Raw genomic sequence first — 57,671 nt, 5'->3', positions numbered from 1 at the left:
TACGAACGCTACGGCCGCGACCGCGCGGGGCTTTGCGCGACCGTGATCCATTTCCGCACCCGCGCCGCGATCCGCGAAGTGGGCAAGGTGATGGGGCTGAGCGCCGATGTCACGGCAAGCCTCGCGGGCCAGATCTGGGGCATTTCCGGTAAGGGGCCGGACCACGCGCGGATGGGTGAGCTGGGCCTCGACCCCACCGATCGGCGGCTGTCACAGACGCTGAAACTGATCGGCGAGATCATCGGGTTTCCGCGCCATCTCAGCCAGCATGTCGGTGGCTTCGTCATCACGAAAGGCCGCCTCGACGCGCTTTGTCCGATCGAGAATGCCGCGATGGAGGGGCGTACCTTCATCGAATGGGACAAGGATGACATCGACACGCTGGGCATCCTGAAGGTCGATATTCTCAGCCTCGGGATGCTCACCTGTATCCGCAAGAGCTTCGAGCTGCTAGCGGGGCACGAGAAGCTCGATATGTCGCTCGCCACCGTCCCGCAGGAGGACGCGCCGACCTATGAGATGCTGTGCCGCGCAGATGCGGTGGGGGTGTTTCAGGTGGAGAGCCGGGCGCAGATGAACTTCCTGCCGAGGATGCGCCCGCAGACGTTCTATGACCTCGTGATTGAGGTCGCCATCGTCCGTCCCGGTCCCATTCAGGGCGGCATGGTCCACCCCTATATCAACCGCCGTCAGGGCCGCGAAAAGGTCGATTTTCCCTCGAAGGAGCTGGAAGGCGTCTTGGGCAAAACCCTCGGCGTGCCGCTGTTTCAGGAACAGGCGATGCAGATCGCGGTGGTCGCTGCGGGCTTCACGCCCGAAGAGGCCGACCGCCTGCGGCGCTCGCTCGCGACCTTCCGCAAGATGGGCACGATCGGCACCTTCCGCGACCGGTTCGTGGAGGGGATGCTGGCGCGCGGCTACACGCCCGATTTTGCCGATCGCTGCTTTTCCCAGATCGAGGGGTTCGGCGAATACGGCTTCCCCGAGAGCCACGCGGCGGCCTTCGCGCATCTCACCTATGTCTCCTCCTGGCTGAAGTGCCACCACCCCGCGATCTTCGCCTGCGCGCTGCTGAATTCGCAGCCGATGGGCTTTTATGCGCCTGCCCAGATCGTGCGCGATGCGCGCGAACACGGGATCGAGGTACGGCCCGTTTGCGTGAACCATTCGGGCTGGGACAGCTCGCTGGAACGCCGCGCGGACGGGGCCCTGGCGCTGCGCCTGGGCTTTCGTCAGATCAAGGGATTTCGCGAGGAGGATGCGGGCTGGATCGTCGCAGCCAGGGGCAATGGCTACCCCGATCCGGAGAGCCTGTGGCTGCGCGCGGGCACGCCTCCACATGTGCTCGAACGGCTCGCCGAGGCCGATGGATTTGCCGGAATCGGCCTCACGCGGCGCGATGCGCTCTGGGCCGTGAAGGCGATCCGGGCCCCCGCGCCGCTGCCGCTTTTCGCAGATCCGATGGACGGGGAAGGGGGCCTCGAACCGGCTGTGGAACTGCCCGCGATGCATCTGGGAGAGGAGGTCGTGGAGGATTACGTGGCCCTCAGATTGAGCCTCCGCGCCCATCCGATGGAGCTGCTGCGCCCCGCCATTCCCGGCCTCACGCCGCATTGCGAATTGATCGGCACGCCGCAAAAGCGGGTCACGGTTTGCGGCCTCGTGATCACCCGCCAGCGCCCCGGAACGGCTTCCGGCGTGATCTTCATCACGCTGGAAGACGAGACTGGCGTGAGCAATGTCGTGGTCTGGCCGAAGCTCTATGAACGGTTCCGCCGGGCGGTGATGGGCGGGCGTCTTCTGCGGGTCTCGGGGCGGCTCGAACGGGAGGGGGCCGTGGTCCATCTGATCGCCGAAAAGATCGAGGATCTCTCCCCGCGACTGGCCGATCTGGGGCACCCGCTCGACGACGTTCTGGGCCTCACCGCACCCCAAGCGGATGACGCCCCTAGGCCCCGTCCGCAGACCACCGCACGTCATCCGCGAGAGCAGGCGAAACGACTTTTCCCGAGCCGGGATTTCCACTGAAATCCGGTCTCTATCGGCCACCGCGCGACACATTTCCCGCTGCGGCGATTCGCCTCGCTTTGAACGCAATTGTTTCCGCTACGTCAGGAAAGTCTTGTGGATAAGTTTGATCGTTGACGCTTGGTAAAACTAATAAGTATTTGAAATAATTTTAAAATGATCGACTTGCGCGTCCTGTGGATACTATTTCCGTTGCAATATTTCTGCGTAGGTTCAGCCTAAAAGAGAACAAAATTTCGTCAGAAGGCGGAACCGCGTTCATATCGCAACTTTGGGAGGGAGCTTGCCGAAACCGGTGAGCTTCAGGCGCGTCTTGTCTTTGTTCGGCTTGACCAGTGTGACCAAATTCCTGCGTCGGACCCGCTCCGACGTGCAGGATGACGTCGGTCTGGCCAATGAAGGCGCGCTCCACGAAGCCGATAACACCCTTCACCGCGAAGAAAATTACCGCATCGAGGCCCTCGAGCCGCGGCTTTTGCTCTCGGCGGACCCGGTGTTCGGCGAATTGGCCCGCGTTGCGGCGACCGCACATCAAATCGACCCGATCGAAGGGCTTTCCGCCCTAGTTCAGACCGTCGATGACCTGCATCAGCAGGACGAATTGGCAGCCGATCACGATCCCGAGGAAGGCCCGCAAAGCGACGTGGCCTGGCCCGAGGATTGGGCGCATGAGCCGGAAGTGGCACCGCTCGAAGCGGTCGCCGAACCGGCACGCGAACAGGCTGCAGCGCTGCTGGAAACGGCAGCGGACCAGCTTCATTCCGGCGGTTTCCTGACTGCCGTTCAGGTGCAGCAGCTGCTGGAATCGGCGCTGTCGTGGCTGGAAGATATGCCCCATGCAGGGCAGGACCCGATTGGCAGTTCCGTGGCGGACCTGACGGGTCACGAGGCGACCGGCCCCCCGGCTGCGACCTCTAATACACTGGAAAATAACGAAAACACTGACAATCCGGACGCCGGGTCTGTCACTGCTGGCTCCGACGATACCAGCGAAAATCAAGGGGATAGCCCGGCTGACGAGGGCGCAGAGCCGCAATATCTGCTTCTCGACGCCACCGCGGACAGCACCGATACTGGCGCTGCGGATATCACCGAGGCTCAGGTCGCCCCGATCTTCCAGGAAGCCCTCGCTCAGTGGGCCAGCCGCACCGACGCGGCGATCCTGTCGCAACTCACCTTTACCATCACCGATCTCGAGGACGGCGCACTCGCCCGTATCACCGGCACGCTGATCGAGATCGACGCCGACGCTGCCGGGGCCGGTTGGTTCATCGACGCGACGCCCGCCGACAGCTCCGAATTCGATCTGCTCGCAGGCGACCGTCTGGTGGCGACGGACGGTGCGGCCTCCGAGGGCGTCGACCTCTACACGGTTCTGCTTCACGAGATCGGCCACGCACTCGGCCTAGACCATGATGCGGACGCTGCGGTGATGAGCGCAACGCTCGGCACCGGCGAGCGCATCGGTCTTCCCGACGCGGCCCCGAGCCTCGGCGCTCCCGTCGCCGGCGCGATCTCGGAAGCGGGTGGCGCGCTCGACGGCACCGCCGACAGCAACCTGACCTATACCGTGAACCTCGACGGCACCGTCACCGTCAACGGCACGACCTATGGCACGTCCGGCGCCCCGATCACCTCGGTCGCGGCAGGGGTCGGCCTCAGCGACACGATCGAGGGGCCGGATGCCGCGACGGTCTGGACGATCACCGGCATCAACGAAGGGTCGCTGAGCTGGAACGGCCTCACCATCACCTTCACTGGGGTCGAGCGTCTCGAGGGTGGCACCGATGCCGATGCCTTCGCGATCGACGGGCCGGGCTTCGTCACTGCAGGCTTCGCGGGCAATGCCGGGCTGATGGAAATCTCGGTCGGCGATTTCGTGAGCCTCGCGACCAGTGACGGCGTCGGCGCGCCGATTGGCTATACCACCAATACCGGGCTCGACGGTGTGCTCTACGAAGTGGGCACCGGCACGACGACCGCCGTCACCGGCGGTCTCGAGGTCACCACCATCGCGCTCACCAGCGGCTCGTTCTTCGCGGGCAGCGGTGCGAACGGCTACTTCACCCGCGGCCAGCCCAACAGCTCGGTCGGCTTCGCGGTCGACAACCTCAGCTTCTCGGTCAAGATGATCCGCGAGACCGCGACGGGCCGCCAGTGGGTGATCGCCAATGGCGCGGTCGATGCGCTGGGTCTGGTGAATGTCGACGGCGTGACCGCAACGCTCTCGAACGGCACGCTGGAACTGGTGACCTCGCAACTGACCGACCCCAACGATGCGCTGAGCGCCAAGCTCGTCGTCTCCGAGATCGACAGCGTAGCGACGGGCGCGACCGCGCCGCTCGCGAAAGTGTCGGGCAACGTGACGCTGGCCATCGGCGGCGAGGTTCTGATCGCGGGCGGCTTCAGCTTTACGAAGACCATCGTCAGCGGCCTGACCGGCGCGACCGACACGATCGGCGATCTGATGGTCTTCGGCTTCGACGCGGTCAAATTCTTCGCGGGCACCGGTGCGGTCTTCGACACGAGCGGCCCGGTCACCGTCGACACCACCAACGCCTTCGGTTTCTCGGTCACCGGCTTCACCGGCACGTTCGCGGTGCTGAGCGCGGGCGGCACCACCTATACCGGCATCGACTTCTCCTTTGCCAACGCGACCCCGGTTGGCATTACCGGGCTGACCGCCGAGGTGAGCAATGTCGCGGTGCAAGTGAACACCGCGTCGGGCGTCGCTACCCCGCTGAATTGGGATCAAGGCGCGCTGAGCGATGCCGGGCTGACGCTGAACGGTGCGCTCACCAAGGTCGAAGCCACCGCGACGCTGATTGTGAATGACGCGGTCTATGTCAGCGGCACCTTCGCCCTGGAAAGCTCCGCCAAGACCGGCGTGACCTTCGATGGTGCATCTGAGGATGGCGATTACTTCACCCTCTCGATCATCGGCGGGCGCCTCTTCGCGGGCGTCGGCGCCGAAGTCTCGGGCGGCAGCTACGACCTGACCAATGCCACCGGCTTCGAAATCCCGACGCTCAATCTCACCCTGGCCATGTTCACCGTGACCTCGTCTGGGGCGAACCTAGGCCAGAAGGTCACCGCGCTGGAACTCTCGACCGCGGCGACGCTGCACGGGATCAGCAACGTGACCGCGACCGTCGATGCGCTCGACGTGACCTATGCCAGCATGGCGTTCGACTGGACGCAGGTCGGCGGGCCGAGCTTCAGCTTCGACAGCACTTTCACGGGCTTCACCATCGATGTGCGCGCGGTCTTCACGATCAAGAGCACCGTTCTGCTTGCGGGCGATATCTCGATCACGGTGACGAAGCAGACCATCGCCGCGGCGGATAATCCGCTTGGCACCGATCTGACCGATGCGCAGGTGATGACCTTCGCGCTGGCGGATGGCTACATCTTCGTGGGCAGCGGCGGCAGCTTCACCACCGATGGGAATGGCAAGGTCAACGGGCTGGACCGCGATGGCGACAGCAAACTTGTCGGGACCGGCTTCGGCGCGGAAGGGGTGCTGTTCGAATTCGCCTCGGTGAAGAATGTCGATGGAACGACCGGCGCCGTGCTGAATGCTTGGAGTGCGATCAAACTCTATGTCGGCACGGTCGAAGTCGCGGGCATTCCGGGCTTCACCCTCGCGGTCAGCGATTTCGTGGTCGAGGTGAATTCGACCGATGCGATGGTCGCGGTGAACCTGACCGTGATGACCTGGAAGGGGCTCGATCTGGGCACGACGCTCGCGCTGACCGATGCCACGAACGGCTTCGACAATACCGAGCGCTTCTTCATCGGCGCGACCATCGACGAGCTGAACATCTCGGATACCGTGCTGCTGACCGGCGGCTTCTCGGTCGAGAAGACCGCGGGCACCTCGGTCGGCGGCGTCACCGGCGATCTGCTCTACATCACGCTTACCGATCTGGACCTCTTCGCGGGCTCGGGCGCAACCATCGGCGCAAGCGGGCTCGACACCACGAATGCCATCGGCTTCTCGGCGATGGGTGGCAATTTCTACATCGGCATCCTGACCACCACCGACCCGACCCCGGTCAGCTATACCGGCGTGTCGGCGAGCCTCGCGAGCCTCGGTCTGGTGAATGTCGAAGGCGTGACGCTGGACCTTGCGAGCCTGAAAGTGCTCTACAACTCGGTCAGCGATAACACCCTCTCCACTCTCGACTGGTCGAGCCTGTCCGGCCTCGAAGAGGTGACCGACACGGTAAGCCTCGCGGTCTCGGGCAAGCTGACGCTGGCGGTGAGCGATTTCGTCTATCTGCGCGCGACCTTCGGGCTGAAGGCGATCGACGTGACGGCGCAGGCGGGCAGCACCGAGACGCTCGATCTGCTCGATATCACCGCGGGCAAGCTGACCTTCGTGATGCTCAGCGATGTCGAGTTCTTCGCGGGCACGGGCGCGTCCACCACAACGGATGAGGCGACCGGCACGACCACGCTCGCCCTCGCGAGCGATGCTGCGGGTCTCTATGCGGCGGGTGGTAATCTTGCGCTTGGCCTGCTGACCGACACGACGACCGGCGTGAAATACACCGGGGTGATCGGCTCGTTGAGCGCGCTGGAGGCCAAGGGCATCGACGCGGTTCAGATCAAGCTGTCGGGCATGGCACTGGCCTCGAACTCGACGACGGCGCTGACCGGCCCGCGCCTCGACTGGTCGACCGTGAACGATACCGACGTGACCACGGCGCTTGGCGATCTGGGCCCGGGTGATCAGCTGGCCGTGTCCGGCACGCTGTCCGTCGAGATTTCCGAGACGGTCTTCGCGCTCGCCACCTTCAACTTCTCGGCCTCGACCGAGACGATCGACGACACCATCCAGGCGGCGATCACCGATGCGCAGGTCACGCGGCTGACCCTGACGAATGTGAATTTCTTCGCCGGTGTCGGCGGTGCCTTCGATGACGCGAATGCGCCCACCGCGATTGCCGATCAGGGCACCGGCTTCCTTGCCTCGGGCGGCACGCTCGAGCTTATCGTCGTGAAAGAGCAAGTCGGCACCGCTACGCCCAAGAGCTGGAGCGCGCTGTCGCTCTCGGTCGATTACGTCGGGATGCGCGGACTGCCCACAGAATTTGCGCTCGGGGTCACCGGGCTCTACTTCCGCATGAACACGGCCTCGGTCGGCGCGACCAAGCTGGATTGGTCGGCCATTGTCGACGCAACCGAGAACCCCGGGATCGCTCAGATCAATGCCGATACCGGCATCGCCTTCGGCGGCACGCTCGATCTGGCGCTCGACGGCTTCGTGCTGGTCTATGGCACGGTCAAAGGCTCGATCTCGACCGCCGATATCAACGACGGCGAGATCACCCTGACCGCCGCAGATATCACCAGCTTCAAGATCACCGGCGCGCAGATATTCGTCGGTGCGGGCGGCGCATTCGACCGTGATGCGACCACGAACGAGGTCACGGGTCTGCTCGATCAGGGCACCGGCATTTATGCTTCGATGACGGCGGGCGATGCCTTGGAATTCGCGCAGGTGACCCGCCTCGGCGTGCTGACCGATAATGCGGCGACCAACGACAACGACGCGACCACGCAATGGGATGATGAGACCGTCACCATCGGCTGGACCGCCTTGCGCGTCACCGTCGCGAGCCTTGGCCTGCGCGGCATCGACGCCTTCCAGATCGCGCTGGCCGATCTCGCGGTCGACGGGAATTTCGCGGCCATCGACGGCACCTTCCTGAACTGGGCGTCGCTGGGTGCAGTCACCGGGCTCGACATGCTGAGCCTCGCCGATGCCACCGACGGCCTGACCCGCGCCGATGGCTTCTCGGTTTCCGGCACCGTGACGGAGCTGAACGTGGCGGGCGTGATCGTGGCCTCGGGTACCTTCGGCATCAAGAGCTTCACGAGCGACATCACAGTGCCCTCGGGCATGACGACCGAGACCGTGCTGGGTGCGAATATCCTGATCTTCACCCTGTCCGATCTGAACCTCTTCGCAGGTGTCGGTGGGGCGCTTCTGTCCGACGGCACGATCGATCCCGATCAGGGCACCGGCTTCGTGGCCGAGAACGCCTCGCTGCAACTGGTGCTGGTGAAGGAAGATCCGGCAGGCGTGACCCTCCCGGCAGTGCCGCGCAGCTGGACCGCAGTTGCGCTCGACGTAGCCACGGTGCGTCTGCAGGGGCTGCCGAACACGGTCACCGTGCAGGGCCTCGACCTCTATTTCGGCTTCAACGGCGCGGATGCGGTGAATGGCGAGCGGATCGACTGGGCCGCGACCGGCGTGACCGAGATCGGCGACCTCGCCTCGGGCGATCTGTTCGACGTCACCGAGATGGGCGCAAGCTTCAACATCGCCTTCGGTGGCTATGTCGAGTTCACCGTGGACGGCTTCGTCACCGTCGCTGGCACGATGGCGGGGCAGATCCTGACCGAGACGCTCGACGACCAGAACGGGCTGATCGTCGAGGGCGCATCGGTGATGACCTTCTCGCTGACCGGCGGTTATTTCTTCGCGGGGCAAGGCGGTGTCTTCACCCGCACCGATGGCAAGATTACGGCTGTCAGCACCACCGAAGGCACCGGGATTTACGCGAATAACGTGGGCATCGAGTTCGCCTCTGTGACCCAGACCGCCGACAACCCGCTGACGACAGGTGTGGTCGAGACCCGCACGGTCAAAAGTTGGTCGGCAATCCTCGTGACCTCGCAAAGCGTCGGCGTGACCGGCCTTACGGGCTTCACGCTGCGGATATCGGACGTCGCGGTTGAAGCCAACTTCGGCTACACCGACCCGCTGAACGCGGCCAACAACTCGGTGATGAACTGGAAGGGCCTCGATCTGGGCCTGACGATCACCGACAGCACGGATGGCTATGACGCGACCGCGATCCTGTCGGTGACCGGCACCGTGTCGGAGCTGAACGTCGCGGGCATCGTGATCGCGACGGGCACCTTCTCGATCAAGAGCCTGCTCGCCGATGTGGCGGTCGCCACCGCAATCGACGCCGATGGCACGCTGAGCGGGGCGAAGGTTCTGATCTTCACCCTGAGCGATCTGAATTTCTTCGCCGGTGTGGACGGTGCGCTCAAGAATGATGGCACGATCGATCCCGATCAGGGTATGGGCTTCGTGGCGCAGGGCGGCTCGATCGAGCTGGTGATGGTGTCAGAAGACCCGGCCACCGTGACCTCGCCCGCCGTGGCCCGCAGCTGGATGGCCCTGTCGCTGCGCGTCGATCAACTGGGTCTGCAGGGCCTGCCGCTGACCGCGACGGTGAAGGATCTCTACTTCGCGATGAACGGCGCCGATGCGGACGGAAACAAGCTCGACTGGGGCGCGACCGACGTCGATCAGATCAACGCGCTGGCCGACATCACCAATCTCGATGCGGGCTTCGGCATCGAATTCGGCGCCTATGTCGAAGTGCAGATCGAGGGCGCGATCCTGCTGGCAGGTGGCCTGTCGGGTGTGATCCGCGATCTCACCGTCGACGATCCGCAGGGCGGCACGATCAGCGCCAAGGCCTTCTCCTTCTCGATCGACGGCGCCTATGTCTTCGTGGGCGCGGACGGCGAGTTCACCTATGACGAATTCGACCGGGTCGACGCGGTCGCCGATGCGGGCACGGGCTTCGCGGCCGAAGGGCTCGCCTTCGACCTGATCTCGGTGACCGAGGTGGTCGATCTGGTCGCAAACCCGAGCGCCGTCGCGCGCAGCTGGACCGCGATGTCCGCCCATGCCGACACGATCTCGCCGCGCGGCCTGCCGCAGGGGCTGGACCTGACGGTGACCTCGCTCGACTTCACGGTGAACGGGCGTGACGCCACCAATAGCGACCAACTCGACTGGGCACCGATCATTCAGGATCTGGGCGTCGACGCGGTTGCGCCCGAAGACGGCACGGATCTGGTGATCTCGGGCGGTCTGGATCTGGATATCTTCGGCTTCGTCACCGGCTCGGCCACCTTCGACATCGTGATGCGCAACCAGATCGAGGCAGAGCTGGATAGCACCAATGCGGGTCTCGAAAACGCGAGCCTCATGCTGATCGGCCTGCATGTGCAGGAGCTCTTCGTCGGCCAGCCCGGCGGTGTAGGCCTGTCGGTGGCTTCCGCCGATATCGCGCTCGCGCTGATCAAGGCGACCCCGCCTGCGAACAGCACGCTGCCCGTGACCGCCACGCCTTCGGCGACCGCGGTGCTGGGCAATATCCAGGGCGGCACGCTCGCCGGTCTGCCCGAGGGAATGGAACTGACGGTCAACGCCTTCTCGCTCGACTATTACGCAACGAAGCCTGCCGGGAACGGTATCACCACCTTCTTCGACTGGAACTCGATCGATCTGGACGGCACGCCCGCGCAGGGGGATCCCGCGAACGATCCGCCCGCCGCTGTCACGTTCACCTATGGCCCGAATGACGAGGTGGCCACGTTCGACGCCAGCGCCGACCGCACGCAGGTCGTGGGCTACCTGACGCTCAACGCCTTCGGTTTCGTCGATGTGGGCGCGAAGTTCACTCTGTCGCAGGATATCGTCGATGTGGACGTGAACCACGATGGCACCTTCGATATCGCGACCGACATGAACGATGCGGTGCTGACCCGGATCAGCCTGAGCATTAATCCTGCGGACGAGGCTGCAAATGGCGGCGACGCTCCGGCGGATTACGAGGCCAAGTTCTTCATCGGCATTCCCGATGGTCCCGGCATCACCATCGCGAGCGCCGATATCCTGCTCGCCTCGATCAAGGCGGCCAATCCGCTCACCGACACCCGCGCCTTCACCGCGCTCAAGGCCGATATCGCCTCGGCCTCGCTGACGGGGGTCGATCTGGTGGACATCACGCTCGACACGCTGTCGCTCGAGATGAACAAGGCGAATGATGCGACCGGCGTGATCGGCGTGCTCGACTGGGGCCAGTCGATCAATCTCGACTCGACCGAATGGACCGATGGCGACACCGGCATCACCGGTCAGGACCTGCTCGCCGCGACGAATGGCAATGACGTCGATCCGGCCACCACTGACACGGTCCTCGATATGAGCCAGTCGGGCTTCTCGCTCTTCGCGGGTGCGACGATCGTGATCGAGGACTTCGTCCATATCGAAGGCCAGATCACGCTGACCAAGACCGACAAGGTCGCAGCCCGCATGGTCGGTTCGACCACCTCCTTCGAGGCTTCGGTGCTGTCGATCGGTATCTCGGATGCCGTGGTCTTCGCCGGGATCGGCACGCCGACGATCACCAATGGCGAAGTCGATGCCACCTCCGATGCGACGGGCGTCGCGCTCTCGCTGCAGCGCATGGGCCTGCATATCGTCAAGGAAATGCCGCTCGATCCGGCGAACCCGACAGCCACTCCGCTCAAGAGCTGGATGGTCGTGAAGGCGACGGGCGGGGCCTCGTTGATCGGCGTCGACAATGTCACGGTCGATGGCTCGCTCACGCTGATCATGAACCGCGGCGGCAACGAAACGACGCCCTACAATACGCTCGACTTCACCTATGGCGGGGTGGGCGGCACCTGGGACATCACGGTCGGCGCCGAGACGATCACCTTCGACGAACTGACCGTGGCGACGCTGGAAGTGTCGGGCTCCCTGACCATCGGCTTCGACTCCTATGTCTTCATCCAGGGCGAGTTCGCCTTCACCCAGTCGAGCGAGATTTATTCCGCCCTCGTCGCGGGCACGAGCACGAGCCGCAATCTCAAGGCGGTGACGGTCGGCGCACAGCATGTGAACATTTTCGTCGGCACCGGCTACGACCTGACCAAGGCCTTCGGCGATCAGGGCGATGCGGTCGGCCTGAAGATCACCGATGCTTATCTCGCGCTCGCCATGTTCAAGACGGTCGACGCAAATGGCGTGGCGCTGGCCGCGACCGATCCGGCGGCGGCTTCGTACATGGCGCTGAAGGCGGGCGGCACGGTCGAGTTAGTGGGCATCGACGGCGTGACGCTCTCAGGCTACGGGCTCGAGGTCGAGCTGAACCAGGGCAAACTTCTGAGCACGCAGGCCAAGGAAGCGCTGAACCTCGCAAGCTTCAATGGCGGCGGTTTCGACGTGAAGGTGAGCGACACCGATACCGTGACGCTCGATGCCAATGGCGCGATCCTTGCAGCGTCCGGCTTCGTCGTGCTGGGCTTCGAGGATTACGTCTTCCTTGCGGGGCAGGTGGCCTTCCAGAAGGGCGCGACCCTGACCGTGGGCGCGGTATCGGACCAGAAGTTTGCCGCCACCGAAATCTCTGGCAATGGCATCAGCGCCTTTGTCGGCACCGGCGGGCCGTATTTCGAGGTCGATACCTCGGGCGCCACCCCGGTCGTGCAGCCGATGGCCGATACTTCGGGGGCACAGGGTCTGGTCCTGACCAACTTCTCCTTCCGCCTCGCCATGCTGAGCCAGGTCGATGCCAATGGCGTCGCGGTGGTGGGCGGCGAGAAATACACCGCGCTCTACGCTTCGATCGCAGAGGTGGCGCTTGCCGGTATTCCGGGCGTCGCGATCAGTGCGAGCGGCGTCGAGCTCAAGCTCAACCAAGGCAAGTCGGGCACCGCAGGAGCGGGCGCCCAGACGATCCTCACGGGCTTCGACTTTACGGAGGTGACGGGCCTCGACCCCGGTGCCACGGCCTTTGCAGATATGACCCCGCTGCAGGCGTTCTACGACCTCAGCTACAAGGGCACTTTCCTCTCGGTCTCGGCTTATGGAGATCCGGTGGGAACGGGGATCGAGCTTCTTGTGAACCTCTCGGGCGATACGCCCACCAGCGCAGACGATGCCGACTTTGCCTTCTCCGGCGATCTGTCCTTCGAAAAGACCACGAGCGCGACGGGCGCGGTCTACTCGAAAATCTCGCTGACCGACATCACCCTGACATTCGGCGATTATGAATTCACCGGCAACGCGCTGCTCTATCTGATGCCGCAGGGCATGGCTGGCAGCTTCTCGGTCACGCTTCCCGATATCGCGTTCAACGACGGCACCAATGCCTATCAGATCGGCAATGGCACGACGGCGACGCTCGAGATCAACACCTCCATTCAGGCGGTCTATGTCGACTTCGGGAACAACAATGTGCTCGACCTGCCGCGCGGCCAGTTCCTGCGGGTCGAAGTCGAGAACGCCGCCTTCTCTGTCGACTTCAACGCGACTGATAACGACGATGACGGCACGATCGACGTGGGCAACGCCCCCGAGATCAGCCTGAGCGGCACGCTGATGTTCTCGCAGCTGACGACCGGGGTTGCTCCGACCCAGACCAAGCGCATGACCATCGCCTTCACCGGGGTCTCGGGCGGCTATACGGACTCGAATGGCGACGGCTTCACCATCGACGACGCGAAGGGCGTTATCCTGATCTATTCGGGTTCGGCCACGCCGTCGCTGAACGGCATTGCCGCGCAGATCGAGGCGAGCGCGCAAGGCTCGGCGGCAGGCTTCTCTGCTTCGGCCAGCGCGATCATCCGCATCAACACCACCTCGCGCACCGACATCTACGAAGAAGTCGACGTGGGCGATGCGACCTACATTCTCGACTTCCGAGGTCAGGCCAATGTGAACCAGATCGCGCTGGCCGAGGTGAAGCTGAGCTACGAGCCTTACTTCACCATCGAAGGCAGCCTGAGCGACATTCTCCCGGCCGAACTGCCTGCGGGCGCGACCAGCGGCAAGATTGGGCGTAACATCTCGATCTTCCTCGGCGATGCGGGCGACCCGAACGACCCCAATGACGATATCGGCCTGCTGATCTCGAACACCACGATCGCGATCTTCGAATTCGGCACCTCCGCCAATCGCAAATTCGCGGTCTATGCGAAGGGCGAGGTTCAGGCGCTGGGCATTCCGGGGCTCAATATCTCGGGCACGGTCGAAGTGTGGCTCAACACGTCGGGTACCGCCTTCTCGACCACAGTGACCGGCTTCCCGCTGCTCGAAGGCGGCACCTCGGCCACTCCGGCCGCGATCACCTTTGTCGCCCCGCAGATGGAGCGCGTGAAGGGCTCGGTCGAGATCAGCTTCGGCGTGGCCGAGACCGGCGATCTGCTGGTGATCAGTTCCAACGACGTTCTGTTCAACAAGACGCCCGATGGCCGGATCTCGGTCGATGCGCCCGAGACCTCGATCACCGTGACGCCGCCTGGAGCCGACAGCTTCGGCATCGAAGGCGCGGCCCAGTTCAGCTTCGGCGGCGCGACCGGCTTCCAGCTGACCGATATGCGGGTGACGGGCTACACGCTCTTTGGCGAGACCGTCTCGGTGACGCCGACGACGAACCTGCGCCCGCTGACCGCCGATATTGCCTCGCCGCTCAATGGCCAGATCATCAATCTCGACGGCTTCACCTATATCGACGTCACTTTCTACAACACCAACCGTCTGGACGCGGATGCCTACCCGGCCTATCCGCTGGGCATCGACCCGGACTCGATCACCGATATCGACCCCGAGTTCACGATCACCGCACGCTACGGCGACACGACGGCGGCGATCACGGTCGATGGGGCAGGGGTGCTGGTCGAAGGCACGGCGCGCCCGACCTATCGCTACCAGATCACCACGCCTGTGAGCCTGTCCGCGAACACCACCTATGAGGTGCAGTTCCTCGCCAACTCCTGGCGCGATGCCGCCGGGGCCCAGAGCGCCGCCGAATACGAACGCTTCACGATCCGCAAGACGCCGGTTCAGAATGCGCCCGCGGCGAACCCGGCGACCGATCCGCAGGATTTGACCACGATCAACGCCGCGCCTTCGATCGAGCTCGCCTCGCCCTTCAATGGCGCGGTGATCGACAAGTCGATGCTGAACTCGAAGGGCTATATCGACGTCACCTTCGTGCTGCCCAATGGCGAGATCCTCGATGGAAGCTCGATCAATGGCGACGAGATCCGCTTCGTGCGCACGGGCGGCGCGTCGAACGTCAATCTGCTGACGAACACCAACGGCACCTACACGGTCGAGAAGATCGGCAAGACGACCTATCGCTATTACGTCTTCGCCGAGCCGCCCGCCGCGACCGCCACCGGCACGGGTGTGGTCGGCACGCCGACTTCGACCTCGACCTCGCAGGCGAACCCGGCCTTCAACGTGGGCGATGTGCAGGTCGAGTTCATCACCGGCACCTGGAAATACACCGATCGCGGCGCCAATCTGGACAGCACCTCCGACGATGTCGTCTACTGGTTCGGCGGCGAGAACGGCTCGGTCGCTTCGCCCGCGAAGACCACCGCCTATGTGCAGATCTTCAAGGTGCAGGAACTGCCGGCGGCCGAGGCTGCGACCCCGATCAAGGTCGGTCCGGTCTCGATCCTCGCGCCGAAGGTCGGTCTTGCGAAGCTCGGCTTCAAGGACGGTCTGCTGGTCCTGACGATCTCGGTCGGAGCGGAAAGCGCTTCGCTCGCCTTCGGTGGCACCGCGACGCAGAATGCCGACGGCACCCAGACCAATAGCGGCGGCACCCAGATCACCCTGACCAACCTGCTGGTGAAGTTCGATATCGGCATCGATGTGATGGGCGTGATTTCGGGCGGCGGCGACGATCCGGTCGTCTCGCTCACCGGCAAATGGTCGATCACCGCCGACAAGCTGACGGGCTCGATCCCTGATGTGGTCCTCTTCGAGGCCGACCGCATCAAGGTCGAATACGATCCCTCTTGGACCGCGCCCGAAACTCCGGTCGCGGGCACGCCGGAGGGCGCGGGTCAGGAGATCATCAAGATCGACACGATCAAGGTCACCTTCCCGAAATTCGGCATCGCGGGCCAGATCACGACCTTTGAGGGCGTGCGCGGCCTCACGATCTACGACAACGGCTTCCGCATCGGGCGCGGCGAGATCATCTATTCGGGCACCGGCGCGGGCTCTGGTACCGGCACGGGCGCGGTCCAGCGTACCGATGGTGCTACCGGCAAGATCAAGTTCGGCTCGATCCTCGAATTCGACGATCTGCGCATCGGCGTCACCGACTTCTCGCTGATCTTCGGCCAGGACGTGACTTTCGACGGCACGATCTATGTCGGCTCTGGCGGGGCGACCTTCGCGCCGGGCAAGGCGATCAACGCCAAGGTCACCGACCGCGTCTCGGGCGAGGACGTGAACGACACGCTCGCGCTGAAAGCTGGCCTGACCTTCACCGACGGCGTGGTCGACGGCTTCATCTTCGAGCTCGACACCTTCGAGATCAATATCGGCTCGGTCCTCAAGCTGAAGGGGGTGGGCCTGTCGCTCGACACCGGGGCAGCCGATGACGAGGAGCTGATCAGCTTCGTGTCGATCGGCGCGGAACTGAAGATCGGTTCGCTGAACCTCTCGGGCGAGGCGCGGCAGTTCGCCTTCCTCGGCGACGGCACTTTCGTCACCAAGCAGGGCTTCGGCGTCTTCATCGGCGTGGGCGGCGCCTCCGGGGCGAACTTCAAATGGCCGAGCTGGCTGCCGATCAAGATCACTGAGATCGGCGTGCAATGGCCCGACATTCAGGCCGACCCGAGCGATTTCGTCCTGACCTTGTCGGCGTCGATCACCGGGCTGCAGGGCTATGACGGGCTGACCTTCGAGGGCACGGTCGAGGGTATCCGCATCGATGTGGGCCTTCTGCTGGACGGCAAATTCCCGATAATCGGCATAGACTCGATCGGCGTGAAGATCGGCGGCAACGCGTTCGGCGGCGAAATCGAGGGGGCGCTGATCGGCGGCATCATTCGGATCGGCGACGGCAATCAGGTGCTCTCCACCTTTGACCTGACGAGCCCGGTGAAAGATCGCATCTTCTTCATCGGGGTCGAGGCGGGCTTCTCGTTCTCGGGGCTGGGCGGCTTCACCATCCGCTTCGCGCTGTCGGAACTGGGCCCGCTGGGCGTGCTGGTCTCGGGTTCGGTGCCGGGCGGTATCCTGCTCGAGCCGAATTCGGGCCTCGCGATCAACGACTTCACCGGCGGGGTGGACTTCTTCAAGTCGCTGCCCGACATCACCGATCCCGAAGAGCTCAACGGCCCCGATTTTGCGCTGCCGCTGAACGTCTCGGTCGATGACTGGCTGAACTCGGTGCAGCAGCAGGTGGTGAACCAGTATATCGCGATCCAGAACGGCTCGGCGGCGGGCGGCGGGTTTGCTGCGGCTTTCACCTCGCCGATGATCATCACCGGCTCGGCCAAGCTTTATTCGATCTACACCTCGCAGGCGGTGTTCAACGGTCAGGTCACGATCAAGATATCGACCGACGGCAAGATTCTCGTGATCGGCCAACTCAACTTCGCCGCCGACAACCTGTCGCTCTCGGCGCGGCTCTACGCGAACCTGTCGAAGATCGCGTCCGGCGAGGCGACAATCCTTCTGCTTGTGAAGATTCCAGATCAGCTGGATCTGCTGACGATCAAGGGTTCGCTGCAGTTCGGCTTCAAGGACATCCTTGGCGAGGCCACGCAATTCGCCGTGGTCGAAGAGCAGGCCGCGACGCCGACGCAGCGCCTTGACGGGCCGAGCGATGGTGGCGTCACCGGCGTCGGCAACTTCAACGAGCGCGCCTATATCGACATCACCTTCCCGACGGTGAACGGTGCGACGGTGGATGCGGCCTCGGTTCTCGACCTGACGCCGGAATTCGAGATCAAGGGTGGTGACTTCGCTCTCGACAACACGCAGGCGCCTGCGCAGGTCAGTGACGACACGTTCCGCTTCTGGCTGACCGGTTCGGGCAATGTGGACTCGGTAACGTATGAATTCCTGTTCCAGGCCTGGTCCTACACCGAGACCGCGACGAACCAGACGGTCTATGCGCCCGAGGACACCTCGATCCACAGCGGCGTCCCGGCTGTCGCGGGCCCGTGGGTCGATATCAAGTTCATCGCCGAGATCGGCGGCGAGATCACCGCCGAGACTCTCGCCGCGATCGCGACCAATGCGGTGGCGCCGTTCAAGCTGTTCAATGACAATGGCGACGAGATCGACATCCTTGGCGCCATCGCGATCGGCGGCGGCAAGGTGCGTTACTTCATCGATACTTCCGATCCCGACCTGACGAACAAGCAGCTCGCCGTTGGCGACTACACCGTGCGTTTCGCCTCCGATACCTGGGCGAACAACGCCACGCAAACCGGCAAGAACAACACCGTCACGCCCGATGCCGTGTTCTCGGTGGTCGAGCCCGAAGCCTCGCTCAGCGCGCCCTATCAGCTGGACGGCGACGGCTACACGGTCGACGTGAACCTCGCCAATGCCGATCAGCGCATCATCGTGACTTTCGATCCCGCGGGCAGCGGCTCGCTCGATTACGCCTCGATCCTCGATCCCGGAGCCGAGTTCACGCTGACCCGCACCGGTAATGCGGATGGCACGACGGCCAACACCGCGATCGATATCTCCAACGCGCCGGACCCGGTCGCTATGTTCATGAACGCCGACGGCACGGCGAGCCTGAAGAAGCTCGGTCTCGATGCCGATGGTCGGATCGTCGCCGTCAGCAGTGCGGACTATGACCACGCGTTGCCCGGCAATGGCGCCGAACTCTATGCGCTGCTCAAGAAAGAGGGCATCACGCAATTCGCCTATGCCATCACGACAGCGAATTTCGACTTCGCGCCGGGCAGCTACACGCTCACCTTCAACGGCGAATGGAAGGATGCGGCGGGCAATGCAGGCGCCACCGGTGACAGCGTCATCACCGTCGAAGGCGCGACCGCGATCATGGTCGATCCGGGCGCGGGCGCCGCGATCGACGTGAATCTGCTCAACGGCCGCAACTATATAGACATCCAGTTCCCAGACGTGCCCGACAGCGATTTCGTCTATGACGCGGCCTCGATCACCGATGGCGGTGCGGAGTTCACGCTGAGCGGCGCGGGCCTCGGCAATGTGCAGATCGACAATGGTGTGGCCCCGGTCCGCGTGGGCGGCACCGACGCGGCCCCGGTCTATCGCTACTGGCTCACCGGCAGCTTCGACAGCAGCAAGACCTATGGCGATCTCACCATCTCTGCTGTCGAACAGGGTTGGTCCTACCGCTATTCCGGCAGCGCGAACCCGACGACTGACCCCGAGATCAAGAGCGGCGAGGACGGTCTGGGCGTGGTGGCCAATCTCGAGATCACCGACGGTTCGGTCGAAATCACCTTCACCAATATCCCGGCGGGCTACGTGCTCGACCCGGCTTCGGTGCTCGACCTCGCCGCCGAGTTCGCCGTGCAGACCGACACGGTAGAGACTTCGCGCCTGAGCGGCGGCACCTTCCGTGTCGAACTGGGCGAGGGTGCGCCGGCGCTGCTGCAAAACGATGCGAATGATCCGACGAAGATCTCCTTCATCTACTCGCTGCAGACCTTCATCGATGAGACCAACTCGGCGCAGCCCGCGTCGCTCACCGGCGATCTCTATCCGCAGACGATCACGCTGACGCTGGATATCACCTCGATCTCCTTCTTTGCGACGACAGCGCAAAGCGCTCCGACCATCGTGGTCAAGAGCGGTTCGACCTATCCTACGGCCGATAGCACCGCCAACCTGCCGGGCGACCGCACCTATTTCGATATCGCACTGAGCGGGGCTTACGGCGAGGACATCACCGATCAACTGGCGATCGGCGACGTCACGGTGACCGGCCTGACAATCACCGAGCTGATGGATATGGGTGGCACGATCCGCGTCTTCGCAGACGGCTCGCTCGGGATCGGCAGCCATGACGTGACGCTGGCGGCGAACAGCTTCGGCGATGCGGCCAAGAACCGTGTCCAGACGCTGTCCTTCACCGTTTCGGGCCCGCAGGGTGATCTGGTCGATCCGGCGAACGAGGGCAGCACGGGGCTCGGTGACGTCAACGGGCGCGGCTATGTCGACCTGCATTTCGAGCGTCCGGTCGGCGGCGCGCTCGATGTGGGCTCGATCACCGATCTCGCGCCGGAATTCACCTTCGGCGGCAGCGGTTCGATCACCTTCGACGATACACTCGCCCCGGTCTGGCTGAACCCGCAGGCGACCTCGGGCGACTATATCTTCCGCTACTTCACCACCGGCGCGGCTGCGGCGGACACCACGATCTCGCGCATCGCGACGATCGAGGATCAGCCGACCGTTCTGCGCGCCGATGGCACGGCCGACGATGCGACCGGCCCGGTCTCCTTCGATGCCAGCACGCTTTCGGTGGCCTTCGTCGACGTGCGCTACACGCCGACCTATGGCGACGAGATCGACTTCGGCACTCTGGGCGACGAGATCAGCTTCTCGGGCGCGGGTGCCAATGGCGTCACCGTTTCCTCGGCGCTGGTCGTGGGCGACGGACTGACCGTGCGCTACTTCCTCTCGGGCAAGTTCACCGCAGGCTCGGTGCAGGTCGACTTCGCCGCAGCGAGCTTCGGTTCGGGCAGCTATGACAATGACGCGAAGACCCAGAGCTTCCGTCTCGTCCAACTCGGTGCGAGCCTGACCGACCCGGTCCAAGGCGCCTCGGTGGGGCAGGCGCCCTTGAACGAGCGCGGTTTCGTCGACGTCACCTTCGAGCTGCCGAGCTACGCCACCGGCATCGATCTCGAGAGCATCACCGATGCGGGCGCCGAGGTTATCCTGAGCGCGACGGGCTACACGATCGAGGTCGATGACAGCCAGGCGCCGACCTACATGGGCGACGACGCGAACGGCAACCCGATCTTCCGCATCTGGTACCTGGGCGACTTCGCGGGTTCGAACCTCGACGACAACGTCTCGGTCGAGTTCATCTCGGGCAGCTTCGACTGGCTCGGCACCGATGGCGGCACCATCAAGGCGATCACCGCGACCAACAGCGAAGATCTGGTGGTGACGACCGGCAAGATCGGTCTGGGTGCCAGCGCGCCGACGGCGACCTATGTGGCACTGTCGCTCGGCACGAGCCAGACGCTGACCGATAGCAGCCTCGCGACCACGGACTTCACGCTGACCGATATCGACGGCAACTCGATCACGATCACCGGGATCCAAGCCCGTGGTCCCCCAGGCGAGTTCGCTGTGACCTTCGACTCCGCCGACGCCGCCGACGGCGCGGTGCTGACCCTGACCTATGCGGCGGGCGCATGGACTTACGGGGCCGCTGCCTCCGAGGCGATCGATCCGACGACGCTCTCGATCAAGCCCACCGACACCGCTTCCTATATCGACATCACCTTCGACACGCTGGGCGATCCGAGCCTCAACGCGCTCTATGCGATTGACGCGGCGACGATCGACGGCGACGAGTTCACCTTCGGCGGGGCAGGCGGGGCCAACCTCGATCTGCTGGATCTCACCCCGACCGACATGGGTGACGGCACCTTCCGCTACTATGTCTCGCGCGAATTCGGCCTCGGCACGGTCACGGTTTTCTTCAACGAGGGCAGCTGGTCCGACCTGCAGGGCAACGAGGGTGGTGCGAGCCAGCAGAGCTTCCGCGTCATCGACCAGATGCAGGAAGGCGGCCAGCCCGGCGCCGATGCCGACCCGGCCACCACCCGCGTCTTCTTCATCCGCGTCTCCGGCTCGATCACGCTGAACTCGGCGGGCATCACCGACGAGCCGCTGATCAAGCTGAGCGCCCAGGCCGAACTGACCTTCGGCGATTACATCAAGGCCGACGGCTCCAAGGTCTTCCGCTTCGCGCTCGAAGCCTCGGGCACGATCGAGGTCTACAAGCTCGGCAATATCGGCTCTGCCGCGGCGCGCTTCGTGCTGGAAACGGGCGGCCTGTCGAGCGGCCTGCCGCAGTTCTGGGGCGTGGCCACCATCCAGCCGAACTTCGAAGCGCTCAACGAATACGGCGTCTGGATCAAGGGCAACGCGACCCTGATGATCAACATGTCGGGCGAGGACAAGGTCGAGACCCTGTCGCTCGAAGGCATCCTCGGCGATCAGCTTGAGCGCACCGCTGGCGGTGATGACACGGTGGCCGTGGCGGATCTCGGCGCGCTGCCGAGCCAGGCCAACGAAGGCTTCTACCAGAAGCAGGCGATAAGCACGGAAGTGCGCACGACCTTCGCCCAGTTCGGCGTCACGCTCAGCTCGGAAGCCAAGATCGAACTGGTGCGCGAACTGAACACCCAGTCGCGCTGGCGGATCACCGACGGCGGGTCGATCTACTTCATCGAAAGCCTCGACGGCACCGCGACGCTGCATTCCGAAGACCAGACCTACGAGTTGTCGCGCAACTCGGTCGTCTTCTATATCGGCGGCGCGATCAAGCTGACCGATCAGAACGCGAACGACCCGGATGTCGACACGAGCGTCAACGTCTATGCCGAGCTGACTGGCGCCTTCTACCTGAAGATTTCGCAAGACCGGGTCGAGGTCTTCGTCGCGGCAAGCGCCAACGTGTTCAACGTGATTTCTGGTCAGGCGGTCGGTCTTCTGATCATCGATTTCGGCACCGCCCCGGGCAGCGCCTTCGGTGTTGCAGGCAGCCTGTCGCTCGAGGTGAGCGTGGGCGATGCCGGCGGCGAGAACACGGACGCGGCGAACAATGCCGGCAGCTTCGGCAATATCGCGGCGGATATCTTCCGTTTCGAGGCGGAGGTGATGGTGCTCTTCAACACCACCGGCATCAACCAGACCTTCGACGTGCCCGACGCGCTCGTGCCGTTCCTGCCCGCGAACGTGCCGACGACCTTCGAGATTTTCGACCGTCCGCCGATCCTGGGCCAGAACGTGCCGGATACGACGAAATCCGCGGGCGCCTATTTCGTGGTCCAGATCAGCGGCTCGGTGACGCTCTTCGATACGGTGACGCTGAACGGCTTCCTGTCGGTGACGGGCACCGGAGACTCCGTGACGATCCAAGGGACAGTCTCCGGCCGGATCGAGAACTTCGGCGCGGTCGAGGGGATGCTCTATCTCGAGGCGAATATCGGCGCGAGCGATCCGGGCGTGGTCGGGCGGGCGCAGCTGTCGCTGGTCGGCGGGCTGGAGCTTCCGGGCGTCAGCCTTGGCGGGTCGCTCTCGATCATGCTCGAATTCAACACCTACGCGACGACGCAGGATCGCTACACGATCGTCACGCAGAGCGAATATGACGCTCTGGTTCTTGCGGGCGATGCGACCGCCAACACGGATGGCACCTTCTATTACGGCACGATTTCGGTCGAGAACGGGCTGTTCCTGAAGGTCACCGGCACGCTGGTCGTTTCGGATGTGATCGAGTTGACGGGCGTCTTCACCTTCCGCATAGGCACCGCGCCCGATTTCGAACTGGTCGCAACGCTGGATGTGCAGGCGAAGCTCGTGGGCGTGGCCGAATTCGGTCTGACCGGCGGTCTCGTGATCGCGGATGGCGGGCTGGTGATCTATGCCGAGATCGATCTCAACCTCGACCTCGCGGGCGTCATCACCGTGACTGGCGACGCGATCTTCCAGCTCAACACCTTCTCCAGCGCGCGCACCCTCGAGATCCCGACCATCAATACCAGCGGTCAGGAGAGCACGATCTCGGTCACCGTCGCCTCGGGCTTCAGCCTCGAGATCGTCGGCTCGGTCAACTTCATCAATCTCGCGACCGCATCGGGCCGCGTCTATATCGGCCTGAACGCGAGCGAGTTCCGCGTCGAGTTCGACGTGACCTTCGGTCTTGCGGGCCTCAACGTCTCGGCGGCGGGTGGCGCGGTGCTGTTCTTCAACTCCAGCACTGGCGAGCTCGACGGTCTCGCGTTGCTCCTCGATGTCAGCATCAACGCCAATATCGCGCTGGTGATCGACATCGAAGCCAACGGCAAGCTGATGCTCAACACGGTCGGCCGCGACGTGACGATCTCGGGCCGAGTGCTGCAGGCGAGCAGTTTCGTGCTCGATCTCAGCGGTAAGGTCGAGTTCCTGAAGGTCCTCAAGTTCGACGCGGGCTTCCGGATCGAAGTGGTGCAGAACGACTGGCGCGTGGACTTCTATGCCAGCATGGACTTCTTCGGCCTCGCCACGATGAGCGTGAACGGCTGGTTCAACTCGGACGGCTATTTCGACCTCTCGCTGAGCGGTCGCCTCGTGTTGGGCTCGAACAGCTTCGGCCTGACGGGCAACTTCTCGATCCGGGTCTATTACCTCTTCGACGATGCGGCGGACGTCTACAAGCTCGGTGTGTCGGGCTCGGCCTCGGTTTCGCTACGCGCCTTCAACATCAGCTGGGCCACGGTTTCGATCAGCTTCTCGGCCACCGCGACCGGCACCGGCCGCGTGCCGATCGTGATCTCGGCCAGCGCGAGCGTGAAGGTGCTCTTCGTGAAGGTCTCGGTGAGCATGTCCTTCACCGTGGGCTATGTCGAATTCCCGACCCCGATCTATCTCGCGGGGGATCTGAACGGCGACACCAATTCGGGCACCTACAAGGATTGGGATGACACCTCCACGATCCTCGTGCTGAACATGGGCGACGCGAATACCAAGCGCGGCATCGGCGAAGCGACGGCGGGTGAGACCTATATCATCGAAGCGGTCTCGCCTGCGGTGAACGGCGCGCAGACGATCCGCGTGATCTATTCGGGCCGCGAGCAGGTCTTTGAGCACGTCCATGAAATCCGCGGCTATGGCGGCTCCGGCGACGACCTGCTGGTCGTGCGCGACGGCGTCGCCGTGCCGATCCTCTTCGTGGGCGGTGCGGGTGTCGATACCGTGGCCTACGAGGGCGACGGTCAGGTTACGATCAACTCGGCCTCCGAAGGCGGCACTGCGGGCGATCTGGGCGATCAGATCAGCATCGGCAGCGGCGTCGCGGCTGGCTCGATCATCTACGGCTCGGGCGCGAATGACCGGATCGTCTCGGATGCGCTGGTGCCGATCACGATCTACGCGCTCGGTGGCGATGACGTGGTGCTGCAGAACGGCACGGGCGTCGCCACGATCTACGGTGGCACCGGCGCGGACCGCCTGATCGGTGGCGCGGCAGCGGATGTGATCGATGGCGAGGGCGGCGCGGACGAGATCGATGGTCGCGGCGGCGCGAACACGATCAACGGCGGCACTGGTAATGACCGCATCTTCCGCAATCTCGCCTCCGATGGCATCGAGGTGATCGACGGCGGCGGGGGCACCGATACAATACTGCTTTACGGCACGGCCAACCCCGACACGGTCACGGTCGGCCAGAAGCCCGCCAACTCCGGCATCCTGCAGGCGCTCGACGCTGATGGCAGCGGGTTTGAGGCCGACGGTGTCGAGGGTCTGATCATCCATCTGCTTGGCGGCACGGATACGCTGACGGTCAACCCCCTTGGCCAGACCGATCTGAACACGATGCGCATCGACGACGATCTGGTCGTGGAATCCGCCGATCCCTCAAAGGATGTGGCCGAGATCGACGGTGCGAGCGACGGTGTGGCCGATACGGTGATCTTCAACGGCACCGGTGGCGCCGATACCTTCACGCTGAAGGCGGGTGCGGTGGCCGATCAGGAATTCATCCTCGTCGCCACCTGGTCGACCGGCACCGTGACCGTCATCTTCGACGACACGATCCGCGCCAAGGGCGACACGCTGCGGATTTCGGCGGGGGGCGGCAATGACAAGATCACCGCGGGCCCGGCCGTGGCTGCGGGCGACCCGGCCAATGCGACGCCACTGACCCATGACCTGATCGCGCTGACGCTGGAAGGGCAGGGCGGCAACGACCGGATCATCGGCTCGATCTTCAACGACGTGATCGATGGCGGCGTGGGCTCGGACACCGTGACCGGCGGCGAGGGGCTCGACATCTTCCGCGACACCGACGAGGCGAACGAGACCGATACGCTGATCGAGGTCTTCGCAGGCGAGGATATGGGCCTCTACGAGAACCTGTTCCTGGTCGGCAAAGTCTTCCAGGCGGACGGCTCCACGGCCTATGCGGAGGGTACGACCGATGGCGCGATGGTGCCGGGCGACGCCGATCTGTGGAGCACCTCGGGCCTCAGTGCGGGTCAGACCACCGTCGAGCGTCTGAACGGCATCTTCGAAGCGGTCGATCTGACCGGCGGCGACGGCGTCAACAATACCTTCGTCGTGAACGACCTGAGCGGTTCGGTCACTGTGGGCGGTCTGGCCATCGGCGTCAGCGCCTTCAACGGCACGGTCACGCTCGATAACAAGGGGTCGGATGCGAGCGGCGATCTGGAGCATTACATCATCGCGGCCCCGCTCGGTTCGGGCTTCACCGTCCATATTACGGACAGCAGCACCACCGACGCCGACAAGCTGGTCTATCTGGGCTCGCAGGGGGACGACTACGTCGCGCTGTCGGTGGGCCTGATGACCGTGTCGCGCTACACCAACGCGGCGAACAAGGTGCTGGGCGCGGCGGCTGTCAGCATCGATCACAGCAATCTCGACGTGATCGAGGTGGATACCCGCGAGGGGTCCGACGTGATCGCCGTCACCGCGACCGATCTGCCGATCTATATCAACAGCGGCATCGGCGACGACGTGATCAACCTCGGCTCCGCCGCCTCGTCCGAGCCGGGCACGGCCCCGCTGGGCGGCACGCTCTCGGGCATCGATGCGCTGATCCAGATCGATGCCTATGACACCTATAGCGGTCCGATCCTCGCCGATCGGGGCAGTGACACGCTCAACATCGACGACAGCGGCAATACCGGCGCGACCACCGGGGTGATCGGGCTGGAAGATCGCACGGCGGTCGAAGGCTTCATCTTCGTGGATGGTTTCACCGCCGCGACCGCAGGCATCCGCTATATCGCGCTCGAAAACGTCAATGTCGATCTGGGCGACGGCGTGAACGACGTCACCCTCAAGTCGACCGGCAAGCGCGACGTGACGACGCTCGAGACCCGCGACGGCGCCGACATCATCAAGGTTTTCGCGATCAATGGCCCGACCACGATCGACACCGGCGCGGGCGACGATGCGGTCACCGTCACCGATGACGATCCCGACACGCCGCTGGCCAATGACGGCACGCTTAACGCGATCCTCTTCGGCTACCTGACGATCGATGCGGGCGCGAATGATCCGGTCACCTACACGGTCGACGGCACCATCGTGAACCATGGCGATACGCTGATCGTGTCCGATGCGGGCGACACGCTACCCGATCAGGGTGGCTATCTGAGCGGCACGGAGATCGTCGGCCTCGGCATGACGCTGGGCGTGGTCTATGCGGGCTTCGAGGAACTGGAGCTGTCGCTCAGCAACGGCAATAACGGCTTCCACGTCTCCGACACCCATGCGGGCATCACCACGCTGAACACAGGCGACGAAACCGCGACGGGCGATGCCACCTCGGATGCGATCACCATCGAGAAGATCTCGGGCCGCACCTTCCTCAACCTCGGCGCGGGTAACGATCTGGTGCAGGTCAACTACTACGCCGACGGCACCCAGACCTTCCTAAACGGCATCGACGGGTTCGAGCTAGATATCGACGGTCAGGCGGGCAGCGACCTCTATGACATCGGTCTGGCGAGCGCGGGCAACTCCACGATCCGCATCCTCGATACCGGTACCGCCTTCGACGGGATCGACCGCGCCGAAATCCGCGGCACCGACGGGCGCGACCTGTTCCTGTTCCGCGCCAATCATGACCTCGATGTAGGCGTGGTCGCGGCGCTGCCGATCGCCGAGGATGGCACGATTCTCAACACCGTGGTCGAGCGGGTGGAATACAACTCCGCCATCGACGCCGATCTGCGTGTCTTCGGGCGCGCGGGCAATGACCTCTTCGTCTTCGACGACACGCTCGCGGGCGTTCAGGCCTTCGGCGATGCTGGCGACGACACGTTCCAGATCGGCCAGCTCTTCGCCTCCTTCCGCGACGAGCAGAACCCCTATAACGGCCTGAGCGGCATCGACTATTACGAGACCACGCAGGTCACAGTCGGCTTCCTGTCGAACGGCGTCAGCTTCGATACCACGATCCGTGGCGGCGACGGCGAGGACAGCTTCACCGTCTATTCGAACAAGGCCGAGCTGTTCCTCTATGGCGAGGCTGACGACGACACGTTCCAGGTCCGCTCCTTCGTCCGCGTCGACCCGAACGACCCGGCCGCGCCCTTCACCAACATCAATGGCGGGCAGGGTGCCGACTTCATCCAATATGCGGTGAACGCGCCGGTCCGCATCGATGGCGGCGACGGCTTCGACACGATGACCGTGATCGGCACCGAGATGGGCGACGACTACGTCATCACCAAGAATGGCGTCTATGGCGGCGGGCTGTTCATCTCCTACACGGGCATGGAGAAGCTGGTGGTCGATGCGCTGCAGGGCAACGACACCTTCTTCATCGAGAGCACCTCCGAGGGCGTGCTGCTGGAGATCGTGGGCGGTCTGGGCTCGGATAGCGTGAACCTTGGCGGCTCGGATCTCGACGGTGTCACCGAGGGCGGCGCGATCACCGTCGTGTCGAACGGCCTCAACGGCCATAGCGGCCTGATCCAGACCACGGTCGACAGCACCGATCCGCGCTATCAGGCGATCTGGGCGCAGGATCCGGTCTCGCAGATCAAGGACAATGACGCGCCCGATCTGGTCTTCTTCAATGCCGATGGCGAGGCGGGCTCCAGCGTACTGCGCGTCTTCGAGGCCGCAACCGCCGATCCGACCATGTCGGTCACCCGCTACGCGATCGCGCTGTCGCGTGCGCCGGACGAAGACGTCTACATCACGATCTCGCCGACGCTGGGCACCGAGGGCGATGTGGCCGCGGGCGCCGAGGGTGTGCTGGTCAACGGATCGGCCTCGGGTACGGTGCTGCACTTCACGGCGGCCAACTGGGATACGCCGCAATACGTGACCGTCACCGCAATCAACGATCTGGTGGCCGAGGGTCGCGGCATCGTCCAGCTGCGCCATACCGTGACCGAGGGCGACAGCCGCGCCGACGATACCGGCTTCGACAATCTCGCCGTGCCGAACATGCTGGTCGATGTGATCGACGACGAAGTGGCCGAGCTGCTGATCTTCCCGGTCGACAACTCCTCGGCCATCGATCTCGCGGGCGATACGATCGTGGCCGAGGCCGCGGCGCTTGCCGCAAATGACGGCTTTGCCGTGATGCTGAGCCGCGCGCCGACCGGCCCGGTGCAGGTGAACTTCGCGGTCGATGGCAACGTGACGCTGTCCTCGAATGTCGTGAACTTCGACGGCTCCGACTGGAACACCGCGAAATTCGTGACGATCGAGGCGGTGAACGATAGCGCCGATGAGGGCGTGCATTACGCTCGCATCCAGCCCTCGATCTTCGAAGATACGCGCGACGCCTTCCTTGGTGCGACCTATGCGGACGTGGCCGGTGGGGTCGCGGCGAACATCAACCGCGATATCAGCCAGCCGCGCAGCGCCGAGGTGCTTTATACCGCTGCCGATCTGACGATCCTGCGCCCGAATACCGCGGTGTCCGAGATCTACACGCTCACGCTTGGCGGGATCGACTACGTGGTCGGCGTCGGAATCGGCGAAGTGGTGGCCGACCTCTCGACCGTCACCGAAGGCACGATCGTGGTCGATGCACGCCTCGATCATACCGCGACCGCTGCGGATATCGCAGATGCCTTCGCGACGCTGGTGAATGCCGACGCCGAGCAGGCTGCGGCGATGACGGGCACGGGTGCCACGCGCAGCATTTCGGCGGCGGATGGCGTCTCCTTCAAGCTGCTGATCGAAACCAGCGATCCCGCCTCCGGCTACCTCTTCACACCCACCGGCGACATCTATGTCTCGATCTCGGGCGACGCGTTCGAGTTCTCGAGCGATGAACTGAGCGTCGATGCGGCCAGCAGCAAGCGCGCATACGACATCGTGGCCTTCCGCCTTGGCGCGTCGATGGCGGACGGTACGCTGGCCGCCGATGGCACGCTGGTCGATGGCGCGACCTGGATCATCAAGCTCGACGGGCTGCAGGTGCAGGCAACCGCCGAATTCGGCGACACCATGAGCGACATCGTCAACAAGCTGGTCGCTCAGTTCGCGGGTGCCGATTACTCGGCCTCGGCGGGCTATCTGCAAGCGACGCTGCTGCCCTCGGTCGAAGGCGCGATCTATAGCCCGACCAGCGGCTCGAAGACTTGGACCATCCTCGTCGACGGGCAGATCATAAGCTACACCTCGCAATCGGGCGACGAGCTGGGCGGCATCGCGGGCATCTCCGACGAGCTGGCGGCGCTGATCACCGCGGCCAATCTCGGGATCACGGCGGTGGTCGATGCCAATGGCGCGATCACGCTGACCTCGTCCACGGCGTTCTCGCTGCTGCCGCTCGACAGCGAAGATGCCTCGATCGCGATTGCGAGCGATGCGAGCCTGACGCCGCCGAGCTACGATCCGGGCGAGATCTTCATCTTCCGCACCCCGGGCGCGGGGGGCATCGAGGCTTTCTCTATCGAAGTGCTGCGCAAGTCGAGCCCCGACGCGGCGAGCACCACGATCGGCGGCGATTATGTCAGCGTGGACGCGGTTAAATCGAAGACTCATTGGCAGCTTGCCCGCATCGCCTTCGCGGCGCCGCTGACCCCGATCGTCATCCCCGAGGGCACGAGCCTCGCCTATGAGATCGGGACCAACATCACCAATGCCGAACTCGCGCAGCAATTCACGCCCTACAGCTACATCGTGGGCCGCAACGGCGACAATCTCGCGCCCGCGCCGCTCGACGTCACCGTGCTCGACGATGACGCGCCGACGGTGGAGATCATCCAGACGGGCGGTTCGACCGATCTGGCAGAACGCGCGCCGGGCGATGTGCAGGTCGTGGACAGCTTCTCGGTCGTGCTGACCGGTGCGCTGAGCGGCAACAACACGGTCCGCGTCGATGTCACCCCGCTGCCGACCCGCACCTACAATTCGCAAGAGGCGTTCAATGCGGATGCGAACTTCGGAGAGAACGAACTTGTGCAGGTTCAGGTCGCAGCCCCGCTCGCCGCGCTGTCGCTGGCAGGCGAAGCGGTCGAGGGTGAGACCTGGCAGGTCACGCTTTTCGACGATGTGGCCCTCCGCGCTGGCGCTCAGACGGTCGGCTACACGGTTCAGGCGGGCGACGATCTCGACGCGGTTGCTACGGGCCTGATCACTGCGATCAACGGGGTCTCCGGCTATAACGCCACGCTGACCGCCGATGGTGCGATCGAAATCTCGGTCGCTGCCAGCGCGAGCTTCACCCGCTTCTTCGTCGAGGTCGGTATCGCGGGGGACAGCCAGGGCAGCATCGACACCCGCACCGTGCAGGACTTCAGCTTCGCCAATGTCCTCGAATTCGAGATGATGGGCGCGCCCGCGGCGGGTGAGGTCTGGACAGTCAACTTCGACGGCCAGACCTTCTCCCATACCGTGAGCGCCGGTCAGTCGCTGTCGAACATCGCGGCCGCACTCGGCGCGCAGATCAACCTCGCGAATGATGCGGCCACCACGAATGGCGATCCGCGCGCCTATGAGGTGATCGTCGATGGTCGCGTGATCTCCATCCGCGAACTGGCCGATCCGGCGGCGGATTACGCAGCCTCGGCCTCCGTCAGCGGCCATAAGGCGGGCGAGATCGCGGCGCGTCAGTTCGTCGAGTTCGATAACACCAACTGGATGACCCCGCAGCAGATCACCGTGATCGCGATCGACGACACCATCGTGGATGGCGGCGACGCGCAGGTCTTCGGCGCCTTCAACGACCGCGTGAACTCGATCCGCGGCCCGGTCTCGATCATCGGCGGCGAGAGCGATACCGACGTGTCGCTGCGCGTGCCGGTGCTGCTGCCGGGCGAGACGAACATTCCGCTGGCCGATGGCGTGACCGGGACGGTGACCGATGGCGGCACGGTGATCACCATCGATCCCGAAGAGCTGACCCATGTGAACGGCGATTACGGCGAGCGTCCGGGCTTCGATCCGCGCATCAACGACACCGCCACGATCTACGACATCGCGACCATCGATCCCGATGGCACGCTGAGCGGCCGTGTCGATATCGCGAACGTCTCGGAAGATATCCTCTCGCTCGTCAACGATGCTGGCATGACGCTCTCGCTGATGGTCGGCACGCAGGATGCGGTCGAAGAGGGCTATGTCTGGTTCTTCGGCACTCCCGATCAGAGCGATCTGTCGCTGATCGACTGGCTGACGGCTTCGGTCGATCTGGCGGGCGACGTGACCGCCTTCGAAACCGTGACCGTGACGCTCGACGGCACCGACTTCAGCTACACGCCGGACACCGCACACGCCTATCGCTCGATCGTGCTGCGCGAACTGGCCGCTCTGATCGACGCTTCGGCCGAATATGAAGCGGTGGCGACGGTCAACCTGCTGGGCGAGACCCGCCTGCATGTGAAGCGCGCCGATGCGGTCGCCTTCGATATCGCGGTCACCACCTATGCGGGCCTGACCTCGACCATCGGCGGCGCGCCGGTGCAGAGCCTCTACAACGACGCGAATATCCACTGGACCACGGCTGCGTTCCACCTGATCCAACCGCCGGTGAGCGGCGCGAGCTGGGCGCTGACGATCAACGGCGCGGCCACGCCGGCTTCGGTCACTGCCGATGGCAGCTTCGGCTCGGTCACCCAAGGGTTGGCGGCGCGGATTTCCTCGGTCTATGCGCCGGTCGTATCGGGCAGCCAGATGGTGCTGGAGAGTACGCCGCCCGAAGGGTTCGACACCGATCCGGGCGCGCTAATCACCTATGCGCCTGTCAATCCGAACCTGCGCGTGGACGAGGCCGAGCAGATCGACACGCTCACCGTCTTCAACAACGAGAGCCCGGCCATCGACAGCGGCGTGCTGACCGAGAACCATCTCTCGGGTCTGGGAATGGGCGGCGACACCTATATCGGCGGCGAGCTGATCGCGGGCGGCGTCAGCTATACCGGCCTCGAAGTGGTCGACATCCGTCTGGGCCGCAACGTGGATACCTTCACGGTCGAAAGCACCCATCGCGGCAAGACCATCATCGACAGCGCCGACGGCAATGACGTGATCTATGTGAAGACCACTGCCGGTCACACGATCATCCGCACCGGCAATGGCGACGATCAGGTCTATATCGGCTCCGATCAGGGCGTGGTCGACCAGATCACCGGCCTGCTGATTGTCGACATGGGCGCGGGCGAGAATGACCGTCTGTTCCTCGATGACAGCGCCGACCTGAATGACAATGTCCTCGTGCTGGACGGCGCGCGCGTGGCCGGGCTCGATATGCCCTCGGTGGCCGAGCGTATCCAGATCGAGACCCGCGGCACCGGCGGCAGCTTCACGCTGGCTCTGCCGGATGGAACGCCGGTCACGGTGGCCTTCGATGCGGATGCCGCGGCGATGAAAGCGGCGATCGACACGGTCTTTGCCGATTACGGCACCGATGCGGAGGTCAGTGTCGAGGCGACCGATAGCGGCTATATCTACACCGTCAACTTCGGCGGCCCGACCGGTGGCGTCGATCTGCCCGACCTGATCGTCGATGCGAGCGGGATCACCAGCGATGCGAACACCACCGCCAATATCGAGGTCACCGAAGTCATCAAGGGCACCACCGATCCGGGCCTGAACCAGATGCAGGCGATCACCATCGCCGCCGAGGGCGGGACCTTCACGCTGGCCTTCATCGTGCCGGATGTGCTTGGCAACATGGATCTGCGGATCTCTGACCCGATCGCCTATGACGCGACGGCCGAAGAGATCGCCGCGATCCTCGAGCCGATCCTGAACCCGAATAACAGCCGTCCGTTCCTGCCCTACACCAAGAACTTCGCGGTCGACCGCTTCGGCGACACGATCTACCTGACCTTCCAAGGCGCGCTGGCCCAGACCACGGTCGAGGCTGTCGATACGCGCGGTCTGACGGGCGATGTGCTGGAGGCGCGCATCGATATCGCCGAGCCGAGCGCGGGCGACACCTTCACCATCGATCTGACCGATCTCGCGACGCCGCTGTTCGACGATGCCTTCCCGGGCGACTTCGCACTGTCGAGCTTCGCCTATACCGCGCTGGCCGGGGATACGGCGGGGGATGTGGCTGCGGCACTGGCAGCCCAGATCATGGATGCGCAGGGTCCGAACATCATCGCCCATGTCGAGGGCACGGTGCTTGTCATCACCTCGCGCTCGGGCGAGCGGATTTCGGTCGTGGTCAATGGCGGCGACCCGGCGCTCGACTATCTGCTCGGCCCGCTGGGGATCCAGACCGATCTGGCCACGCTCGAGACCCGGATGGACGGTGTCGATTACTACGGCGTCGAATATCTCGAGATCGGGATGGGGGCAGGCAATGACGTGATCAACGTGCGCGGCACCACCGCCCATACCACGCTGAACCTCGGTGCAGGCGACGAGCGGATCTATGTCTCCTCCGAGGCGGGCTTCGGGCTCGACACCGACACGACCTTCCTGACCGGCCATCTGCTGAACATCGAAGGCATGCTCAACATCGAAGCGGGCACCGGTCGCCACAAGCTGATGATCTCGGACGAGGCGACGGTGCAGGGCGACGGCACGACCGATCTGCGCGCTGAAATCACCGATGATCGCGATGCCGCGCTGGCCGCCGCCGCCGCATGGGGCGACGATACCGAGCTGTCGAGCGTCAACGAGATCTTCGTCGTCGGTATCGCGCCCGCGCCGATCACCTATGGCGCGGATGCGGCGGGCAACTTCCTGGGTGGCATCACCTACTGGACCGGCTTCGGCGCCGATGCGATCGCCATCGACGGCACCCATGCGCGTGACATTGAAGGCGGCCGCGAGCTGACGGTTCTGAACACCGGTCTGGGCAATGACGATGTGACCGTGGATCTGCAGGCGAGCGAGGACGGGGCCTTCGTGCTCAACACCCAAGGTCCGCATGACGCGAATTATGTGCCCGATTGGGGCTATGCCCGCGACTATCTGGAATTCGCCGATGACGATGTCGTCGATGCAGCACTCAGCACGCTGCCGTTGATCATCTTTGGCGGTCAGGGCGATGACCGCATCACCTCGGGTCTCGCGAATGACATCGTCTTCGGCGATCGCGGTCGGATCGACTATCTCACCGCGGATGGCACGGGCTATGCGCTGAAGCTTGGCTCGGGCGGCCCGGATCACGTCAATGACGGTACCGATGTCGCGCCCACGCTGATCTACACGATCGACCCGACCATCGGCGGTGCGGACACGATCACCACTCTTGGCGGCGACGATATCGTGCTGGGCGGCGTCAATGGCGACACGATCACCACCGACGGCGCAACCGACAGCGGTACGGATATCGTGATCGGTGACAGCGGGTTTGTCGACTACGTTTCGGCTGACGGCGACCGCACCGATATCGACGAAATCGCCACCACCGCCGAGACCTATGGCGGCTCCGATCGGATCGTGACAGGCCTGGGCGACGATATCGTGCTCGCCGGTGAAGATGGCGAGACGATCATCGACGCGCTGATCGACGGCACCCGCTCGCGCGACCGCGAAACCACCGCCGCGACGATCCTCGTCGAAGGCGAAGAGATTTCGGGCGACTATGTCGACGCGGGGCAGGGCGACAATATCGTGCTGGGCGATAACGGCCGGATCGTGGCCGCCACGGATGACGCGCCGCGCTTCGGCACGCAGCCGATCACGCTGGGCCTGATCGAGACGACCGCGCCCGAGATCGGCGGCGATGACGTGATCCTTGCAGGCATCGGCTATGACATCGTGCTGGGCGGAGCTGGCGGCGACGCGATCAACGTGAAGGTCGGTGAGGTCTATGCCGCGACCGACACCGACGCCACGCTGCATGACGCGGGCAATATCGTGATCGGCGATACCGGCTTCATCGACTGGGTCGGCCTCGATGGAGACGCCTCCGATATCGACGAGATCGCGACCACCGAGGATCGCTATGCCGACACCGGCGCGATGATCGGCGGCAACGATCTGATCGCTACCGGCGCGGGACGCGACTTCATCATCGGCGGTACGGCGGATGACACGATCTTCGCGGGTGCGGGCAATGATCTGGTCTTCGGCGATCATGGTCGGATCGTGGCGCAGCCGGGCGGCGGCGTGGATGCCGACCTTCTGCCGCTGAACCTGACCGAGCTCACCACGCAGTTCGACTTCTACTCGATCCTGCGAACCGAGAACGACGGCGGCGGGCGCGACATGATCTTCGCCGAGGATGGCGCGGATATCGCGCTGGGTCAGCAGGGCGCTGATGTGATCTACGGCGGCAATGGCGACGACGACCTGATCGGCGGCCATAACCGTCCGGGCGGCGATGACGGCGCGGACCGTATCGACGGCAACGGCGCGGTACTGTTCGAGGATCGCCCGGTGATCAGCGCCTGGTTCGATCTGGATGCGCAGGCGCTCGACCCGAATGCGACCGACAATGACGTGATCCTTGGCGACAATGGCATCGTGATCCGCACCGACGCGGCCGAGAGCCTGCGCTTCCGGATGCTCGCCGATGGCACGCTGACGATCTATGACGCTGCCGATGACGGCACCGGCTCGAATGCGGGCGATGCGGCCCAGACCAACCCGACCGGCGTGGAAGAGCGGCTGATCGCCCTCTTCGATCACACCGACGCGACCGAGGCCAACCGGACCGATCTCTACGGCGCGGATTACCTCGCAGGCGGTGCGGGTGACGATGTGATCTTCGGCCAGCTCGGCGACGATGCGATCCAGGGCGACGGCTCGGCCACGTTCCGTGGGCTGCTGCCGAATGACACCGCCTATGACGCGACCGACAACGGCTACGCCACGCGCCTTGCCGATGGCACGCTCAGCGTGAACCCGACCCGCAGCATTAATGCCGCACGCGACGGCGACGACTATATCGAGGCCAATGGCGGCAACGACATCGTCTTCGGCGGGCTGGGGCAGGACGATATCATCGGCGGTTCCTCGGATCTCTACATCCATGACGCGCGCGCGACCGGTGACGGCTTCAGCCTCGATCTGCTGGCGACCGCGAATGTTACCGAGGCCTTCCGTCCCGACGGTGCCGATATGCTCTTCGGCGGGCAGGGCGATCCGGTGACGCTGAGCCGCAACGACTATGGTCAGAGCGGTGCCAACGCCCATGCCCGCGACGCGGATGTGATCCTTGGCGACAACGGCCGCATCCTGCGTCTGGTCGGTGCGAACGGCTTCCTCGGCTTCAACTACGATACGCTCGATCCGGCGCGGGCCTCGGGTATCGCGGTTGGCGGCGCGGATCATTCCGACGCCTGGCTGGTGGTGCGCGCGGTCGAGCTGCTCGACTATCACACCGGCGGCCCGGATGTCTGGGGCGCGGCTGCGCTGGCCGACAATGGCGGCGCGGATGAAATCCACGGCGAGGGCGGCGACGACGCGATCTACGGCATGACCGGCAATGACGTGCTCTATGGCGAAGGTCAGGACGACGATCTGATCGGCGGCTGGGGCCACGACTGGATTTCGGGCGGCACCGGTCAGGACGGCGTGCTGGGCGACGACGGTCGCATCTGGACCTCGCGCAATTCCTCGAGCTACGACGAGCCGCTTTACGCGATCGCAAGTGTCAGCAAGGAGACGATCTCGACCCCGGGTAAAATCCAGCAGGCCGATATCAACGTTCAGGGCGCGCTGAAGAAGACCGTGAACCTCACGCCCTTCTTCCTGACCGCCGATGGCGAAACCGACGATCCGTTGCTCGATCCGGCCTATGCGGACGACATCATCTATGGCGGTCTGGGCGACGACTTCCTGCATGGCGGCGCGGGCGACGATCTGGTCTCGGGCGCTGAGGCGCTGGCCGAGGCCTGGTATCTCGCCTATCCGAGCGACGCGCTGGCGCCGGGTGTGGCAGGCGTGCTGGTCCGCTCGGATTACACGGTTCCGTTCTGGTCCACCGATCCGACGGTCACGCAAGGAAATGCGCTGGGCTACAACGCCTTCTACGCGGGCGAGTTCGCGGCCTATGACGAATACAACCCGCGCGATGTGATCGTGATCGACGCCGCTGGCCATTACGTCTCGCTCTCCGAGGCGGTCGACGGTCTGACCTTCTTCGCGAGCTTCGATCCGGCCGATCCGGGCGCGCCGCAGGTCGGCACGCTCGAACAGGATGGCAGCCCGGTCTATAGCGATGGCAATGACGTGATCTTCGGCGATCTGGGCAATGACTGGCTCGTCGGTGGCACCGGGCGCGACCATGTCTATGGCGGCTGGGGCGATGATCTGATCGATGTCGATGACGACCATACCCGCGACGCGGATGGCTCGGCCCTGGGCGCGAACGACACGCCCGACACGTCGTCGAGCTATGAAGACATCGTCTATGGCGGTGCCGGTCGCGACATCATGATCGGCAACACTGGCGGTGATCGCCTGATCGACTGGGTGGGTGAGTTCAACAGCTACATCGTGCCCTTCGCGCCCTTCGGTGCCTTCACGATCTCCCGTGCGCTGGCACCGCAGATCCAGGAATATCTCTACGATCTCTCGGCCTCCGACGGCGCCGATCCCACCCGCGCGGCCGATACTGGCGATTACAATGCCGACCGCAACGGCGAGCCGTGGGGCGAGCTGGGGCTGGTGATGCAGAAGGACGACGCGTGGCAGGATCAGACCGGCGCGCCGAATGACCCGCAGCCGGGCAACATTCCGGGCGGTCGCCGCGACGTGCTGCGCTCGGCCGATTTCAACGGCAATGGCGGCGGTCAGGACGCGAAGGGTTTCGCAGCCGATAGCGGGATCTGGACAGTTCAGGGCGGCGCCTTTGCGGTGAGCCCGGAAACGCTCGGCGGCGATGCTGTCTCGGTCTTCTATATCGGCGACGCGCTACCCAGCTATTTCGAGATGAAGGCGACCATCGTCGGCGGCAAGCCCACGGCGGGTCTGAAGTCGAACGCCTATCTGATCTTCGATTACCAGTCGCCGACCGACTTCAAATTCGCGGGCGTGAACATCTCGACCGACAAGTTCGAGATGGGTATCCGCACCGCCGATGGCTGGATCGTGCTGGAGCAGACCCCGGTGCAGGCCAAGCCCGACACGCCCTATAACCTGCTCCTTGCGATCAACGGGCTGACCGCGACGCTGGTGATCGACGGGCAGGAATACTTCACCCATGTCTTTGACGCGCGGGTCGATCAATACGGCGTCACGCACGGGCTGAACTCGGGCTATGTCGGGATCGGCGCGCAGAACTCGGTGACGAAGCTCGACAATATTGCGGTGCAAGTGCTGCCACCGGAATTTACCCTTGATGAGACCGAGGACTTCACTGATGGCATCGCGGATCGCTTCGCCACTGACGCCGCTTGGCAGATCGATGCGGGCGCGCTGGATGCTCAGCCTGCAGGTGCCCCCGCCATCGCGCTCGCCGATCTGGTGATCGCGGAGACCTCTGTCACGCGGCTTGCAGCGCAGATCGAGACCAACGGCCGCGCCGGCTTCGTCTTCGACAGCTACACGGACGGGCGCTACAAATACGCCATGATCGACACGGCCAACGACCGCGTCTCGATCGGCTATTACACGCAGCGCGACGGCTTCGTGGAAACTGCGAGCTACGACATCGCCATCGATGGCGGACATCCCAACAAGGTCGAGATCACGCTCGCCCGCAGCACTGTCAGCCTCTCGCTCAACGGCCACGAAATTCTGGGCCACGCCTTCTACGCGCCCGTCGCCGACGGTGCAGTCGGGCTGATGGCCTTCGACGCGGCCAGCTTCGACGATGTGCGCCTTGCCACGAATGACCCGGCCTATTTCACGCCCGACACCGGCTCGCTGATCTACGACTATAATTCCGCAGGTCCGATCGCGATTGCGGATCAGGGCGTCACGACCCAGAGCCTCTATGTCGGCTCGGATGTGGTGATCGCCGATCTCGACGTGACCCTCAGCCTGATCCATGAGCGGCTGAGCGATCTGACCGTCACGCTGATCGCGCCGGATGGCACGCGGATCGAACTGTTCGCGGCGCTTGATGGTACGGCGATCGATACGCGCTTCGACGATGCGGCGGGAGAGAGCATCACCAGTGCCGCCGCGCCTTACGGCGTGACCTATCGTCCGTCGGGTGATCTGGCGGCGCTTGAGGGCAAGATGTCGGGCGGTGTCTGGACGCTGGAAATCGTCGACGGGGCGAAGCGCAAGACCGGCACGCTGGAAAGCTGGTCGCTGACCATCGAGGCGGCGCAGGCGCTCCATGCAGAAACGGTTGCGACCGCGCCGGAGGGCGCAGTTCTCGATGAAGCCCTTCTGGCCGAGGCCCGGGCGCAGGCGCTGGAAGAGATCGCGCAGGAACTGGGGCTGAGCGCTGAGGATCTCGTCAAGCTCGAAGCGGTGCAGATTTCCATCGCCTCGCTCGACGGCACGCTGCTGGGCTACACGACCGCGGGCGCGATAACGCTCGACGCGGACGGGGCGGGGCATGGCTGGTCGCTCGACGGCAGCGAAGGGCTGAACCTCGTCGACGCGCTCAAGCACGAATTCGGCCATATCCTCGGTCTTGCCGACGATAGCGACGCGGCGGCGTGGATGGACCCGACCCTTGCCACGCAGGAGGCCGCCGCGCCAGCGCCTGCATCGGTGCCCGATAGTTCGACCGATACGGCAAACGACACGGCGACGACTACCAGCACAGCGCAGGATACCGCGACCAGCGACACCACCTCGGCCCCGAGCGCTGCCCCTGTCACCGATCCCGCGCCAGCAACAACCACGTCCGCGCGGGGTAATTCAGGTAATTCGGGTAAACAATCGCGCGGTGCAAAAGGCTGACGCGGCGCCCAGTGCGTTCAACTGCCACGTTTTTTCTTGCTTGAATCGCGAACTAATCCTTTACTTAACGTAAGGGGCGATTTTGCCGTTCGGTCGACCCTTGTCAGGGACAGGGACGGACAAAGGGCGCTGGGGAGCACCCTTGAGGGAGCCATTTTGCAGCAACACGCGGGGACAACCTCTGGCGAGGCGACGGGCTCGGTATTTCTGGATTCCGAAACCCTCGGCAGACTGAAAGCGGGGACCGACCGGTCGCATGTGTCGCAGGCTTGGCTCGACGCTATGGCGCGGCAGGTTACGGGTCTGGAGCAGGGGCTGGTGGTGCTTGCGGGGATCGGGCGGAGCCGCTTTGAGCCTGCCGGGGTCTGGCCCGAGAATGCAAAACCGAAACGCGAATTGATGGCCGCCGTGGACGGCGCGATCCATGCCGAGCGGATGGTGATCGAAACGCTGAGCGAAGGCGGCGCGGCCATCGCGGTGCCGATCCGGATGGAGGGCCATCTGCGCGGCGCAGCGGCAATCCAGATCGGCGCGAACCCGGACGCGCGCACTGACCTGGCAATTGATCAGCTGCAATGGGGCACGGGCTGGCTCGAGGCCTTCTTGCGCCGGAAGCAGGGCGGCTCGGGCGACAGCCTCGCCTCGGTGATCGAACTGCTCGCCACCAGCCTGCATTACGACCGTTTCACCGAAGCCGCGACCGCGGTGGCCTCGGAACTTGCGGGTGTGCTGAATTGCGAACTGGTCGCGATCGGCCTGACGCGCGGGCGTCATGCGCGCGTGCGGGCGCTGTCGAACTCGGCGAGCTTCGGCAAGCGATCCAACCTCGTGCGCGCCATCGAAGCCGCGATGGACGAGGCGATCGATCAGCAGGCGGTGCTGAGCTATCCGCCACCCGAGGACGGGGGCGAACGGGTGCTGCGCGCCCATGCGACACTGTCGGAGATCGAAGGTGGGGCGACGCTCTGCACGGTGCCGCTGACCGAGGACAAGAAGCTGGTCGGCGCTCTGGTGCTGGAACGTCCGGCGGACGAGCCGTTCGGGCGCGACACGATCCAGATGGCGGAATATGCGGGGGTGTTGCTGGGCCCGGTTCTGGCGATCAAGCGCCGCGAGGATCGTTGGCTGCCCGCGAAGACATGGGATGCCAGCGTCAATACGTTCAAGGCGCTGTTCGGCCCCAATCACGCGGCCCTGAAGCTGGCCGCGATTGCGTTGGTCGCTTTGCTGGCTTTCGCGTGGTTCGCCAAGGGCATGTATCGCGTGACCGCCGATGCGACGGTCGAGGGCCGTATCCAGCGCGCGATCTCGGCACCCATCGAAGGCTATCTGGCCGAGGCCGATGCGCGCGCGGGCGATATCGTGAAGGCGGGCGAGGTGATGGCCAAGCTCGACGATCGCGACCTGCGGCTCGAGCGGCTGAAATGGGAAAGCCAGAAATCCAAACAGAGCCGCGAATATTCGCAAGCCATGGCCAAGCGCGAGCGCGCCAAGGCGCTGATCCTGCAAAGCCAGATCGAACAGGCGGATGCGCAGATCGAACTGCTCGATCAGGAAATCGGACGGATGGTGATCAAGGCGCCCTTCGACGGGGTCGTAGTCTCGGGTGATCTGACGCAGGCGTTGGGAGCCCCGATCGGGCGCGGCGACGTGCTGTTTCAGGTCGCCCCGCTCAACGACTACCGCGTGATGCTGCGCGTGGACGAGCGCGACGTGAAGGACGTAAAGGCGGGCGAGAGCGGGGCGCTGGTGCTCGCCTCGCTGCCCGACACCCCGATCGAAGTGAAGGTCGACCGGGTCACGCCGATCTCCAATGCCGAAGCCGGGGCGAACAAGTTCCTCGTCGAGGCCTCCGTTACCGACGGGCCGATCAACGCGCTGCGCCCCGGTATGGAAGGGGTCGCCAAGATCGAGGTCGAGGAACACCGCCTGGTCTGGATCTGGACCCGGCGGATCGTTCTCTGGGTGCGCATGACGCTCTGGTCCTGGTGGCCGTGACATGGCCACCTCGCTCTTCTCTCCGTCCTGGTATCGGGTGAAGGATCTCAAACCGCGCCTGCGCAGGCATGTCGCGGTTCATCGGCATGACTATCGCGGGCGCGTCTGGTTCGTGATCCAGGACATCGCGACGGGGCGCTTCCATCGCATCTCGCCAGCCGCCTGGCGGCTGGTCGGGCTGATGAACGGCAAACGCACGATGGACGAGCTGTGGAACACCACCAACGAGCAGCTTGGCGAGAAGGCCCCCACGCAGGACGAGGCGATCCGGCTGATGGGGCAGTTGCACGCCGCCGATGCGCTGATCTGTGACGTGCCGCCCGACGGGCGCGAGCTGTTCCGCCGCTACCAGCGCCACCAGTCGATGCAGATCAAGCAGAAGATCTGGTCGCCGCTCGCCGTCCGAATCCCGATCTGGGACCCGGACGCGTTTCTCACCCGCACCATGCCCTTCGTGCGCCCCTTCTTTACCCGCACCTTTGCGGTGATCTGGGTGCTGGTGGTGCTCGCGGGTTTCATCTTCGCCGCGATCAATTTCGGCGCGATCACCGACAACATCGCGGACCGGGTGCTGACGCCGAAGAACCTCTTCGTGCTGTGGCTGGTCTATCCGGTGGTGAAGGCGTTTCACGAATTGGGCCACGGATATGCGGTTAAGAAGAACGGCGGCGAGGTCCATGAAATCGGGATCATGCTGCTGGTTCTGGTGCCTGTGCCCTATGTCGACGCCTCCGCCGCCTCGGCACTGCGTGACAAGTATCAACGGATGCTGGTCGGAGGGATCGGGATCATGGTGGAGCTGTTCCTCGCCTCGATCGCGCTCTTCGTCTGGCTTAATGCCGAGACCGGCGCGGCCCATGCGGTCGCCTATAACGTGATGCTGATCGGGGGCGTCTCTACGCTTCTGTTCAACGGCAACCCGCTCTTGCGCTTCGATGGCTATTACGTCTTCGCCGATTGGCTGGAGATCCCCAATCTTGGCCAGCGCGCGAACCGCTACTATGCCTATCTCGCGCAGAAATACCTGTTCGGGATGAAAGAGGCGGAACCCGTCACCTCGCTGCCCGCCGAGAAACGCTGGTTCCTGTTCTACGGGATCGCCGCCTTCATCTATCGCCTCTTCATCATGTTCGCGATCATCACCTATATCGCCGGCCGCTTCTTCTTCATCGGGGTGCTGCTGGCAGCTTGGGCGATCACGACGCAGATCCTCGTGCCCATAGGCAAATCCATGTCCTTTCTGTCTTCCAGTCCGAAACTCCGCTCCAACAGGCCGCGTGCGATCCTCGTGACGAGCGGGCTCATCGCCGCGCTTTTCGTGATCCTTTTCGTGCTGCCAGCACCGTATAGATCCGTGGTGAGCGGGGTGACATGGCCTTCCGAGCAGGCGCAGGTGCGTGTCGGAACCAGCGGCTTCGTGACGGAGGTACCGGTCGCGACCTATGACGCGGTCAAGCCGGGCGAGGTGATGATCAAGCTCGACGATCCGCTGCTGCGCGCGCGGCTCGAGGTGCTGGACTCGCAACTTGCGGGGCTGGAGCTGCAGCGTCAGGCGGCGGTGCGCACCGACCGGGTCGAGGCGGAGATGATCGCAGCCGAGATTTCCGCGACCCGCGAAGACCGCAACCGGCTGGCCCAGCAGCTGGACGAATTGTCGATCCGCGCACCGCGCGCAGGTCTGGCCGTGGTGCCCAATGGCGAGGATCTGCAGGGAAGGTTCGCCAAGCGCGGGCAGGTGATCTCCTACGTTCTGACCGAGGAAGACACGGCGGCGTTGCGCGTTGTCGTCGGTCAGGACGATGTCGATCTGGTGCGCAACGCGACGGGCCGCGTCGATGTGATGCCGGTCGAATATGGCGGCGAGAGCTATCCCGCGACCATCGTGCGCGAAGTGCCCGGCGGCATCCGCGACCTGCCGACGCCCGCGCTGGGGCTGCAGGGCGGCGGCACGGTTCCGGTCGATCCGGGCGACACCAAGGGGCTGCGCACGCTGCAACGGGTCTTCGAGTTCGAGCTGGAGATGGCCCCCGACGCCGCGCTGCCGCTGCTGGGTCGGCGCGTCGAGGTGCGTTTCTCTCACGGCACTCTGCCGATCGGGTTTCAGGCCTACCGAGCGCTGCGCCAGCTGTTCCTGAGGCTCTACGATGTCTGAGATACTCGTCCAGCGCCCCGGCCTGCTGACCGCCTTCTACCCCGAGCGCGAGGATGAACGCCTCGGCACGCTCGACCGGGTGATGGCGAGCGCGGTGGGGCGGGTGTCGCAGTTCTTCTCGGTCAAATCGGCGGCGGGCGCGGGTTTCCTGCGGCGCGTCGCGAAAGAGGAGAAGGCGCTTGCGAAGCTGGAGGCGCATGCCTTCAACGCGGCCCGCGTCGAGGTCGCGCAGAAGCTGCGGGTGAAGGGGTTGCGCGCCGATCTGGTGGCCCGTGCCTTCGCGCTGGTGCGCATCCAGTCCGAACGTTCGCTTCAGATGCGCCCCTTCGACGTGCAGCTTCTGGGCGGGCGCGCGATGCTGCGGGGCCGGATCGCCGAGATGGATACCGGCGAGGGCAAGACGCTGACCGCGACGCTGCCCGCCGCGATCATGGCGCTGTCGGGCGTCCCGGTGCATATCGTGACGGTGAACGATTTCCTTGCCGCGCGCGATGCGGAATGGATGGGGCCGCTCTATCGGGCTTTGGGGCTCAGCGTCGGCGTTATCATCGAAGGGCTCAGCCCCGAGGAACGCCAGGCGGCCTATGCCTGCGATATTTGTTACTGCACGAACAAGCAGTTGGCTTTCGATTACCTCAAGGACCGGCTGGTGCTGGAGGGCGAGACCCGCGCGCTGCATATGGCGCTGGAGGGGCTGTCGAAGACCGATCCGAAACGGCAGCGGTTGCTGATGCGCGGGCTATGCTACGCGATCGTGGACGAAGCGGACAGCGTGCTGGTCGACGAGGCGCGCACGCCGCTGATCATCACCCGGGCGTGCGATCATTCGGGACTGGAGCAGACCTATCAGCGCGCCGTCGAGATCGGGCGCAAACTGACCCGGCCGCGCGATTTCACCGTGCGCGAGAAGGAATGGAAGGTCGAACTGACCGATCTGGGCAAGGCGCGGCTGCGCCAGCTCGGCGCGCATTTCGGGGGCGTCTGGGCGACCGAGATTCACCGTGAGGAACTGGCGCGGCAGGCGCTCTCGGCGCTGCATCTTTATCACCGCGACAAGCATTACATCGTCGATGAGGCGGGCGTTCAGATCGTCGACGAATATACCGGCCGGGTGATGTCCGACCGCTCGTGGGAGCGCGGGCTACACCAGATGATCGAGGTTAAAGAGGGCTGCGAGATTACGGGGCGGCAAGAGACGCTGATCCGCATCTCCTATCAGCGTTTCTTCCGCCGCTATCTGACGCTGGCAGGCATGACGGGCACCGCGGCCGAAGTCTCCGGCGAGCTGCGCGCGGTCTACCGTCTGCGCACGAAACGCATACCGACGAACCGCCGCTCACGCCGTAAGAACTTGGGCGAGCGGCACTACGCGACTGCCGATCAGAAATGGCGCGCCGTGCTGGCCGAGGCCAAACGCGTTCACATGACGGGCCGCCCGATCCTGATCGGCACGCAATCCATCGCCGCCTCTGAAGAGATCAGCGCGCTCCTGACCGAAGAGGGGCTGACGCATCGCGTGCTCAACGCCCGCGAGACCGAGCACGAGGCCCATATCATCGCCGAAGCGGGCGGGCATGGGCGGATCACGGTCGCGACCAACATGGCCGGGCGCGGCACCGATATCCGCATCGATCAGCAGATGAGCGCCCTTGGCGGGCTGCATGTCATCGCGACGGGCCGCCATGACGCGCGCCGCATTGATCGTCAGCTTTTCGGCCGCTGCGGACGGCAAGGCGATCCGGGCAGTTTCATCACTTTCGTCTCGCTCGAGGACGATTTGCTGCGGGTCTTCTACGGCACACGGCTCTCCAGCCTGATCCGCACTTTTTCGGGCGGGAAGGGACGTGTGCCGTGGCTGATCGGCGCGCCCGTGACCCGGCTTGCGCAACGTGCGACCGAAGCGCGCCATTCGGGCGTGCGCAAAGCGCTTCTGCGCGCCGACGACAATCTCGAAGACCTGCTCGCCTTCAGCGGCAGGGGCAACTGAAAGGGACCACCCATGCGGCTTACTTCCATCACCCTTCTTTTGGCCCTCGGTCCCGGTGCGGCGCTCGCGCAGGATCAGGAGCGCTTCGATTGCCTGATCGACCCGGGGCAAGTGCTCGAGATCGGCTCGGCGGTGGACGGTGTGATCGATCAGGTTTTCGTCTCGCGCGGGGATACGGTGAAGAAGGGCGACCCGATCGCGAAGCTGGAATCGAAGGCGGAAGAGGCGCAGCTGACCTATGCGAGGGAACGCGCGCAGGATGAGGGGCCGATCGACATCGCGCGCTCCAAGGTGGCGCTGCTGCAAAAGGCCGCCGACCGCGCGACCGAGATGGGCAAGCGTAACGTGATGGCAGATGCGCAGGTGCAGGAGGCGCAGACCAATGCGGAGGTCGCGCAACTGGAGCTGCGCTCGGCCCAGATGGACCAGCATCTGGCGAAGCTCGATCTGCAGAGGGTGGAGGCGCAGCTGGCGCGTCGCGAAATCCGCTCACCGATCGACGGGCTGGTGATCACGCGGATGATGGGGCCGGGCGAATATGTCTATTCGCAAGCGCCGATCGCGCAGCTCGCGCAGATCGACCCGCTGCATGTCGAGGTCTTCCTGCCGACCGCGATGTATGACCGGGTCAAGAAGGATCAGGTGTTGAAGGTCTATCCTGCCGCGCCCGTGGGCGGCGAATACGACGCGACGGTGAGCGTCGTCGACAAGGTTTTCGATGCGGCCTCGGACACGTTCGGGGTGCGTCTCGCGCTGCCCAATCCCGAGGGCAAGCTGCCCGCCGGGATCGACTGCACCGTGGGTTTCGCCGCCGAGTGAGCGTGACGGTCCCGGGCGGGGCCGTCGCTCAACGCCTGTGCTGCGCGTTCATCGCTGGAAGCAGTTTGCTTTCTTGCCGAAACCGGCGGGCGAGCAAATCCATTTGCCCTTGCCGATGAACCGGGTCTGAACGACGCGCGGGGTCGCTTGCGATTTGCTGGTGCGCCCGGCGAGCCAGTCGAACTTGGCGCTGCCATGCCCGGCCGTGCTCTTGGCGGCGACGCGGATCGGTTTGAGATCCAGCATGCCGGCTTGTTGCGCATGGGCGCTGCTCAGCGGGGCAGCAAAGATCAGGCCGGCCACGACAAGGCGGGCCGCTTTCACGGATAAAAACGTCATCGGAACTGTAATCCTGTCTGCTCGTGTTGCGGTCTGGCCCTTCCCATCTGCGCGGAAGAGGGCCGATTGCGTCCTCATGCAGAAGGATTGGTCGATCCCAGCCTATGGGTCAAGTTGGTAGGTGACGTGGCGGGAAGCAGGCAAGATCATGGCAAATCGCAAAAGTGCCGCGCGGGAGGATTTCCCGCGCGGCATCAAGGTCTTGTCTAGAGGTGGTGTGATAGGCGAAAACTCGCCACTATCCGTGGTGGATTACGTCAAAACCTGATTTTTGATTCGCCAATCCGGGGCGCCGAACCCTTCCGGCCACGGATAGACCTCGCGCTGGTTGAAGTAGCTGACGCCGACGAGGCTCGGATAATCCGACAATTCCTGACGGACGCGGTCGCGCCACATCGAAACATAGGACTGGTTTCCGACATAGCCGAGCTCGGCCACCGCGACCGGTTTGCCATAGGTCGCCGCCCGAGCGTAGCGGGGCGCGAAGATGTCGTCGAAGGTCTGATCGCGCCCGAACTTGGCCTGATCCCAGGCCTGCAGTCCGAAGACCGTGAGCCCGACGATATCGGCGTAATCGTCGCCCGGGTAATAGTCGCCCATGTTCTCGTCGCCCAGCGGCGACCACATCAGGTTGATCTTCGGCGCCCGGTCGCGGGCGACGTCGGTCATCCGGCGATAAGCTGCGATGTAGTCGTCGGGGTTCCAGTCCGACCAGATGAACTGGCCGGACTTGTCGTCCATCTCATGGGCAAAGCGCAGGGTGACCGGGCTTTGCAGCGTCGCCAGCACATCGGCCACCGCGATCATGTTGGCGTCGTATTCGCCCCGCTCGATCCCGCGGCGCAGATATTGCGCGGTGTTGCGCTCTGAGCGCGACCATGTCCAGGGCTCCAGTGTCACCAGAAGTGCGCGGTTGCGTTCGAGCGCATAGCTATCGGCATCATTCAGCGACGGAAGGAAAACGTCCTCCCAGGGCAGGAACAGGTGTTCGATCACCACGCCCGACACATCCGCAAAATCACCATCGGGATCATAGACCCCGAACGGCAAGGAGCCGGGTGGCACACTGACATCCGCAGCGAATGCCGGTCGCGCCGATACGGTCAGTCCCAACGCCGCGGCACCGGCCATCACCTCGCGACGGGTCATCAGATCATAAGCCATTTCAGTCTCCTCCTTTTGGGTGCGAAGCCCCGTCACTTCCAGCTCGGTTTGATGAGGAACTTCGCTTGTCCCGGAGCGCCCATGCCGGCCCCCGAGACGATGTATTCGACCTTTGCGAGCTGAACCGATGTTAGCCCGATCGTGAGCGCGTAGACGCTTTCGCCGCCGCGGAGCCAAAGGGCTCCGAAACTCAGCGAGACGATGACGCTCAGTGTGCCCATCTGAACCGCCATGTCGCGGGGCCAGCCGCGCCAATCGATCTGAACGCGGCGCGCGCGAGCGCCGAAGATCACGCTCAGCAAGACGAAATAGAACGCGGCGTTGAACATGGAGAGGAGGTAAAACCCGCGCGCCTCGATGACGTTGTCCACCAAAAGAACCGGCAGCAAGGCCCCCAGGGCCAGCCCGCCATAGACGGCGATGATCCGCTCGGGCAGCATCGTCGAGGCCGCTTCGCCCTTCGGTGTGATCCGAAAATCGACGAATCTTCCCGATAGCCTGTCATAGATGGCCATGATGCAGCCCCATAGCACCCAAGGCCATTGCATCATCACGAAGAGCGCTTTCTCCCACGCGATGATCTTTGCATCGCGCGGACGGAAGAACTGATCTCGCCGCAGCATGAAGGCGAAAATCAGCGTCACGATGCCGGCGGGCAGCACATGTCCGATAAAGGCGGGGTAGGTCACGTCGGCAAAACGCATGTCGAAGCTGATCGCGATGATCGGGGCGATATACATCGTCGACATCGAAAGCGCGAAGAAGACATACCAGCTTTGGCAGAGCACGAAGAGGAACTTCAGCCGCCACGGCATTTTCCCGACATAGTACGGGGTATAGCGCAGAAGCAGGCTCAGCAGCGAGCGCGACCACTGGAATTCCTGGGTGATCAGGTCGGTCACCGTGGCCGGACCGTCGCCGATCGCAATCGCATCGATCGCGTGAACGCCTCGCCAGCCAGCCGCGTTCATCAGGAGTGTCGTCGAATGATCTTCTGCAAGTTCGGGACCTAGGCCGCCAGCTTCCTTCAGCGCAGAGGTGCGCACAGCGTAATGCGACCCGATGCACATCGGCGCCAGCGCTCCCGTATAGCCCATCTGCAAAACGCCGTGAAAGGCAGCCTCGGCATAGAGCCGCGTGCGCGAGGCCCAGCTTTCCTTCGCATTGGACGCACAGATCGACGGCGCACTGACATACCCCACCGCATCATCGGCGAAGGGGCGCAGCATCTCGCGCAGGTATCCCGGTTGCGGGACGTGATCCGCGTCGAGCTGGCTCACGATATCATAATCGCGATAGCCCCAATGGTCGTAGAAATAGGCGAGGTTGCCCTCTTTGCAGCGCGTCCGTCGCGGCCATTCCTTGCGATGGTACGCCTCGATGCCCTGGCGGCTGGACACCTTCACCCCGTGGATCTTGCACCATGCGAGCGTTTCGGGCGAGGGCGCCTCGTCGGCCAGCCACGTGTCATGCGGATAATCCTGTGCGAGCATCGCCTCCAGCGTGCGGCGGACAACCGAGAAGGGCTCAGACGGGGTTTTCGTGGTGATCATCGCTACGCGCCAGCGACCCGGCTCCGGCAGGGGGGAGACCGGTCGTAGCGCCTGCAGGAAGATCACGAAGAAATAGACCTGCATCGCCAGAAGCCAGATCAGCACCCCGGTGAGGATCAGATAAGGCACCGTGGCAAGGATATGCGACGGTGTGAGCCACCAGCTCCAGAAATAGACCGTGGCGAGCATCCAGAGCGCGAACAGCACCCGGTAGCGCAGCGCCTGTCTCGGGGAGAGGATCGGTGCCAGATGCCCCGCCGCGATTGCGGCCCGTATGTCGGGGCGCTGGATCATTCCGCGGCCGTCGCGATCGGGGGGGCGGCTTCGGATGCCGCGCCCGTCATTTCGGCCCGGAAATAGGCGATGGTCGGCACTAGGCCGTCGCGCAATGCGATCTCGGGATGCCAGCCTAGCCGGGTCTCGGCGCGGGTGATGTCCGGGCAGCGTTGCATCGGATCGTCGAGCGGCAGGTCCGAAACCACGAGTGGCGCCCGGCTATCGCACATGTCGCGCACGATATGGGCAAGCTCGGCGACGGTATATTCGCCCGGATTGCCCAGATTTACCGGATCGTGGCCGACCGTCTCGCTTTCCATCAGCGCGACCAGCCCGCTGATCAGATCGTCGACATAGCAAAGCGAGCGAGTCTGCGTGCCGCCGCCATAGAGTTGGAGCGGCGCGCCACGGATCGCCCGCGTGACGAAATTCGAGATCACGCGGCCGTCCTCGGGGTCCATCCGGGGCCCGTAGGTATTGAATATCCGCGCGATGCGGGTGTCGATGCCGCGGCTGGCCTGAAGGTCGTGGAACAGTGTTTCTGCCGCGCGCTTGCCCTCGTCGTAGCAGGCGCGGGGGCCGGTGGTGTTCACGCGTCCGCGATAGTCTTCGTGCTGGGGCGAGATGTCAGGATCGCCATAGACCTCGGAGGTCGAAGCCTGAAGAATGCGCGCGCCCTTCTCCTCGGCCAAGGTCAGAAGGTTCAGCGACCCGGCGATGCAGGTCTGGAACGTGTGCAGCGGATCGAGCTGGTATTTCGGCGGCGAGGCCGCGCAGGCGAGGTTGTAGATCCGGTCGATCTCGCCCTCGATCCGCAGCGGTGCGATGACGTCATGCCTGAAGAAAGTGAAATCGCGATGCTCCGACAGGTGGGCGATATTCTGTCGCCGCCCGGTCTGGAGGTTGTCGATGCAGATAACGTCGTGACCGGCCTCGATCAGCCGGTCGCACAGGTGCGATCCCAGAAACCCGGCCCCTCCGGCAACCAGACAACGCAACTGCCCCCGATGTCGGCGCGGCCGTGCCCAAGAGATATCTTGCGTCTCGAAACGTGGCAGATGCGTCATGTTCCCCCCCACAGAAGAACGGCAGCGACTGCCCAGTCCGGTTTGATATCGACTTAATCGCTTTGGGCCGGACCAGGCCCGTCGATCCCGATTACAGATACTTAAGAGGTTAGGGGGCGCCTTTTGCGCCTATCAAGCGAAAGCCAAGCTTTTCGACCGAAATTCGAATGGCCGACAAAAACCAACCTTCGGTTAGATGAAATTTACACGCCGAGGTTGAATTAGGTGCAGCGGCTTCGGCCAGTCGGAATTGCAGAGACCCGTTGATTCGATTTGCACAATCGGCGCGAGGCTGGTGCGAAAGGCCGCGTCTCAGAGGTCAGAGAGGCCCGCCGTAAGATTGTGTAGCTGCCGGGTCATCTCCAACAGCTCCTGCGCCTCGGCCTCAGAGAAAGGCTGGGTAGAGCGGGTGAAGCCCGAGATCGAACGAGAGCCGTTTTCCAGTACCGCGCAGGTCAACCCGTTCCGAAGGCCATGGGCTTTTGCCCCCTCCAAGACCCCTTTGGGGTCATCGAGATCCTCCCAACGCACGATACCCTCGTGTTGCATGCCCCACAGCACGACAGGATCATCCATCATCATGCCCTTCTCGCTATATTCCTCGATCCACGGCTCGGGGTAGGTGCGATACAGGATGTTCGGGCGGGTAAAGCGGATATGCAGGGCAAACGCGAAACCGGTGTCGCAGGTTTGACCGAGTTCCTTGAGAAGGTTATCGATTTCCTTGCGGTTTGCTGTTTCCATCACGGGATTTCGTCTTTAGGTTGTCGGAAGAGGGTCTCAGCGTCCCGCGCGACGGTAGGCTGAGACCGCATCGAGTGCAAGTGAATTGACCATCAGATCATGGAACTGAGGGACTGCGAAACGCGATTGAATCAAATCGCCCCTGCCGGGTTTTATCTCGCGCTAAGGGTTGGCTATTCTTTCCCTGAGGCCGAACTCAACCGTCTGAACAGTGACTGGGTGGACATCTACACTCAGCACGGTCTGGTGGTGCAGGACCCTTCGATGCACTGGGTCTATCACAATGTTGGGTACGTGCGCTGGGCCGATCTGAAAGACGATCCCCGCGACGTCGTCGGGATGGCGCGGCGCATGGGGCTTCTCTATGGCGCGACAATCTCGTTCAACACGCCGCGCGATGTCGGGCGACGCAGCCACGCCGCGCTGTTCCGGTCGGATCGGGACTTCACCGATGCCGAGCTGCAGGAAGCGTTCGAGATGCTCAAGACCTTGCATATCGATGCCTCGCAACGCTCTCTCACGGCAGCCGAACTCGAGGCGATCCGCTACCGCGCGGACGGGCTCTTGATCAAGCAGATCGCCGCGAAACTCGCGATTTCCGAGAGCGGCGTGAAGGCCCGGCTTTCCTCTGCCAGCCGAAAGCTGGGTGCGCGAAATGCGATCGAGATGCTCGCAATCGCGACGTCGAGGCGACTCATCTAGGCTTGCACAACCTAAAAGGGTGAATTTTTTACAAATTCGTGGTTTCGATGGAGTTATCCAGAAGGAGGCTCCAATGCAAAACTGCACTTTCGAATTCTCGCAACTTCACCGCTTCGGCACCGCGTTTTACGACTTCCTGCGCCTGCGCAAGGAGGTCTTCGTCGACACGCTCGGTTGGGACGTGCCGCATAACGACGAAGTGGAGATGGATCAATATGATACGCCCCTAGCGCATTACTCGCTCGTGCTGAAGGAGGGGCAGGTGGTGGGCGGTGCGCGCGCGATGTCCACCGCGGCGATCTGGGGTGGCAATACCTACATGCTGCGCGACGCGCATCTGGGAAAGTTGCCGCATATTCCGCCGGAAATCCTGCCGACCGAAATTGCCAGCGAGACGGTCTGGGAATGTACGCGGCTGGTGATTTCCGACGCGCTGACCACGCAGGCCGAGCGCGCGACCTGCTTGCGGTTGATCGTCGACGGGCTGGTGGAGCGCGCCAAGGAGCGGGGCGCGGACGAGCTGATCTGTCTCTCCTCTCTCGCGCTGATGCGGGCGCTGCGCCAGCTTGGCTACGATGTGAGCCGGATGGGCCCGACCTATCGCAACGACGAGGACGGGCGGCAATACGCGGCGCTGCGGATGCCCGCGGAATATTCCACGCAGCGGCGTCGCGAGATGGCCGAAGCCTGCGTGATGGCGGCCCGGTCGGCGCCGCGTCAGTTGCATACCGCTGCCTGAGCCGGTGCGGGATAAGAAAAAGGGCGCGCCCATCGCCCGGGCGCGCCCCTAAATCTTCGCCGTCGGTCGCGCGCTCAGCGCACGACGAAGACGCAGCAATTGGAGTGCCGCACGACCCGAGCGGCGTTCGGCCCGAGCAGATAATCGCTGAGATCGGGGCGATGCGCCCCGAGCACGATCATGTCCGCGCCGTCTTTCTCGGCCAGCGACAGGATCTCGTGATAGGCAGTGCCGACGCCCACGATGTGTCGCACCTTGGCGTTCACCTCGGGGCCCACGACCTCGGCGACGAAGTCATGCAGCAGCTCGCGCGCGTGCTCCTTCGCCTTCGCTGTGTGATCGTCCGAGAAAAAGGCCCCCACAACCGCCGAGCCGTAATCGGGCACCACGGTGATCACGTCGAGCTGTGCGTCTTCCATCTTGGCCAGCCGCGCCGCCCATTCGAGCACTTTGCGCTCGGTCTTGGGGCGGTTCATGTCGATCGCGCAGAGAATGGTATTGGTCATGCCGGTTCTCCTTCAGCAAAGGCCGCGTCATCGTCTTCCCTGCGCCGATATTGCAGGAAAGCGATGAGCGCGAGAAGCGCGAAAGCGGGGATGAACATCAGCTCTTTCGGAAGCTGGTCGTTCGGCACCTTCACGTTGGACAGTGTGACGGGCGTGTCGCCGTAAAAGTCGAAGCCCTGCAGTTTCTGCTGCAACTCCGAGCCGAACATCGGCTCGTCCGCGACCATCTTTCCGTCCGTTTCGGTGAAGCTCAGGCCGAGCTTGTCGAGCCGGTCCTGCCCCGTCGCGCCTTCGGGCACCTTGACCAGTACGGTCAGGTCCTTCGGTTCTTCGGTGGTGTAATCGGGACCCGAGAAGATCAGTCGCAGCTCACGTCCGACCGGTGCCTTGTCGAGGCGCTGCGTGATGTTCGCAGGCGGCACCTCGTTATAGGGCGGCTCGATCATGTTCATGAAATAGCCGGGACGGAACAGGGTGAAGGCGATCAGAAGAAGCGCCACCGTCTCCCAGATCTTCGAACGGGTGACGAACCACCCCATCGTGCCTGCGGTGAAGACGAGGATGCCGATCGTCGCGATGACGAAGACGAAGATCGCCTGGTACCACGTCACGTCGATCAGCAGCAGATCGGTGTTGAAGATGAACACGAAGGGCAGGGCGACCGTGCGCAGCGAATAGAAGAACGCCGTGAAGCCGGTCTTGATCGCGTCGCCTCCCGAGACTGCCGCCGCCGCGAAGGAGGCAAGGCCCACGGGTGGCGTCACGTCCGCCATGATCCCGAAGTAGAACACGAACAGGTGCACCGCTATCAGCGGTACCACGAGGCCCGACTGCGCGCCCAGATGGACGACGACGCCCACCATCAGCGAACTGACGACAATGTAGTTCGCCGTGGTCGGCAGGCCCATCCCGAGGATCAGCGACAGGATCGCCACGAAGATCAGCATCAGGATCAGGTTGCCACCCGAGAGGAACTCGACGAAATCGGCCATCACCTGACCGATCCCGGTCAGCGAGACGGTGCCTACGATGATCCCGGCGGTGGCGGTGGCCAGGCCGATCCCGATCATGTTGCGCGCGCCGTCGATCATGCCGCCGATCAGGTCGAGAACGCCTTCACGGAAGCGGCTCATCGGGGCGCTCTCGCCGCGGAAGGCGGCCTTGAGCGGTTTCTGGGTGAGCAGGATGAAGAACAGCAGGAACGAGGCCCAGAAGGCCGACAGGCCCGGCGACTTGCGCTCGATCATCAGGAAATAGACCAGAACGACGATCGGGAGCAGGTAGTAGAGGCCCGCCTTGTAGATATCCTTGATCTCCGGAAGCTTCACGATCTCGGAGTTCGGATCGTCCGGCTCCAGATCGGGCGCTTTCGCGGCGACCCAGACGAGGCCGAGATAGACCAAGACGACGAGCAGAGACAGAACCCAGCCTGCGCCTTCGGGTACCATCGAGGTGATGAGGCGCACCGGGTATTGCGTGGCATAGCACAGCGCCGCGAAGCCCGCGAAGAAGGCGAACATGCCGAAGGCGGTGCGCCAGACCGAGACCACGCGGTCGCCGATCGTCGGCATGCGGTTTTTCACGGCCTCCAGATGCACGATGTAGAACAGTGCGATGTAGGAGATGATCGCCGGGATAAAGGCGTGCTTGATGACCTCCAGATAGGAGATGCCGACATATTCCACCATCAGGAAGGCGGCGGCCCCCATCACCGGCGGCATGATCTGGCCGTTGACCGAAGAAGCCACCTCGACCGAGCCGGCTTTCTCTGCCGAGAAGCCTACGCGTTTCATCAGCGGAATGGTGAAGGTGCCGGTGGTGACCACGTTCGCGATCGACGAGCCCGAGATCAGGCCGGTCGCCGCAGAGCCCACGACGGCGGCTTTCGCAGGCCCGCCGCGCAGGTGGCCGAGCGCGCCGAAGGCCATCTGGATGAAGTAGTTGCCCGCGCCCGCTTTCTCGAGCAGCGCGCCGAACAGCACGAAGAGGAAGACGAACTTGGTCGAGACGCCGAGCGCGATCCCGAACACCCCCTCGGAGGTGATCCACATGTGGCTCATCGCCTTGCGCAGGCTCGCACCGGCCCAGCGAATCTGTTCGGGGAAGAACTCCGACGAGCCGAAGAACACATAACACAGGAACACGATCGCCAGCAGCACCATGACCGGGCCGAGCGTGCGATAGGCTGCGATGAAGAGGAAGATGATGCCCAGGACCGAGATATAGGAGTCCTGCATATCGGCGAGTCCGCCATTGTCGACGATCTTCTGGTAGAAGAAATAGCCGTACAGCGCGAGAAGCGCCCCGCCTACCGCGAGGATCCAGTCATACCACGGCACATGGTCCTTGGGTGAGGACTTGAACAGCGGATATGCCATCGCCGAGAGGAAGATGGCATAGGCCAGATGGATCTGGCGGGCATTGTTGATCAGGTCGCCCGGCAGCACATAGGGCCCTATGGGCGAGGCCAGAAGCACCTGGAAGATCGACCAGCTCAGCGCCACCACGGCGACCATGAGCCCGACCCATCCCTTGGGGCTGCGCGCCCCGCTGTCAGAAGCTTGTACGAGCTCCTGCAATTCTTGTTCGTTCAAGGCGCGATTTTCCGCCATCGTTCCCCCTTGCGACCCAACGGGCCGTCCGCCTGTTCCGGCATGATCTTAGTAGCTGAAACTGAAAAGGGCGGGCACGCAAGCGCGCCCGCCCGAATATGCGCAGGGATTACTTAATCCAGCCGCGTTCCTTGTAGTACTTCAGAGCGCCCGGATGGATCGGAGCCGAGAGACCGGCGGTGACCATTTCCTCGGGCTTCAGATGCGCGAAGGCCGGGTGCAGCTTCTTGAACTCGTCGAAGTTGTCGAAGACCGACTTCACCAGCGCATAGACGACATCATCGGGCTCGTCGGCCGAGGTCACGAGGGTCGCGCGCACGCCGAAGGTCTTCGTGTCGTCGGGGTTGCCGCGATACATGCCGCCGGGGATCGTCGCGGTGGCGTAGTACGGGTTG

General features: G+C 64.0%; 16 protein-coding genes (2 of these 16 only partly in view). 8 read left to right on the top strand and 8 right to left on the bottom strand.

Going from position 1 to position 57,671, the window contains the following annotated elements; genetic code table 11:
- From B6V76_RS06015 to B6V76_RS05990, 6 genes are all read left to right on the top strand, one after another.
- Positions 1–2,028, top strand: the 3' portion of a protein-coding gene (locus tag B6V76_RS06015; protein ID WP_088726949.1) for an error-prone DNA polymerase. It extends 1,386 nt beyond the left edge of the window; the window shows 2,028 of its 3,414 coding nt (coding positions 1,387–3,414); its start codon lies off the left edge, out of view; the stop codon is at positions 2,026–2,028.
- Positions 2,029–2,365: 337 nt separating this feature from the next.
- Positions 2,366–40,618, top strand: coding sequence for a matrixin family metalloprotease (locus B6V76_RS06010; protein ID WP_141104887.1), 38,253 nt, complete (start codon positions 2,366–2,368; stop codon positions 40,616–40,618).
- 156 nt (positions 40,619–40,774) lie between these two features.
- Complete coding sequence (locus B6V76_RS06005) at positions 40,775–42,616, top strand: HlyD family efflux transporter periplasmic adaptor subunit (RefSeq protein WP_088718986.1); 1,842 nt, start codon at positions 40,775–40,777, stop codon at positions 42,614–42,616.
- A gap of 1 nt (position 42,617) precedes the next feature.
- A complete protein-coding gene (locus B6V76_RS19865; RefSeq protein ID WP_075776044.1) occupies positions 42,618–44,768 on the top strand; it encodes a biotin/lipoyl-binding protein in 2,151 nt (716 codons plus the stop codon).
- Complete coding sequence (locus B6V76_RS05995; RefSeq protein WP_088726947.1) at positions 44,761–46,755, top strand: preprotein translocase subunit SecA; 1,995 nt, start codon at positions 44,761–44,763, stop codon at positions 46,753–46,755. Before B6V76_RS19865 ends, B6V76_RS05995 begins: the two co-directional genes overlap by 8 nt.
- A 12-nt stretch (positions 46,756–46,767) precedes the next feature.
- A complete protein-coding gene (locus B6V76_RS05990) occupies positions 46,768–47,574 on the top strand; it encodes an efflux RND transporter periplasmic adaptor subunit (protein WP_088726946.1) in 807 nt (268 codons plus the stop codon).
- 48 nt (positions 47,575–47,622) lie between these two features.
- Here the strand turns inward: B6V76_RS05990 and B6V76_RS05985 are convergent, their stop codons facing one another.
- The 5 genes from B6V76_RS05985 to B6V76_RS05965 all read right to left on the bottom strand — a co-directional run bounded on the left by B6V76_RS05985 (position 47,623) and on the right by B6V76_RS05965 (position 52,717).
- Entirely contained in the window at positions 47,623–47,898 is a 276-nt protein-coding gene (locus B6V76_RS05985; protein WP_141104886.1) for a hypothetical protein, read from the bottom strand.
- A gap of 267 nt (positions 47,899–48,165) precedes the next feature.
- On the bottom strand, positions 48,166–49,077 hold the full coding sequence (locus tag B6V76_RS05980) for a glycosyl hydrolase (protein ID WP_233243027.1): 912 nt from the start codon (positions 49,075–49,077) through the stop codon (positions 48,166–48,168).
- Between the two features lie 32 nt (positions 49,078–49,109).
- On the bottom strand, positions 49,110–50,924 hold the full coding sequence (locus B6V76_RS05975) for a glycosyltransferase family 2 protein (protein WP_075776040.1): 1,815 nt from the start codon (positions 50,922–50,924) through the stop codon (positions 49,110–49,112).
- Complete coding sequence (locus tag B6V76_RS05970; RefSeq protein WP_088726945.1) at positions 50,921–51,973, bottom strand: UDP-glucuronic acid decarboxylase family protein; 1,053 nt, start codon at positions 51,971–51,973, stop codon at positions 50,921–50,923. Before B6V76_RS05970 ends, B6V76_RS05975 begins: the two co-directional genes overlap by 4 nt.
- A gap of 312 nt (positions 51,974–52,285) precedes the next feature.
- Positions 52,286–52,717, bottom strand: a complete 432-nt coding sequence (locus B6V76_RS05965; RefSeq protein ID WP_075776039.1) for an autoinducer binding domain-containing protein — start codon at positions 52,715–52,717, stop codon at positions 52,286–52,288.
- Positions 52,718–52,816: 99 nt separating this feature from the next.
- On the opposite strand from B6V76_RS05965, the gene B6V76_RS05960 reads away from it, so the two are divergent.
- Both B6V76_RS05960 and B6V76_RS05955 read left to right on the top strand, forming a co-directional pair.
- Positions 52,817–53,419 carry a LuxR family transcriptional regulator gene (locus B6V76_RS05960; RefSeq protein ID WP_088724753.1) on the top strand — a complete coding sequence of 201 codons (603 nt, stop codon included), beginning with the start codon at positions 52,817–52,819 and terminating at the stop codon, positions 53,417–53,419.
- A gap of 73 nt (positions 53,420–53,492) precedes the next feature.
- The gene (locus B6V76_RS05955; RefSeq protein ID WP_088726944.1) at positions 53,493–54,158 is read left to right on the top strand and encodes an acyl-homoserine-lactone synthase; all 666 of its coding nucleotides are present in this window, start codon (positions 53,493–53,495) and stop codon (positions 54,156–54,158) included.
- Positions 54,159–54,232: 74 nt separating this feature from the next.
- On the opposite strand, the gene B6V76_RS05950 is transcribed toward B6V76_RS05955, so the two are convergent.
- From B6V76_RS05950 to B6V76_RS05940, 3 genes are all read right to left on the bottom strand, one after another.
- Positions 54,233–54,664, bottom strand: a complete 432-nt coding sequence (locus B6V76_RS05950) for a universal stress protein (protein WP_075776036.1) — start codon at positions 54,662–54,664, stop codon at positions 54,233–54,235.
- Positions 54,661–57,276, bottom strand: a complete 2,616-nt coding sequence (locus B6V76_RS05945) for a TRAP transporter permease (RefSeq protein WP_075776035.1) — start codon at positions 57,274–57,276, stop codon at positions 54,661–54,663. Before B6V76_RS05945 ends, B6V76_RS05950 begins: the two co-directional genes overlap by 4 nt.
- A gap of 109 nt (positions 57,277–57,385) precedes the next feature.
- Positions 57,386–57,671, bottom strand: partial view of a TAXI family TRAP transporter solute-binding subunit gene (locus B6V76_RS05940; protein ID WP_075776034.1) — the 3' portion only. The gene runs 689 nt beyond the window's last position; the window shows 286 of its 975 coding nt (coding positions 690–975); the start codon falls outside the window, past its right edge; it ends in the stop codon at positions 57,386–57,388.

This window comes from Thioclava sp. IC9 (genome assembly GCF_002213225.1).
Classification (GTDB): domain Bacteria; phylum Pseudomonadota; class Alphaproteobacteria; order Rhodobacterales; family Rhodobacteraceae; genus Thioclava; species Thioclava nitratireducens.
This window is presented reverse-complemented; position numbering and strand designations above follow the sequence as displayed.

Excerpts from the sequence above, each read along its gene's own strand:
- B6V76_RS05950 (WP_075776036.1), bottom strand. The coding sequence starts at position 54,664 with ATGACCAATACCATTCTCTGCGCGATCGACATGAACCGCCCCAAGACC.
- B6V76_RS05990 (WP_088726946.1), top strand. The coding sequence starts at position 46,768 with ATGCGGCTTACTTCCATCACCCTTCTTTTGGCCCTCGGTCCCGGTGCG.
- B6V76_RS05975 (WP_075776040.1), bottom strand. The coding sequence starts at position 50,924 with ATGATCCAGCGCCCCGACATACGGGCCGCAATCGCGGCGGGGCATCTG.
- B6V76_RS05970 (WP_088726945.1), bottom strand. The coding sequence starts at position 51,973 with ATGACGCATCTGCCACGTTTCGAGACGCAAGATATCTCTTGGGCACGG.
- B6V76_RS05995 (WP_088726947.1), top strand. The coding sequence starts at position 44,761 with ATGTCTGAGATACTCGTCCAGCGCCCCGGCCTGCTGACCGCCTTCTAC.
- B6V76_RS05965 (WP_075776039.1), bottom strand. The coding sequence starts at position 52,717 with ATGGAAACAGCAAACCGCAAGGAAATCGATAACCTTCTCAAGGAACTC.
- B6V76_RS05955 (WP_088726944.1), top strand. The coding sequence starts at position 53,493 with ATGCAAAACTGCACTTTCGAATTCTCGCAACTTCACCGCTTCGGCACC.
- B6V76_RS05980 (WP_233243027.1), bottom strand. The coding sequence starts at position 49,077 with ATGGCTTATGATCTGATGACCCGTCGCGAGGTGATGGCCGGTGCCGCG.
- B6V76_RS19865 (WP_075776044.1), top strand. The coding sequence starts at position 42,618 with ATGGCCACCTCGCTCTTCTCTCCGTCCTGGTATCGGGTGAAGGATCTC.
- B6V76_RS05960 (WP_088724753.1), top strand. The coding sequence starts at position 52,817 with ATGGAACTGAGGGACTGCGAAACGCGATTGAATCAAATCGCCCCTGCC.
- B6V76_RS05945 (WP_075776035.1), bottom strand. The coding sequence starts at position 57,276 with ATGGCGGAAAATCGCGCCTTGAACGAACAAGAATTGCAGGAGCTCGTA.